The 56,174-nt window shown below is 69.8% G+C and carries 52 protein-coding genes (1 of these 52 running past the window's edge); 17 read left to right on the top strand and 35 right to left on the bottom strand.

The genetic code is table 11. The features are described from left to right. On the bottom strand, positions 1 to 1,043 hold the 5' portion of the coding sequence (locus tag ABZT06_RS36115) for a helix-turn-helix transcriptional regulator (RefSeq protein WP_355750966.1). The gene continues 40 nt to the left of window position 1, outside the view; 1,043 of the gene's 1,083 nt are visible here — the first part of the coding sequence; the start codon lies at positions 1,041 to 1,043; its stop codon lies beyond the left edge, outside the window. Position 1,044: 1 nt separating this feature from the next. After that, positions 1,045 to 2,103, bottom strand: coding sequence for a DUF4097 family beta strand repeat-containing protein (locus ABZT06_RS36110; RefSeq protein ID WP_355750963.1), 1,059 nt, complete (start codon positions 2,101 to 2,103; stop codon positions 1,045 to 1,047). Positions 2,104 to 2,220: 117 nt separating this feature from the next. Between ABZT06_RS36110 and ABZT06_RS36105 the strand changes: the two genes are divergently transcribed. Genes ABZT06_RS36105 through ABZT06_RS36095 form a run of 3 tightly spaced genes read left to right on the top strand, consistent with a single transcriptional unit; the run spans position 2,221 to position 3,496 of the window. Then, entirely contained in the window at positions 2,221 to 3,066 is an 846-nt protein-coding gene (locus ABZT06_RS36105; RefSeq protein ID WP_355750960.1) for a hypothetical protein, read from the top strand. A gap of 5 nt (positions 3,067 to 3,071) precedes the next feature. Beyond that, the gene (locus ABZT06_RS36100; protein WP_355751167.1) at positions 3,072 to 3,281 is read left to right on the top strand and encodes a hypothetical protein; all 210 of its coding nucleotides are present in this window, start codon (positions 3,072 to 3,074) and stop codon (positions 3,279 to 3,281) included. Between the two features lie 5 nt (positions 3,282 to 3,286). Further along, complete coding sequence (locus tag ABZT06_RS36095) at positions 3,287 to 3,496, top strand: hypothetical protein (RefSeq protein ID WP_355751164.1); 210 nt, start codon at positions 3,287 to 3,289, stop codon at positions 3,494 to 3,496. Between the two features lie 42 nt (positions 3,497 to 3,538). Here the strand turns inward: ABZT06_RS36095 and ABZT06_RS36090 are convergent, their stop codons facing one another. The 5 genes from ABZT06_RS36090 to ABZT06_RS36070 form a co-directional block, all read right to left on the bottom strand. After that, positions 3,539 to 3,718 carry a DUF6104 family protein gene (locus tag ABZT06_RS36090; protein ID WP_003992906.1) on the bottom strand — a complete coding sequence of 60 codons (180 nt, stop codon included), beginning with the start codon at positions 3,716 to 3,718 and terminating at the stop codon, positions 3,539 to 3,541. Positions 3,719 to 3,805: 87 nt separating this feature from the next. Continuing rightward, entirely contained in the window at positions 3,806 to 7,612 is a 3,807-nt protein-coding gene (locus ABZT06_RS36085; protein WP_355750955.1) for a multifunctional oxoglutarate decarboxylase/oxoglutarate dehydrogenase thiamine pyrophosphate-binding subunit/dihydrolipoyllysine-residue succinyltransferase subunit, read from the bottom strand. Positions 7,613 to 7,903: 291 nt separating this feature from the next. Beyond that, positions 7,904 to 9,010 carry an ATP-binding protein gene (locus ABZT06_RS36080; RefSeq protein WP_355750953.1) on the bottom strand — a complete coding sequence of 369 codons (1,107 nt, stop codon included), beginning with the start codon at positions 9,008 to 9,010 and terminating at the stop codon, positions 7,904 to 7,906. After that, positions 9,007 to 9,744 carry a response regulator transcription factor gene (locus ABZT06_RS36075; RefSeq protein WP_031038660.1) on the bottom strand — a complete coding sequence of 246 codons (738 nt, stop codon included), beginning with the start codon at positions 9,742 to 9,744 and terminating at the stop codon, positions 9,007 to 9,009. The genes ABZT06_RS36080 and ABZT06_RS36075 overlap by 4 nt, the downstream gene beginning before the upstream one ends. Positions 9,745 to 9,867: 123 nt before the next feature. Beyond that, positions 9,868 to 10,545, bottom strand: a complete 678-nt coding sequence (locus ABZT06_RS36070) for a spermidine synthase (RefSeq protein ID WP_355750950.1) — start codon at positions 10,543 to 10,545, stop codon at positions 9,868 to 9,870. A 139-nt stretch (positions 10,546 to 10,684) separates the two neighbouring features. On the opposite strand from ABZT06_RS36070, the gene ABZT06_RS36065 reads away from it, so the two are divergent. Next, on the top strand, positions 10,685 to 11,638 hold the full coding sequence (locus tag ABZT06_RS36065) for a rhomboid-like protein (protein ID WP_355750946.1): 954 nt from the start codon (positions 10,685 to 10,687) through the stop codon (positions 11,636 to 11,638). On the opposite strand, the gene ABZT06_RS36060 is transcribed toward ABZT06_RS36065, so the two are convergent. Beyond that, entirely contained in the window at positions 11,526 to 12,326 is an 801-nt protein-coding gene (locus ABZT06_RS36060; protein WP_355750944.1) for a GNAT family N-acetyltransferase, read from the bottom strand. The two genes, ABZT06_RS36065 and ABZT06_RS36060, sit on opposite strands and share 113 nt — an antisense overlap. 500 nt (positions 12,327 to 12,826) lie before the next feature. Next, positions 12,827 to 13,483, bottom strand: a complete 657-nt coding sequence (locus tag ABZT06_RS36055) for a GNAT family N-acetyltransferase (protein WP_355750941.1) — start codon at positions 13,481 to 13,483, stop codon at positions 12,827 to 12,829. A 188-nt stretch (positions 13,484 to 13,671) separates the two neighbouring features. On the opposite strand from ABZT06_RS36055, the gene lon reads away from it, so the two are divergent. Further along, entirely contained in the window at positions 13,672 to 16,086 is a 2,415-nt protein-coding gene (lon, locus tag ABZT06_RS36050) for an endopeptidase La (RefSeq protein ID WP_355750938.1), read from the top strand. 115 nt (positions 16,087 to 16,201) lie between these two features. Here lon and ABZT06_RS36045 read toward each other — a convergent pair whose 3' ends face one another. Further along, complete coding sequence (locus ABZT06_RS36045; protein WP_355750936.1) at positions 16,202 to 17,035, bottom strand: lysozyme; 834 nt, start codon at positions 17,033 to 17,035, stop codon at positions 16,202 to 16,204. 234 nt (positions 17,036 to 17,269) lie between these two features. Here ABZT06_RS36045 and ABZT06_RS36040 point away from each other — a divergent pair, with 234 nt between their 5' ends. After that, on the top strand, positions 17,270 to 17,764 hold the full coding sequence (locus ABZT06_RS36040; RefSeq protein WP_355750933.1) for a MarR family transcriptional regulator: 495 nt from the start codon (positions 17,270 to 17,272) through the stop codon (positions 17,762 to 17,764). A gap of 1,300 nt (positions 17,765 to 19,064) precedes the next feature. On the opposite strand, the gene ABZT06_RS36035 is transcribed toward ABZT06_RS36040, so the two are convergent. Further along, positions 19,065 to 19,853: a hypothetical protein gene (locus ABZT06_RS36035; RefSeq protein WP_355750930.1), complete on the bottom strand. Its 789-nt coding sequence runs from the start codon at positions 19,851 to 19,853 to the stop codon at positions 19,065 to 19,067. A gap of 372 nt (positions 19,854 to 20,225) precedes the next feature. Here ABZT06_RS36035 and ABZT06_RS36030 point away from each other — a divergent pair, with 372 nt between their 5' ends. From ABZT06_RS36030 to ABZT06_RS36010, 5 genes are read left to right on the top strand one after another with little or no spacing between them, the layout of a single operon-like run. Continuing rightward, positions 20,226 to 22,976: a nitrate- and nitrite sensing domain-containing protein gene (locus tag ABZT06_RS36030; protein WP_355750927.1), complete on the top strand. Its 2,751-nt coding sequence runs from the start codon at positions 20,226 to 20,228 to the stop codon at positions 22,974 to 22,976. Continuing rightward, a complete protein-coding gene (locus tag ABZT06_RS36025; RefSeq protein ID WP_355750924.1) occupies positions 22,973 to 23,476 on the top strand; it encodes a roadblock/LC7 domain-containing protein in 504 nt (167 codons plus the stop codon). The genes ABZT06_RS36030 and ABZT06_RS36025 overlap by 4 nt, the downstream gene beginning before the upstream one ends. Next, on the top strand, positions 23,473 to 23,877 hold the full coding sequence (locus tag ABZT06_RS36020; RefSeq protein ID WP_355750922.1) for a DUF742 domain-containing protein: 405 nt from the start codon (positions 23,473 to 23,475) through the stop codon (positions 23,875 to 23,877). The genes ABZT06_RS36025 and ABZT06_RS36020 overlap by 4 nt, the downstream gene beginning before the upstream one ends. Next, positions 23,858 to 24,514, top strand: coding sequence for an ATP/GTP-binding protein (locus ABZT06_RS36015; protein WP_355750919.1), 657 nt, complete (start codon positions 23,858 to 23,860; stop codon positions 24,512 to 24,514). The genes ABZT06_RS36020 and ABZT06_RS36015 overlap by 20 nt, the downstream gene beginning before the upstream one ends. Positions 24,515 to 24,538: 24 nt before the next feature. Next, positions 24,539 to 25,792: a styrene monooxygenase/indole monooxygenase family protein gene (locus ABZT06_RS36010; RefSeq protein ID WP_355750917.1), complete on the top strand. Its 1,254-nt coding sequence runs from the start codon at positions 24,539 to 24,541 to the stop codon at positions 25,790 to 25,792. A 6-nt stretch (positions 25,793 to 25,798) separates the two neighbouring features. On the opposite strand, the gene ABZT06_RS36005 is transcribed toward ABZT06_RS36010, so the two are convergent. From ABZT06_RS36005 to ABZT06_RS35990, 4 genes are all read right to left on the bottom strand, one after another. Continuing rightward, the gene (locus ABZT06_RS36005) at positions 25,799 to 26,920 is read right to left on the bottom strand and encodes an NlpC/P60 family protein (protein WP_355750914.1); all 1,122 of its coding nucleotides are present in this window, start codon (positions 26,918 to 26,920) and stop codon (positions 25,799 to 25,801) included. 101 nt (positions 26,921 to 27,021) lie between these two features. Then, complete coding sequence (locus ABZT06_RS36000; protein ID WP_355750911.1) at positions 27,022 to 27,324, bottom strand: hypothetical protein; 303 nt, start codon at positions 27,322 to 27,324, stop codon at positions 27,022 to 27,024. After that, a complete protein-coding gene (locus ABZT06_RS35995; protein WP_355750908.1) occupies positions 27,317 to 27,964 on the bottom strand; it encodes a TetR/AcrR family transcriptional regulator in 648 nt (215 codons plus the stop codon). Before ABZT06_RS35995 ends, ABZT06_RS36000 begins: the two co-directional genes overlap by 8 nt. Before the next feature lie 178 nt (positions 27,965 to 28,142). Beyond that, the gene (locus ABZT06_RS35990) at positions 28,143 to 29,081 is read right to left on the bottom strand and encodes a diiron oxygenase (protein WP_355750905.1); all 939 of its coding nucleotides are present in this window, start codon (positions 29,079 to 29,081) and stop codon (positions 28,143 to 28,145) included. Between the two features lie 90 nt (positions 29,082 to 29,171). On the opposite strand from ABZT06_RS35990, the gene ABZT06_RS35985 reads away from it, so the two are divergent. Both ABZT06_RS35985 and ABZT06_RS35980 read left to right on the top strand, forming a co-directional pair. Further along, entirely contained in the window at positions 29,172 to 30,284 is a 1,113-nt protein-coding gene (locus ABZT06_RS35985) for a ferritin-like domain-containing protein (RefSeq protein ID WP_355750902.1), read from the top strand. Between the two features lie 9 nt (positions 30,285 to 30,293). After that, positions 30,294 to 31,166 (top strand): hypothetical protein, encoded by an 873-nt coding sequence (locus ABZT06_RS35980; protein ID WP_355750899.1) that lies wholly within the window; start codon positions 30,294 to 30,296, stop codon positions 31,164 to 31,166. Between the two features lie 4 nt (positions 31,167 to 31,170). Here ABZT06_RS35980 and ABZT06_RS35975 read toward each other — a convergent pair whose 3' ends face one another. The 7 genes from ABZT06_RS35975 to ABZT06_RS35945 all read right to left on the bottom strand — a co-directional run bounded on the left by ABZT06_RS35975 (position 31,171) and on the right by ABZT06_RS35945 (position 37,722). Beyond that, complete coding sequence (locus ABZT06_RS35975; RefSeq protein ID WP_355750896.1) at positions 31,171 to 31,680, bottom strand: DUF3291 domain-containing protein; 510 nt, start codon at positions 31,678 to 31,680, stop codon at positions 31,171 to 31,173. A gap of 45 nt (positions 31,681 to 31,725) precedes the next feature. After that, positions 31,726 to 33,189, bottom strand: a complete 1,464-nt coding sequence (locus ABZT06_RS35970; RefSeq protein ID WP_355751152.1) for a penicillin-binding transpeptidase domain-containing protein — start codon at positions 33,187 to 33,189, stop codon at positions 31,726 to 31,728. A 17-nt stretch (positions 33,190 to 33,206) separates the two neighbouring features. After that, positions 33,207 to 34,568 carry an FtsW/RodA/SpoVE family cell cycle protein gene (locus ABZT06_RS35965; RefSeq protein WP_355750893.1) on the bottom strand — a complete coding sequence of 454 codons (1,362 nt, stop codon included), beginning with the start codon at positions 34,566 to 34,568 and terminating at the stop codon, positions 33,207 to 33,209. Between the two features lie 52 nt (positions 34,569 to 34,620). After that, positions 34,621 to 35,061, bottom strand: a complete 441-nt coding sequence (locus ABZT06_RS35960) for an SH3 domain-containing protein (RefSeq protein ID WP_355750890.1) — start codon at positions 35,059 to 35,061, stop codon at positions 34,621 to 34,623. 95 nt (positions 35,062 to 35,156) lie between these two features. Beyond that, positions 35,157 to 36,392 carry a HAMP domain-containing sensor histidine kinase gene (locus ABZT06_RS35955; protein ID WP_355750887.1) on the bottom strand — a complete coding sequence of 412 codons (1,236 nt, stop codon included), beginning with the start codon at positions 36,390 to 36,392 and terminating at the stop codon, positions 35,157 to 35,159. Then, positions 36,389 to 37,168 carry a hypothetical protein gene (locus ABZT06_RS35950; protein ID WP_355750884.1) on the bottom strand — a complete coding sequence of 260 codons (780 nt, stop codon included), beginning with the start codon at positions 37,166 to 37,168 and terminating at the stop codon, positions 36,389 to 36,391. Before ABZT06_RS35950 ends, ABZT06_RS35955 begins: the two co-directional genes overlap by 4 nt. Before the next feature lie 47 nt (positions 37,169 to 37,215). Then, positions 37,216 to 37,722, bottom strand: a complete 507-nt coding sequence (locus tag ABZT06_RS35945; RefSeq protein WP_355750881.1) for a dual specificity protein phosphatase family protein — start codon at positions 37,720 to 37,722, stop codon at positions 37,216 to 37,218. A gap of 128 nt (positions 37,723 to 37,850) precedes the next feature. On the opposite strand from ABZT06_RS35945, the gene ABZT06_RS35940 reads away from it, so the two are divergent. After that, on the top strand, positions 37,851 to 38,654 hold the full coding sequence (locus ABZT06_RS35940) for a nuclease-related domain-containing protein (RefSeq protein WP_355750878.1): 804 nt from the start codon (positions 37,851 to 37,853) through the stop codon (positions 38,652 to 38,654). A gap of 257 nt (positions 38,655 to 38,911) precedes the next feature. On the opposite strand, the gene ligD is transcribed toward ABZT06_RS35940, so the two are convergent. Next, positions 38,912 to 39,793 (bottom strand): non-homologous end-joining DNA ligase, encoded by an 882-nt coding sequence (ligD, locus tag ABZT06_RS35935; RefSeq protein WP_355750875.1) that lies wholly within the window; start codon positions 39,791 to 39,793, stop codon positions 38,912 to 38,914. A gap of 61 nt (positions 39,794 to 39,854) precedes the next feature. On the opposite strand from ligD, the gene ABZT06_RS35930 reads away from it, so the two are divergent. Continuing rightward, the gene (locus ABZT06_RS35930) at positions 39,855 to 40,853 is read left to right on the top strand and encodes a Ku protein (protein ID WP_355750872.1); all 999 of its coding nucleotides are present in this window, start codon (positions 39,855 to 39,857) and stop codon (positions 40,851 to 40,853) included. A gap of 51 nt (positions 40,854 to 40,904) precedes the next feature. Here the strand turns inward: ABZT06_RS35930 and ABZT06_RS35925 are convergent, their stop codons facing one another. The 11 genes from ABZT06_RS35925 to ABZT06_RS35875 form a co-directional block, all read right to left on the bottom strand. Beyond that, a complete protein-coding gene (locus tag ABZT06_RS35925; RefSeq protein ID WP_355751149.1) occupies positions 40,905 to 41,411 on the bottom strand; it encodes a peptidylprolyl isomerase in 507 nt (168 codons plus the stop codon). A gap of 47 nt (positions 41,412 to 41,458) precedes the next feature. Next, entirely contained in the window at positions 41,459 to 41,857 is a 399-nt protein-coding gene (locus ABZT06_RS35920) for a hypothetical protein (protein WP_355750869.1), read from the bottom strand. Positions 41,858 to 41,865: 8 nt separating this feature from the next. Then, positions 41,866 to 42,378 carry a SigE family RNA polymerase sigma factor gene (locus ABZT06_RS35915; RefSeq protein ID WP_355750866.1) on the bottom strand — a complete coding sequence of 171 codons (513 nt, stop codon included), beginning with the start codon at positions 42,376 to 42,378 and terminating at the stop codon, positions 41,866 to 41,868. Positions 42,379 to 42,562: 184 nt separating this feature from the next. Next, entirely contained in the window at positions 42,563 to 42,913 is a 351-nt protein-coding gene (locus ABZT06_RS35910) for a hypothetical protein (RefSeq protein WP_355750863.1), read from the bottom strand. Positions 42,914 to 43,352: 439 nt separating this feature from the next. After that, a complete protein-coding gene (locus ABZT06_RS35905; RefSeq protein WP_355750860.1) occupies positions 43,353 to 44,426 on the bottom strand; it encodes an acyltransferase family protein in 1,074 nt (357 codons plus the stop codon). Between the two features lie 161 nt (positions 44,427 to 44,587). Further along, positions 44,588 to 45,478, bottom strand: a complete 891-nt coding sequence (locus tag ABZT06_RS35900; RefSeq protein WP_355750857.1) for an SDR family oxidoreductase — start codon at positions 45,476 to 45,478, stop codon at positions 44,588 to 44,590. 203 nt (positions 45,479 to 45,681) lie between these two features. Next, positions 45,682 to 46,347, bottom strand: a complete 666-nt coding sequence (locus ABZT06_RS35895; RefSeq protein WP_355751146.1) for a hypothetical protein — start codon at positions 46,345 to 46,347, stop codon at positions 45,682 to 45,684. A 471-nt stretch (positions 46,348 to 46,818) separates the two neighbouring features. Beyond that, on the bottom strand, positions 46,819 to 47,847 hold the full coding sequence (locus ABZT06_RS35890; RefSeq protein ID WP_355750854.1) for an NUDIX hydrolase: 1,029 nt from the start codon (positions 47,845 to 47,847) through the stop codon (positions 46,819 to 46,821). Positions 47,848 to 47,863: 16 nt separating this feature from the next. Beyond that, on the bottom strand, positions 47,864 to 48,793 hold the full coding sequence (locus tag ABZT06_RS35885; RefSeq protein ID WP_355750851.1) for a hypothetical protein: 930 nt from the start codon (positions 48,791 to 48,793) through the stop codon (positions 47,864 to 47,866). Between the two features lie 629 nt (positions 48,794 to 49,422). Beyond that, entirely contained in the window at positions 49,423 to 49,932 is a 510-nt protein-coding gene (locus ABZT06_RS35880; RefSeq protein ID WP_355750848.1) for a hypothetical protein, read from the bottom strand. 111 nt (positions 49,933 to 50,043) lie between these two features. After that, complete coding sequence (locus ABZT06_RS35875) at positions 50,044 to 50,508, bottom strand: hypothetical protein (protein ID WP_355750845.1); 465 nt, start codon at positions 50,506 to 50,508, stop codon at positions 50,044 to 50,046. Positions 50,509 to 51,394: 886 nt separating this feature from the next. Between ABZT06_RS35875 and ABZT06_RS35870 the strand changes: the two genes are divergently transcribed. Next, the gene (locus ABZT06_RS35870) at positions 51,395 to 52,993 is read left to right on the top strand and encodes a DUF4041 domain-containing protein (RefSeq protein WP_355750842.1); all 1,599 of its coding nucleotides are present in this window, start codon (positions 51,395 to 51,397) and stop codon (positions 52,991 to 52,993) included. 1,059 nt (positions 52,994 to 54,052) lie between these two features. Beyond that, on the top strand, positions 54,053 to 55,441 hold the full coding sequence (locus tag ABZT06_RS35865; protein ID WP_355750839.1) for a restriction endonuclease: 1,389 nt from the start codon (positions 54,053 to 54,055) through the stop codon (positions 55,439 to 55,441). A 263-nt stretch (positions 55,442 to 55,704) separates the two neighbouring features. Here the strand turns inward: ABZT06_RS35865 and ABZT06_RS35860 are convergent. Further along, positions 55,705 to 56,174 (bottom strand): restriction endonuclease (locus ABZT06_RS35860; RefSeq protein ID WP_355750836.1); only part of this gene is annotated, 470 nt, incomplete at its 5' end.

Raw genomic sequence — 56,174 nt, 5'->3', positions numbered from 1 at the left:
GCCGCCGTCGACAGATGGCGGCGGGCGTCCCGGAACTGGTCCGCCGTGATGCCGTGGTCGCGGGCCGCGTCACGGATGTCGTCGCGGAAACGGTCGAGCAGACGGTCCAGATCGCGGGCCGGGTCCCCGGTGGGGTCCTCGTGGGCCCACGAGGGCTCGTAGTCGGCGGGGAAGTCCTCCGGGGTGTGGGAGTACTGAGGACCGGGCGGCGTCCCCTCGGCCTTCTCGGACCTCGCACCGCCCCGGCCGAAGCCGAAGTCCTTCCCGAACTCCTTGCCGTAGTCCTTCCCGAACTCGCCGAACTCCTTGGCCAGTTCGGTGAGCCCCTCGCGCACCCCGGTAGGCCAGTCGCCGCGCGCGAAGTGGTCCTGCACCTGCTCCTGCACCCGCCGGGCGATCCGCTGCACCTCCTCCTGCGCCTGCTCCCGGGCCCGGTCCTGGGCCTCCTTGGCCTGGCGGCGGGCCCGCTGGGCCTCCTCGCGGGCGCGGCGGCTCTCGTCCTTGGCGCGCCGGGCCTGCTCCTTCCACTCCTGCTTGACGCGGCGCATCTCCTCCCTGGCGGCGCGCCACGCCTCCTTGTCGGCGTACTCCGTGAAGTCCCCGAAGGGGCCCTCGTGTTCGCCGCCGGTGGCCTTGGGGCCGCTGCCGGAGCCCCGGCGGGCCTCGGTGGCGGCCGCCCGCACCTCGCGCCGCAGATCACCCGCGGCACCCCGCACATCGGCCCGGATCTCGGCGGCGAGCTCGGCGACCGACTCGCGGATCTCCAGCTCCAGGTCGGCCAGTTCACCGCTGCGGTCGGCCAGTTCGGCGCGGCCCGCGTCCGTGATGGCGTACACCTTGCGGCCGCCCTCGGAGGTGTGGGTGACCAGGCCCTCCGCCTCCAGCTTGGCCAGCCGGGGATAGACGGTGCCCGCGGAGGGGGCGTACAGGCCCTGGAAGCGCTCCTCGAGGAGCCGGATCACCTCGTAGCCGTGGCGCGGGGCCTCGTCCAGCAGCTTCAGCAGATAGAGACGGAGGCGGCCGTGGGCGAAGACGGGGGGCATGTCAGAGCACCTTCTTGTCGGTCGTGCCGTCGGCCGGGCCGCGGGTCGGATCGTCCGTGGGGTCGTCCGCGGGGTGGGGGCCGTCGGCCGGGCCGGAAGGGGAATTGTCCCCCGAGGCGCCGCGCCCACCGTCCACCGGGTCGGCGGTGTCGGCCTGTCCGGCGCCCGTGTCACCGTCCTTCGCGAGGGGATCCGTCTCCCATGGCTCCTCCTCGTCCTCCCGGGGTGGGCGGCGCAGAAGGGCGATGGAGCCGGAGACGGTGGTCGCGCGGAGCTTGCCGGTGCCTGCCCCGAGGCGGCCCGTGACCTTGTGAGCGCCCCACTGGCCTTGCACGCGCAGGCCGTCGAAGGCGTTGGAGATCGTCCCGCTCGCGGTGTTGGCCTCCACCTCCGCGTCGGCGGGCTGGGGGAGCCGGATGGCGATCTCACCCGAGACACTGGTCAGCCGGACGTCGGTGGGGCCCTCCGGATCGAGGTCGACGATCATCGAGCCGCTGACCGAGTCGGCCCGCACGGAGGGGCCGGAGCCCTCCACGACGGTGAGGTCCCCGGAGACCGAGTTGAAGCGCAGATCGCCGGTGACGGCCTGGGCCTCCAGGTTCCCCGAGACGGTGTCGGCGCGGACGGGGCCGGAGAGGCCGACGAGAGTCGTGTCGCCGTTGACGCCCTTCACCACGGACGGGCCGCGCACCCCCGACACGACGGCCGCGGCGCTGACCACACCCACCTCGACGCGGGTGTCCGCCGGCACGGCCAGCGAGACGACCGCGCTGCGCCGCCAGCCCTTGCGGTCGAGCCACTTGAGGAAGCCCTTCCAGGGCAGGTCCTCGTAGGCCACCGTGAGGGTGTTGCCCTCCAGGGTGACGACGAGGGGCGGGCCCTCGACCTCGGAGACCTCCAGGCGGGTGGAACTCTCGTCGATGCCCACGACGTTGACTGTTCCGTTGACGATGCGGACGTGCAGATCGTGCACAGGGACGTCGAACTCGAGCTTATTGGGCTCGGCGACGAACCACTCGGACTTGGGCACGGTGCGGACCTCCCCGTAGTGACGCGCCATATCGCGTCTCTTGCAATTCACGATATATCGTGGTGGTCGAAAGTCAAGACACTCTTTCTGGGGACCTTCAATGCTGCGAATATGACTAATCACCGCATATCGCCCTAGCGTGTGAGCATGTCGACGGAAGCCACCTCCCGTACCGGTCGCACCGGTCCCGCCCCCGGTGCCCTGCTGCTCTGCCGGGCCGCGCCGGACTCCGTCGCTCCTGCCGCCCAGCTGCTGCGCGAGCGGATGCTGCTCACGCGCGCGGGGGAGGGCTGGAGCGTCCTCGTGCCGGAGGGCAGGCCGTGGCTGCATGGTGAGGAGCCGGTCGACCGTGTCATGACCGGCTGGGCCACCGCCCTGGCCGTCGGCGCTCCCTGGCCCGTCCTCGCCCTGTGGTGGGACGCCGACCGCGCCGGCTACACCCTCGCCTCCGGCTTCCGCCGCCCCGTCGGCTACATCTGGCTCACCAACGGCACCCCGGCCGGCGAGGACGAGGCCATGCGCACCTTCGCGGCCCGCCTGGCCCTCGACCCGGTCCTGGACGTCCAGTCCCTCGACCGCCTCACGAAACCGGACCCCGCCTCCGACGCCCGCGCCCGACTGCGCGGCCTGGTCGCGGTCCTCACGCGCGTGGGCCTGGACCTCCCTGCCGGCCTCGCTCCCGGCGAACCGACCGACCGCCTCCGCGAGGCGGCCCGGGACCGGCCGGACGCCCGCCCGGTCGAGGGGGAGGGCCGGCAGGAAACGGTTCGCGGCGAACCCGAAGTGGCCGCGGGCCGCCGCCTCACGCCCTGGCTCCCCTGGTCCGGCGACCCGAAGGCCCACGCCCTCGCCCTGGCTCAGATGGTGGCGGGTCTCCCTCTGGCCGCCTGGGGCCTGCGACACCGTAGCGGCGGCTGGCTGGCGGCGGGGGCGCTGTTGCTGGCGCACGGCGCGCTCGGGTTGTCGTACGGCCTGACGCACCCGCGCGACTGAACACGGTGGCGCACACACGAAGGGCGCACCCGAAGGAGCGCCCCGACCTGAAGGCCCAGGCCCTGGCCCTGGCCCTGGCTCAGATGGTGGCGGGTCTCCCTCTGGCCGCCTGGGGCCTGCGACACCGTAGTGGCGGCTGGCTGGCGGCGGGGGCGCTGTTGCTGGCGCACGGCGCGTTCGGGTTGTCGTACGGCCTGACGCACCCGCGCGACTGAACACGGTGGCGCACACACGAAGGGCGCACCCGAAGGAGCGCCCCGACCTGAAGGCCCAGGCCCTGGCCCTGGCCCTGGCTCAGATGGTGGCGGGTCTCCCTCTGGCCGCCTGGGGCCTGCGACACCGTAGCGGCGGCTGGCTGGCGGCGGGGGCGCTGTTGCTGGCGCACGGCGTGCTCGGGTTGTCGTACGGCCTGACGCACCCGCGCGACTGAACACGGTGGCGCACATACGAAGGGCGCACCCGAAAGCGGGCCCTACTCGTCGTCCTCGTCGTCCAACCGGGCCAGCCACGTGGCCAGCCGCTCCACCGGCACCTCGAAGTCGGGATTGAGATCGACGAACGTCCGCAGCTGCTCGGCGAGCCACTCGAAGGTGACCTCTTCCTCGCCGCGCCGCTTCTCCAGTTCCTCGATGCCACGGTCGGTGAAGTACATGCCGTCAAGGATAAGTGCGCCGAAACGGCCGGGCCGCACCCCTCCGAAGAGGGATGCGGCCCGGTCACATACTGCCCGCGTAAGGGGTTACGCCTCGAACACCTCACGCACCAGCTGCTCCTGCTCCGCCTGGTGCCGCTTGGCGGAACCGACGGCCGGGGAGGAGCTGTGCGGGCGGGAGATCCGCCGCAGGCGCTCGCCGTGCGGGATGTCCGCGCCGACCGCCAGGTCCAGGTGGTCGATCAGGTTGAGGGCGATGAAGGGCCACGCGCCCTGGTTCGCCGGCTCCTCCTGGGCCCACAGGTACTTCTCGGCGTTCGGGTACTTGGCGATCTCCGCCTGGAGCTCGGTGCCCGGGAGCGGGTACAGGCGCTCGATGCGGATGATCGCCGTGTCCGTGATGCCGCGCTTCTGACGCTCGGCCTCCAGGTCGTAGTACAGCTTGCCCGCCACGAAGACGACCTTGCGCACCGCGGCGGCGTCCACGGACGTGTCGCCGATGACCGGGCGGAACTGACCCGACGTGAACTCCTCCGTCTTCGACGCGGCGGCCTTCAGGCGCAGCATCGACTTCGGGGTGAAGACCACCAGCGGCTTGTGGTGCGGGTTGTGCACCTGCCACCGCAGGAGGTGGAAGTAGTTCGACGGCAGGGTGGGCGCCGCGACCGTCATGTTGTTCTGTGCGCACAGCTGGAGGAAGCGCTCGATGCGGGCCGAGGAGTGGTCCGGGCCCTGTCCCTCGTAGCCGTGCGGGAGCAGCAGGGTGACGCCGGACGTCTGACCCCACTTCTGCTCCGCCGCCGAGATGTACTCGTCGACGATCGTCTGCGCGCCGTTGACGAAGTCGCCGAACTGCGCCTCCCACAGCACGAGCGCGTCGGGGCGGGCCAGCGAGTAGCCGTACTCGAAGCCCATGACCGCGTACTCGGACAGCAGGGAGTTGTAGACGTTGTAGCGGGCCTGGTCATCGTTGAGGTACTGGAGCGGGGTGTGCTCCTCACCCGTCTCACGGTCGATGAGGACCGCGTGGCGCTGGCCGAAGGTGCCGCGCTGGGAGTCCTGGCCGGACAGCCGGACCGGGGTGCCCTCCAGGAGCAGGGAGCCGACGGCCAGCGTCTCGCCCATGCCCCAGTCGATCGTGCCGTCCTCGACCATCGACGCCCGGCGCTGCAGCTGCGGCAGCAGACGCGGGTGGACGTGGAAGGTGTCGGGGATGTTGACCTGGGACTCGGCGATCCGCTTCACGACCTCCGCGGAGATCGCGGTGTTCACGGCGACCGGGAACTCGGCCTGCGGGTCGGAGACGGGACCGGCGGCCGGCTGGGCCGTGACGGCCTCGCGGACCTCGGTGAAGACCTTCTCCAGCTGGCCCTGGTAGTCCTGCAGAGCCTGCTCGGCCTCTTCCAGGGTGATGTCGCCGCGACCGATGAGGGACTCGGTGTACAGCTTGCGCACCGAGCGCTTCTTGTCGATCAGGTCGTACATCAGCGGCTGGGTGAAGGCCGGGTTGTCCGACTCGTTGTGACCGCGGCGGCGGTAGCAGATGAGGTCGATCACCACGTCCTTGTTGAACGCCTGGCGGAACTCGAAGGCGAGCCGCGCGACGCGGACCACGGCCTCCGGGTCGTCGCCGTTCACGTGGAAGATCGGGGCCTCGATCATCCTCGCCACGTCCGTCGCGTACATCGACGAGCGGGAGGACTCCGGGGCGGCCGTGAAGCCGACCTGGTTGTTGATGACGATGTGGACCGTGCCGCCGGTGCGGTAACCCCGCAGCTGCGACATGTTCAGGGTCTCGGCCACCACGCCCTGGCCCGCGAAGGCCGCGTCACCGTGCAGGGCGACCGGCAGGACCGTGAAGTCTGTGCCGCCCTTGTTGATGATGTCCTGCTTGGCGCGGACGATGCCCTCGATGACCGGGTCGACCGTCTCCAGGTGGGAGGGGTTCGCGGCCAGCGAGACCTTGATCTGCTCGCCGTCCAGGCCGGTGAAGGTGCCCTCGGCGCCCAGGTGGTACTTCACGTCGCCGGAGCCGTGCATCGACTTCGGGTCGAGGTTGCCCTCGAACTCGCGGAAGATCTGGGCGTACGACTTGCCGACGATGTTCGCCAGGACGTTCAGGCGGCCGCGGTGGGCCATGCCGATGACGACCTCGTCCAGGCGGGACTCGGCGGCCGAGTCCAGCACCGCGTCGAGCAGCGGGATGACGGACTCGCCGCCCTCCAGGGAGAAGCGCTTCTGGCCGACGTACTTCGTCTGCAGGAAGGTCTCGAAGGCCTCCGCGGCGTTCAGCCGGCGCAGGATGCGCAGCTGCTCCTCGCGCTCCGGCTTTGTGTGCGAGCGCTCGATGCGGTCCTGGATCCACCTGCGCTGCTTGGGGTCCTGGATGTGCATGAACTCGACACCGGTGGTGCGGCAGTACGAGTCGCGCAGCACGCCGAGGATGTCGCGCAGCTTCATCAGGGACTTGCCGGCGAAGCCGCCGACCGCGAACTCCCGCTCCAGGTCCCACAGGGTGAGGCCGTGCTCGGTGATGTCCAGGTCGGGGTGCTTGCGCTGGCGGTACTCCAGCGGGTCGGTGTCGGCCATGACGTGGCCGCGGACCCGGTAGGAGTGGATCAGCTCGAAGACGCGGGCGGCCTTGGTGACGTCGTCGTCGTGGCTGGCGTCGATGTCCTTGAGCCAGCGGACCGGCTCGTAGGGGATGCGCAGCGCCTCGAAGATCTCGTCGTAGAAGCCGTTCTCGCCGAGGAGGTAGTTGGCGACGACGCGCAGGAACTCGCCGGAGGCGGCGCCCTGGATCACCCGGTGGTCGTAGGTCGACGTGAGCGTCATGACCTTCGAGATGCCGAGCTTGTTCAGGGTGTCCTGGCTGGTGCCCTGGAACTCCGCCGGGTAGTCCATCGAGCCGACGCCCATGATGACCGACTGGCCGGGCATCAGACGCGGGACCGAGTGGACGGTGCCGAGGCCGCCCGGGTTCGTCAGGGAGACCGTGACGCCCGAGAAGTCGTCCATCGTCAGCTTGCCGTCACGGGCGCGGCGGACGATGTCCTCGTAGGCCTGCCAGAACTCGAAGAAGTTCAGCGTCTCGGCCTTCTTGATGCCCGCGACGACCAACTGGCGGTCGCCGTTGGGCTTCACCAGGTCGATGGCGAGGCCGAAGTTGACGTGCGGCGGCTTGACGAGGGTGGGCTTCCCGTCCTTCTCCGCGTAGTGCCAGTTCATCGACGGCATGGCCTTGATGGCCTGCACCATCGCGTACCCGATGAGGTGGGTGAAGGAGATCTTCCCGCCCCGGGCGCGCTTGAGGTGGTTGTTGATGACGATGCGGTTGTCGAAGAGCAGCTTCACCGGGACCGCGCGCACGGACGTGGCCGTGGGCAGCTCCAGGGAGGCGTTCATGTTCTTCGCGACCGCGGCGGCCGGGCCGCGCAGGGTCACCAGCTCCGGGCCCTCCGCGGAGGCACCCGCGGCCGCCGGCTTCGCGGCGGGCTTCGCAGCGGCGGGCTTGGCGGCCGGAGCGGCCTGAGCCGGAGCAGCGGCTTTGGCCGGGGCGGGAGCCGCGGCGGCGGGCTGGGCGGCCGGAGCAGCGGCCGGGGCCGGCGCAGGAGCCTGGGCCGGGGCGCTGGGCGCCGGGACGGCGGACGCGGCGGTGGTGGTCTCCGCGGCCCCCGCGGCCGCGGTACCCGCCGCAGCCGGAGCGGCGGCCCCCGACTTGTAGTCGGCGAAGAAGTCCCACCAGGCACGGTCTACCGAATTCGGGTCCTGGAGGTACTGCTGATAGATCTCGTCGACGAGCCACTCGTTCGGCCCGAACGCGGCAGCGGGGTTCTTGCCCGCTTGGTCTGCGTCGGTCGAGATGCTGGAGTTACTGGGGGACTGTGGCGACACGGCGGCAACCGCCCTCTTCCGCTTCACAAGGTGATGGACAGCGGAAATAAAGGCTACGCCCCCGAGACGGTGAAGGTCAGGCCGGGCCCGTCCATCGTCGTGTAAGTCACATCAAAGAGCGGGTTTCGGGGGTGAAAATGGCGGGAAACAAGCATGGTTCCGGTGGGTGAACCTGCCTGGGGGAAACGCCGAGCGGGGCTCTGCGCGACTGCGGCGCGGCCCTCTGCCTGATCACACGTGTCCGTCAGCGCGGACAGAGATGGATCTTGTGGCTCCGCTTCGCACTTTACGTCAACTTGGCAGAGATGGAAGTCCCGGAAGGGTGACAAGAATCCTGCATCCCCGCTCGGATTCGGCCACTCCTATCCGGCCGCCGTGCAGATCCACCGCCCAGCGGGCGATCGCAAGGCCGAGCCCGGTGCCGCCGTCACTGCCCGGGCCGTGCGGCCGCATGACCTGACCGCGGTTGAACCGCTCGAAGACGCGGTGCCACTCCGAGCGCGGAATGCCGGGGCCCTCGTCGAGGACCTCCAGTTCCAGCGACTCCGGCAGGGCCCCGCGCCGCGCCTTGACCGTCACCCGTCCGTGTGCCGGGCTGTGCTTGACCGCGTTGTCGATCAGATTGGCCACGACCTGGTGGATGCGCTCCGGGTCGGCGTGCGCGGTGAGCTCCGGCGGCGACACGTCCAGGTGCAGATGGACGTCGTTGCGCGTGTGACTGCCGGACCCGGACGCGATGCCCGCGCGCGCGGTGGCGACCATGTTGGCCTCCTTCAGCACACCCGACAGGTACGGCCACACCTCGAAACGGCGCTTCTTCAGCGGTACGACGCCGTTGTCGAGGCGGGACAGGTCCAGCAGCGTCTCCACCAGCCGGCCGAGCCGCTCGGTCTGCTTGAGGGCGGTGCGCATGGTCTCGGGGTCGGCTTGCGTGACCCCGTCGACGATGTTCTCCAGCACGGCGCGCAGGCCCGCGATGGGCGTGCGCAGCTCGTGGGAGACATTTGCCACAAGTTCCTTGCGCTGGCGTTCCTGGGCCTCCAGGTCGTCCGCCATGCGGTTGATCGTCTGGGCCAGGTCGCCCAGCTCGTCCCGGCGGTTCTCGCGGACCCGGCGGGTGTAGTCGCCGTGCGAGATGGACCGGGCGACCGCGTTCATGTCGTCCAGGGGCGCGGTGAGCGAATGCGCCACGAACTGCGTAATCAGCAGTGTGGCGATCATCGAGAAGACCGTGATGAAGCGCAGCTCGGTCGCTGTGCGCATCGCGATCATCATCAGCCCGGTGGTGATGAGGACCGCGATGACGACCAGCGCGCCCAGCTTGGTCTTGATCGAGAACGGGCTCACTCCGCCCCAGGGTTCCTTGGCGCCCCTCCGGCCGGCCGGACCCTCGCTCATGGCGTCGGCGTCTCCAGGGCGTAGCCCACGCCGTGCACCGTGCGGATCCGCTCGGCGCCGATCTTCCGGCGCAGCGCCTTGATGTGGCTGTCGACGGTCCGGGTGCCGGAGGCGTCCGCCCAGTCCCACACCTCGGCCAGCAGCTGCTCACGGGAGAGCACCGCACGCGGGGTGTTCGCCAGGCACACCAGCAGGTCGAACTCGGTCGGAGTGAGGTGGACGTCCTCGCTCCGCACCCGCACCCGGCGCTGCGCGTGGTCGATCTCCAGCTCGCCGAGCCGCAGGATGCCGCTTCTGGGAGTCGCGGCGGCCAGCGCTGCCCGCTCGACACGGCGCAACAGGACGTGCACGCGCGCGGCCAGCTCACGCATCGAGAAGGGCTTGGTCATGTAGTCGTCGGCACCGACGCCGAGCCCGACCAGCATGTCGGTCTCGTCGTCACGGGCCGTCAGCATCATCACCGGCACCGGACGGGCGGCCTGCACGCGGCGGCAGACCTCCAGACCGTCGAAGCCGGGCAGCATGATGTCGAGGATCAGCAGGTCCGGCTGCCATGCCTCGGCCGTGTCGACCGCCGACGGACCGTCGACCGCCGTTTGCACGAGGAATCCCTCGGCGCGCAGGCGGGTCGCGATGGCGTCGACGATCGTCGGATCGTCCTCGACGACCAGGACCCGGCGCTGAGCGCCCGGAGTAGCCGTCGAACCGTTGTGGGAGGTGTGTGTCTGCTCCATCGCCCGCCCCTGGGGAGTGCTTTCCGGAACCATGTGGGGTGATTCCTTGTCTGCGCATGACTGCGATTGACGCTTGAATGATCGGCGTAGGGGAGCAGAGTACGGGGAGACATCACCCCTTTGCTATCCAGGTCGGACGCCGAGATGCACGACGTCGGGTACTCCCCGGGCAACGGGGATCTCCTCGGTACGTACCTGCTGGAACCCGGCATTTGCTAGGGATCCCTCAAATTCCGCAGATGGTTTGGCCGACCACACGGCCAGTACCCCGCCCGGCTTCAACACCCTTGCGCAGCTTGTGAGTCCGGTACGCGCGTAGAGGCCGTGGTTGCCGTCCGTGACCGTCCAGTCGGGCCCGTTGTCGATGTCGAGGCACAGCGCGTCGAAAGTGGCGCATGTCTCATTGACGAATCCGACTAGATCCGTTTCCAGAATGTTCGTCCGGGGATCGGCGAGCGCCTCGGCCGAGAGCGCCGAGAGCGGGCCGGTGCGGTGCCAGTCGACGATCGCCGGCTCCCGCTCCACGACCGTGATCCGGCCCCAACGCGGGTTCGCGGCCGCGTGTGCGAGCGAGAAGCCGACGCCGAGCCCGCCGATGAGGACGTGCGGGGCGGGGCGGTCGTCGAGCGCTGTGAGCGCCGCGTCGACGAGCATCCGCTCCGAACGTCCGTCGGAGGTGTCCATCAGGAAGCAGCCGTTGGCGATGATCTGGAGCAACTCGCCGTGGCGCCGCAGGACCACCTCTCCGTACGGGCCCTCGCGACGGTCCAGGACTTCGGGAATGTCGTACGAGGTGGGCATCGGCCCATCCTGGCAGGTACGGCGTGCGGTCCGGGGCTCCTTGAGAAGTCCCTGTGAATCGGGGCCGGGGTGGCGCCGGTCACAGACAGCGGGTGGGTCGGGCGCGAAGGGTGGGGCGGAACGGAAGGAGCAGCTCACCTTGGAACGCACCGGGCCCCCCGCCCCTTCCGACGCGCCCGCACCGCGAGCACCTGCCTCGGACGCCTGCTTTCCGGATGTGACAGCCCTGCTCGACGGGATGCCCCGGCAGCGGGAACGGAGCGAGACGGGTGCCGCCGGACCACCGGTGGCGGCACCGGCAACGGCCGCTCCGGACACCCGTTTTCGCGTCCCCCGGCTCCAGCGGCTGCTCCCCACCCCCACCGGGACGCCGTTCACCTTCGTCTACGGCGCCGTCCTGGCCGCCGTCTCGCTGGTCGCCGCACATCTGGACCCGGCCCTCGTGCACGACCTGCACCAGGGCTCCAGTACCGATGTCGCCCACCTCGTGCGGACGCCCGTGCTGGTGCTGGTGGCCAGCGCCTTGTGGATCGCGGGCGGGATCCTCTCGCCGTACGCCCTCGCCCTGCTGTTCGTCCTCACCGCGCTGGAGCGTCGGATCGGCGGCGTGCGCACGGCCGGTGTCTTCCTGCTCGGCCATGTCGGGGCGACCCTCGCCACGGAGGTCCCCATCGGCCTCGCGGTCCTGGCCGGGCATCTGCCCGCCAGCTCGCTGCACCGCCTCGACTACGGCGTCAGCTTCGGCGTGGCCGCGAGCCTCGGCGCGCTGGCGGGACTGCTCAGGCCGTGGCTGCGCTGGCCGTTGCTCGCCGTCTTCGGCTGGGTGCTGGTGACCGACCTGATCGCGTTCACCGACCCGCTGACCGACTGGGGCCATCCGATCGCCCTGACGATCGGTGTCGCGACCTGGCCGCTGCTACGGCGCCGGCACCGCGCCCGGCGGTTGCTCTCGTCCGACCAGGCCCGTTCGCGTGGCGGTGTCACAGGCCCGGGGGCGTCCAGACGTACGGCGTGGTCGTGGTCACCGCGCGCATGCCGAGCCGGCGCAGGATGGGCGCGCTGTCGTCCGAGGCGTCCACGTGCAGGTAGGTGACGCCGCGGGAGTCGGCGAGGGCGGCGCGTACGGCGACCAGGGCACGGTAGATGCCCCTGCCCCGCCACTCGGCGAGCGTGGAACCGCCCCACAGGCTCGCGAACTCCGTGCCCGCGCGGAACACCAGCCAGGCGGCGCACACCACGTCGCCGTCCGCCTCGGCGACGTACACCGCGATGTCGTCCGGCGCGGTGGCGACCCGGCCGATCAGATCGTCGGCGAGCCAGCTCCAGTCCTGGCCCCACACCGCCGACTCCATGGCGGCGATCCGGCGCATGTCGGCGTCCGCCGTGACCCGGCGCACGGTGACGCCCTCCGGCGGCGCGGCCTGTCGTACGGCCATCTCGGCGGCCCGGCCGACCAGTACCGTCTCCTGCTCCTCGGGCACGAAACCGGCCGCGCGGAGACGTTCGGTGAGGTCGGCCGCGGTGTCGTGGGAGCGGGTCTTCCACTCGACGGCCTCGCCGCGCGCCGCGAAGAAGTCACGCTGCCGCGCGATCAGTTCGTCCAGGGCCTTGCCTTCCACGCCAAGGTCACGCGGCCCGCTCACCAACCCGCGGAACTGGCCGACGATCCGCAACAGCGGCCCGTCCTGCTCGTACGTCACCCCGGTGGGCGGGGTGGGGGGAGCGCCGCGCATCTGGTCGTCGTAGGCGGAGAGGAGGGGCGGTGTGTCTGTGGTGGTCATGGTCGGTTCGTTCCCCTGGTCTTCTCGGTTGTCGTCGCCCCGCACGCGTGCGTGGAGGTGCTGGTCGTGCCGGCCGTCCGCGTGGGCGCCGCGGGCCACCGGCGGTACTCGGTGGGCGATCTCGGTGTGACCGCGCCGGAGGTCCGCTTCGGTCCAGGCGGCGGGGCCCATGACTGCAGCCGCCCCGGTGACGGACCGCGCCTGTCTCCGACTCCCACCGCTCCGCCTTCGTCCGATCCGCGCGTGCCTCGTCCTCGGTCGGCGCGGGCAGCGGGTTCCACCGGCTGACCGCCACGCCGTGACTCGCGGCCACCAGCGTGCCGGCCTCCGGGGCGCGCCCCTGGCGCGGTTCCGGGCCGCCGGGAAGACCCGGCGTCCGCTGGGCGTTGTCCGCCGTGCGACCGGCGGGAGCCCCCGGAGGTATCGGGGCGATCACCGGCGCAGCATGACAGAGAGCGTCCCAGGCCGCCTCCGGGTTTCCCGCGGGCGGTGACGGACGGTCACCCGGCGTCCGGTCCCACGAACTTCGCACTGGTGAGCGGAGCTTCCACATGCCAGCCCAGAGCCTCGTACAGCCCCCGGCCCGCCGGCGTCCCCGCGAGCACGCCGGTCTGCGCCCCCGTGCGCGCCGCCGCGGCCTCGAGGGTGCGCATGACGACACTGCCCAGGCCCCGGCGCCGATGAGCTGCCACTGTCTCGATCTGGTCGAAGACGGCGGTGGCGCCGGTCGGGGCGACCTGGCCGCGGGCCGCGAGGGAACCGTCGGGCGCGGCGACGAGTACGCGCGTGACGCCGCCCACGGACCAGGCGCGCAGCCGGTATCCGCCGGGGGCGGCAGGACGTTCCGAGTGCGCGGTCAGCGGGACCGTCATCAGATACCCCGGCTCGGGATCCACCCACCAGCCCTCGCCCAGCCAGCCCCCGGCCACCTGCGGGTCCTGGAACACCTTGAGCCAGACCCCGGCCCCCGTCACCCCGCCCGCCACCTTGCGTACGACCGCCTCGTCCACGTCGTCGCCCAGCGCGTCGAAGACGTGCCGCGACACCTGCGCGACCTGCCCCACGTCGACAGTGAACCCCCACGGCTCCCGCTCGGGCGCCGCCGCCCCACGGGACACGACCCAGCCGGTCACCCACGCCTGTACGACTCCGCCCATGACATCCCCCACCCGTCCCAGTAATAGTCTCTTGCGATATGTGCCTATTACTCGATGACCATAGGGCCCGAACCGGCGATTCCGGCACCCGTGATCGCCGACAGCGAACAGGCGGTCGGGTGGGGAACATTCGAAGGTGCATGTGCATTGAGTCGGCATAGCTCAACTTGACTGCCGAAGGGGAGATCATGGCTTCGACGTCCACACCGCTCACTCTGCCTGTGCTGCCGCTCGACGACGAGGTCGTGCTGCCCGGAATGGTGGTCCCGCTCGACCTGAACGACGCCGACGTCCGCGCCGCGGTGGAGGCCGCCCAGGCCGCCGCCCGCTCGGAACCCGGAAAGCCGAAGGTCCTCCTGGTGCCACGCATCGACGGCACCTACGCGAGCACCGGTGTGCTCGGCACCGTCGAGCAGGTCGGCCGGCTGGCTGACGGCGACCCGGGCGCGCTCATCCGCGGCCGGGGCAGGGTGAAGATCGGTGCGGGGACCACTGGCCCGGGCGCCGCCCTGTGGGTCGAGGGGACCACGGTCGACCAGACCGTCCCCGACCCGCTGCCTGGCCACGTCACCGAACTGGTCAAGGAATACAAGGCCCTTGCCACCGCCTGGCTGCGCAAGCGCGGCGCCTGGCAGATCGTGGACCGGGTGCAGGCCATCGACGACGTGGCCGCCCTCGCCGACAACTCCGGTTACTCGCCCTTCCTGACCACCGAGCAGAAGGTCGAACTGCTGGAGACCGCCGACCCGGTCACCCGCCTCAAGCTCGCCACCCAGCAACTGCGCGACCACCTCGCCGAGCAGGACGTCGCCGAGACCATCGCGAAGGACGTCCAGGAGGGCGTCGACAAGCAGCAGCGCGAGTTCCTGCTCCGCCGTCAGCTGGAAGCCGTACGCAAGGAGCTGCGCGACCTCAACGGCGAGCAGGAGGGCGAGGAGTCCGACGACTACCGCGCGCGTGTGGAGGCGGCCGACCTGCCCGAGAAGGTCCGCGAGGCGGCCCTCAAGGAGGTCGACAAGCTGGAGCGGTCCAGCGACCAGTCCCCGGAGGGCTCCTGGATCCGCACCTGGCTGGACACGGTCCTCGAACTGCCGTGGAACGAACGGACCGAGGACGCGTACGACATCCAGGGCGCCAAGGCGGTCCTCGACGCCGAGCACGCGGGCCTGGAGGACGTGAAGGAGCGGATCACCGAGTACCTGGCGGTGCGCAAGCGCCGTAACGACCGGGGACTCGGGGTCGTCGGCGGCCGCCGCGGCGGTGCCGTGCTCGCCCTCGTCGGCCCGCCCGGCGTCGGCAAGACCTCGCTGGGCGAGTCCGTCGCGCACGCCATGGGCCGCAAGTTCGTCCGCGTCGCCCTCGGCGGTGTCCGGGACGAGGCGGAGATCCGCGGTCACCGGCGGACGTACGTCGGCGCGCTGCCCGGCCGGATCGTACGGGCGATCAAGGAGGCCGGTTCGATGAACCCGGTCGTCCTGCTCGACGAGATCGACAAGGTGGGCTCCGACTTCCGCGGCGACCCCGCGGCCGCCCTCCTGGAGGTCCTGGACCCGGCACAGAACCACACCTTCCGCGACCACTACCTGGAGGTCGAACTCGACCTGTCCGACGTGGTGTTCCTCGCGACGGCGAACGTCCTGGAGGCGATCCCGGAGGCCCTGCTCGACCGTATGGAGCTGGTCCGCCTGGACGGTTACACCGAGGACGAGAAGATCGTCATCGCCCGTGACCACCTGCTCCCGCGCCAGCTGGAGCGGGCGGGGCTCGCCAAGGACGAGGTGGTCATCGACGAGAGCGCGCTGCGCAAGCTCGCCGGTGAGTACACGCGCGAGGCGGGCGTCCGCACCCTGGAGCGGTCGGTCGCGAGGCTGCTGCGCAAGGTGGCGGCCCAGCACGAACTGGGTGAGCGGGAACTGCCGTTCACGGTCACGGACGAGGAGCTGCGCGGTCTGATCGGCCGTCCGCACCACGTGCCCGAGTCGGCCCAGGACCCGGCGGAGCGCCGTACGGCGGTTCCCGGTGTCGCGACCGGACTCGCGGTCACCGGAGCGGGCGGGGACGTGCTCTTCGTCGAGGCGTCGCTGGCCGACCCGGAGACGGGCGCGGCGGGTCTGACGCTGACCGGCCAGCTGGGTGACGTGATGAAGGAGAGTGCGCAGATCGCCCTGTCCTTCCTCCGCTCGCACGGCGCTGAGCTCGAACTGCCGGTCGGCGACCTGAAGGACCGGGGCGTGCACATCCACTTCCCGGCGGGCGCGGTCCCGAAGGACGGCCCGAGTGCGGGCGTCACCATGACGACGGCGCTGGCCTCGCTGCTCTCCGGCCGACTGGTCCGTACGGACGTGGCGATGACCGGCGAGGTCTCGCTGACCGGCCGGGTCCTGCCCATCGGCGGGGTGAAGCAGAAGCTGCTCGCCGCGCACCGCGCCGGGGTGACGACCGTGATCATCCCCAAGCGCAACGAGGCCGACCTGGACGACGTCCCGGCGGAGGTGCTGGACAAGCTCGACGTCCACGCCGTCACCGACGTCCGCCAGGTCCTGGAGCTGGCGCTGTCCCCGGCGGTCAACGGGGCGGCGACGGAGGTTCCGGTGGCGGCGTGACGCCGTAGTCCGTCAGCGGGCTGTGGCCGCGGCCGCCGGATGAGGTGAAGGCCCGGGTTCTCGTGAGGGAGGCCCGGGCCTTCGCCGTACACCGGGACGTACACCGCCGGGATGGTCAGCCGTTGGCGAGTGCCTGCACCCGGTCGAGCGCCCCGTTGAAGCGGTCGTGGTCACCGACCGTCGGGCCGGAGGAGGTGTACTGCCAGATGGTGTACGTGCTCCAGCCGGCCGGGAGGGTGCCGGCCGTCGACGCGTAATGGGCGATCCACAGCGGGTTGGCGGAGAAGCCGCCGTAGCTGCCGGTGCACTGGTTCCACCAGGTGGTGGCGGTGTAGATGACGGCCTGACGGCCGGTGCGCGCCTTGTACTGGTTCAGGAAGTCGCGGATCCAGGTGACCATCGCGCTCGGCGACTTGCCGAAGCAGGCGTCGCCGTAGGGGTTCCACTCTATGTCGAGCACGCCGGGCAGTGTCCGGCCGTCCCCGGACCAGGCGCCGCCGTGGTCGACGAAGTAGTCGGCCTGCGTTGCGCCGCTCGTGGTGTCCGGGGTGGCGAAGTGGTAGGCCCCGCGGATCATCCCTACGCCGTAGGAGCCGGTGTACTGCTGGGAGTAGTAGGGGTTCGTGTAGTACGTCCCCTCGCTCGCCTTGGTGTACGCCCACCGGGTGCCGCTGTTCCACAGGGTCGACCAGGCGACGTTGCCCTGATAGCTGGCGACGTCGACCCCCTCGGTCTGGGTGGCGCGGGTGCCGGTGGGCAGACCGTCCTGGCCGTCGTGCGCTACGACGCCCATTCCCATGTGGGCGGAGCCGCGGGCCGGGGTGGCGGTGGCCTCGGGGGATTCCACGGCCGGGGCGGGGGCCGTGTGGAGCAGGGAGAACGCGGTGAGCAGGAGTCCGACGAGGAAGTGGCGTCGGGGACGTATCAATCCGGGTCTGTGCACGGGCATGGCGTGCCTCCGAGGGCTCGGTGATGCTCGGTGGGGGACAGGGGAAGGCCATGTCAAGCTGACGTGGGCATGCCAGCCTCCGCTCGGTGGAGACGTTACGTACGGGGACGAAGCGGTGTGAAGAGGGGCCGGAGGCTGCCGTTGGTCTAGCCCTGCGAAATACTTACGGAGCTGCGGGGATGTCGCAATTTGGCGGAAACTTTCACGACCGGGAAATTCAAGGCAGGGGCTGACGTGCACGAAGACGGAAACGGCGGGGGTGGCCGGGGCGCGCCCGACGTGGCGCCGAACGGGGTGGACCAGCCCGGATTCCTGGCGCTGGAACGCGAGTTGACCGTCCTGCTGCGCCGCGCCCGGGCCAACCAGGGGGAGATGGCCCGTGAGGTCCATCCCGACCTGGAGTCGGCGGCTTACGGACTGCTCGTCCGACTGGATGAATGCGGCCGCCAGCGTGCCACCGAGCTCGCCGCCTACATCGGTGTCGGCAAGGCCACGATGTCCCGCCAGCTGCGCGCCCTGGAGGACCTGGGCCTCGTCGCCCGCGAACCCGACCCGGCGGACGGCCGGGCCTGGCTGGTGGACCTCACGGAGGAGGGCCGCTCCCGGGTACAGAGGGTCCGCGACGCACGCCGGGCCCGGTACGCGGGCCGCCTGGCGCACTGGGATCCGGGAGAGGTCACCGAACTGGCCCGACTGCTGCACCAGCTGAACCGGGGCATGGAGAAGTAGCCCACCACCGGGACGACGTTCCGCCGGACGAGGTGGCTCGGACCCCGGTTGGGGTGCTGCCGTGCCGATGCGGTCGAGTGCGCTGGGCGGACGGCTGGTCCGGCCGGGTGGGCGTCGGGGTGCTGGCACCGGGTGAGTGCGGTCGAGCACGCTGGGCGGGCACTGCTCCGTTCGGGCGGGCATTGTGGTGAAGTCGGGTGGCGGTCTGCTCCGGACGGGTGGTCGTCGCGGTGGTGCCGGGGCGAGTTGATACGTCGAGCGCGGGCGTCTGGTCCGACCGGGCGCGTGTTGTGCCGCTGTGGGGGCGGCGCTGTCGAGTAAGCCGGTTGGCGCTCCGTTCAGACAGCTGCCCGTCGTGGCGGTGCCGGGTCGATGTGTCGAGCAAGGCAGGCGGTTGCTTCGGCGGGGCAGGTGTTGTGGCGCTGTCGAGCCGCACTGCGCAGGCGTGGGCTCAGGGCGGGCGGGCGTTGCGGTGGAGTCGGGTGGCGGCCTGCCTCAGGCGGGTGGTCGTCGCGGTGGTGCCGGGTCGATACGTCGAGCATGGGCGTCTGGTCCGGCCGGCGGAGTGCCGTGGTGGTGCCTGGGCGGCGCTGCCCAGCGCGTCGGGTGGCGGTCTGCTCCGGGCGAGTGCCCGTCGTGCCGGTGCCCGGTCGATGCCGTCGATTGCACTGCGGGGGCAGTCTGCTCAGGCCCGGGCCTGTCGTGGCCGTACCCGGTCGATGGCGTATCGCGCCGCGCGGGCGTACGCCTCGACCGAGCCCCGCCGCGCCGGAGCCCGGTCGGCGCCGCCCATCACACCGCGCGGGTGTCCGTTCCGGAGGCAGCCTGTCCACCGTCCGCGGATCGTGAGGAACCGGGTCTCGGGCCGGCTTGCGATCCGTCGTGTGGGTCGAGGCGGCCGGGGTTCGCGTGGGATGCGTCGTGTGGGTCGAGGCGGCCGGGGTTCGCGTGGGATGCGTCGCGTGGGTCGACGCGGCCGGCGTCCGCGTGCGATGCGTCGTGTGGGTCGAGGTGGCCGGGGTTCCTGTGATCCGTCGTGCGGACCGAGGCGGCCGGGGTTCGCCTGCGATGCGCCGTGTGGGTCAACGCGGCCGGGGTTTCGCCCGGGATCTGCCGTGCGGGCCGAGGCGACTAGGGCCCGCCCGCGATCCGCCGTGCGGGCCGACGCGGCCAGGGCCCGCCTGCGATCCGCCGTGCGGGCCGACGCGGCCAGGGTTCGCCTGTGATCCGCCGTGACTACCGACGCGGCCAGGTTCCCGGCGCCGCATCGCATCGCGCCGCAACGCTCCCCCGCCTCCCCTCACAACTCCGCGTACACCACCGTCGCGTCGTCGTGGGTCTTGCCGCGGCCCAGATACGTGCGGGTCTCCGTGTCCGCCCGCTCCAGCTCCCGGACGCGGTCCACCAACGCCTGCGCCCCCTCTTTGCGTACGAAGTCGAGGCAGTCCGCCCAGCCGCCCTCGTGGAACTTCTCCACCCACCGCGCCGCCCCGTCCGTCAGGGCCAGCAGGGTGCGCACCGACGACCGCGGCAGCACCCCCGTCACCGCGCGGGCCGCCACCGACGGATCCGCCGCCGCCGTGAAGAAGCCGCCCTCCTTGTTGCGGAGGGTGGCGTCGATCAGCGCGTCCGTGGCGAGCGAGGCGCGCGGAAGGCGTGACAGGCGGTCGTCCAGCACCGGCGTGACCACCCCGTCCGGCCCCTCCACCAGCAGTGCCGAGTCCGACAGGACCAGGTACTCGACCGACTCCGGGGACCACCGCGCCATCACCACCGTCGCCTGCGGCGTACGCGGGTGAGAAAGGTCACAACCTTCACCATGTGTCTCCGCTGTGCGCGCGATCGCCCGGGACAGCACCACGGCCGGTGGAACATCCATGAGCGAAACGGCCAGTTCGGTCAGCGCCCCGCCGAGGTGGGCCGTGAACCAGGGGACGGAATGCAGACAGCCCGTCGGACCGGCGGGCGGCGTGACCCCGTCGAGCGCGACCAGCACGCCACCCGCTGCGGAAGCGGGGAGCGCGACACTCGCGAAGTCCTCGTTGGGCCGCTGGACATCGCCGGGTTCCGAGACAAGTTCCGTACGCATTCGGCCAGTCTGCACGAGCCCTTCACAAGCTCCGTCAAAGCATGGCAACAATCGCGGAATTGACGTAGTCGCGCAGGTCAGGCGCCAGGTTTGGGGTGGAATGGCTGACTCCGGGCACGCGTGGTGGCGAATACTGCCACCGGTCTTCGCCGACGTCCAACCGGCCTGCCGCACAAGGTCCGTGCGCGTGCCGCAGGAACTTGCCCGCCAACTCCCCTCCGGGGTTCACTCCTTCGGGTGGCGGCTCAGGCGATGCGCGACCACCGCCCACCGGCGCTGGGAGGGTCGGGAACCGTACCCCGGTGTGCACACCAGTTGACGGAGCGTCACCCCGGACCCATGGGTATCACGAGTTCAGGAATGCGAGCAGCGGTGCAGAAGACGCGGCCTCGTCGCACAGGCAAGCAGACGGCCTCCGGCAACGGCGCGGAGCGCACACCCGCCACGCCCGGCACCCCCGAGACTCCCGTCGGCAAGGGCCGCCGCACCCACGTCCGCACCCGGCTGATTCTCGCCGTCGCCGTCGTGGCTGCCGCGATCGCCGGAGCCGGCGCCCCCTCCCTCGTCACCGCCTCCGGAGAACTCCACGACTCCCAGGACCTGGTGACACTCGCCGAGCAGACCCAGGACGCCCTCGACCTCGCCCACGCGCTCGCCGACGAACGCGACGAGGTCACCCCCTACATCGCGGCCGGACGGCTCAGGTCGAAGGCGCCCGGCGAGCAGTCGAGCGCCCGCGTCGACCGCCAGGTCGAGGAACTGCGCGCCGACAGCGACCTGTCCACGACCCTGCGTGCCGACCTCGACGACATCGCCGCCGTACGACGCTCCGCGCTCACCGGCAAGGACAACGCGCTCCAGGCGCACACCGCGTACTCGGCCGCCATCACGGAACTGCACCGGCTCGCCGAGGAACTGGCCGAGAAGATGCCGGCCCGCGCCGGCTCCGGCGCCTACTCCCTCGCCGAGCTGGACTCCGCCGTACAGCAGGCCGCCGCCACCCGCGGACTGCTGCTGGCGGCGCTCAGTGTGCCGACGACGACCCAGAGCGTCTACGACCCGATCACCGGCCTGACGAAAACCGAGAAGGTCTCCTCCAAGGCCGACGCCGCTCAGCGTGACGCGCTCAGCGCCGCCGCACAGCAGGCCCGGCTGCGCTCCGACGCGGCCCTCTCCGACTTCCAGGAATCCGCGCCCGCCGCCGCCAAGGCGAGCTACGACTCCACGGTCACCGGCCCCGAGGTCAACTCCGCCGACAAGTACCTCGCCGCCCTCACCGACCAGCCCACCCTCACCGACGGCGAACTCGGCACCAGAACCAACAAGCTCGACGCGGCCCTCTCCGCCCGCGTCGACCTCATGCGCGGCGCCGAGTCCGCGCTCTTCGAACGCCGGGTCAAGGAGCTCGCCCAGCTGCGCGACGACGACGTCTCCACGCTGGAGCTGCGCGTCGCGATCCTCGGCGCCCTGATGCTGCTGGCCGTCGGCGTCGCCACCGCCATGGCCCGCACCCTCACCCGCCCCCTGTCCGTGCTGCGCCGCGGTTCCGCCCGGCTCGCCGGGGCCGAGGACCCGGCCGCCGAGGAAGCGGTCTCCTTCACCGGCCGCAACGACGAGTTCGCCCAGGTCGTCCGCTCCGTCAACGCCCTGCACGCGCACGCCGTCGCGCTCGCCGAGCGGATCGCCACCCTGGAGTCCGACCGCAAGCACCTGGTCGGCCAGCGGCAGCGGATGGCGGACGCCCGCGAGCAGCTGAAGAGCGAACTCGCCGAGTCCGCCGCCCAGTTGGAGCGGCTGCGCACCACCATCGGCGCCACCTTCGTCAGCCTGGCGCTGCGCACCCTCGGCCTCGTCGAGCGTCAACTCGGCGTCATCGAGAGCCTGGAGGAGCGCGAGCAGGACCCGGAGCGCCTCGCGACCCTCTTCAAGCTCGACCACTTCGCCACGGTGATGCGCCGCCACAGCGAGAACCTCCTCGTCCTGGCCGGCACCGAACACGTGCAGCAGAGCGCAGGCCCTGTCCCGCTCGTCGACGTGGTCCGGGCCGCGGTCAGCGAGATCGAGCGCTACGAGCGCGTCCGTATCGCCGCCCTGCCGCCGCACGCCCACGTGGTCGGCTTCGCCGCGGACGACCTCTCGCACCTGCTGGCCGAACTGATGGAGAACGCCACCTCGTTCTCCCCGCCCGACCTGCCCGTCGAGGTCTCCGGCTGGCTCCTGGAGAGCGGCGAGGTCATGCTCTCCGTTCACGACGAGGGCATCGGCATGACCGCCGAGCGGATGGCCACCCTCAACTCCCGCCTCGCCGACTTCGATCCTGAGGCCGCCTACGAGTCGTACGACGAAGGCGACGAGGGTCTCGGTCTCGGCCTGTACGTCGTGGCCCGCCTCGCCCACCGGCACGGCGTCCGCGTGCAGCTGCGCGAGCAGAAGCAGGGCGGTGTCGCCGCGGTGGTGGTCCTCCCCAAGCCGCTGCTCACCGCCGCGCCCACGTCCGCCGTACCGGCATCCGGCACCGGCCCGGTCACCGGCGCGACCCACTCCTTCTCGCTGCCCGGCGCCGACGCGGAGGTCAACTCCAACGTCCTGAACGGCCGTTCGCAGGGCGGTGACCCCCTGGTCGCCATGGCCGAGAAGGCCGTACGCCACGCGGAGGCGGAGCCCCCGGCCGAGACGACGACGGAATCCCCGGCCGAGACGACCATGGAGCTCCTGGCCCCGGTCCCGGCACAGGATGAGCCGGACCGCGTGCGGCCGACCCCCGTCCCGGAAGAGCCGTCGGCGCCCGCACCCGCGGCCGACGGTGAAGCGGAGACACAACACACCCGCGCCGACGAGGAGCCCGTCACCGAACAGGAGCCCCTCACCGACAAGGGCCTCCCCAAGCGCACCCCCAAGATCACCGCACCCACCGCCCCGGCCCCACGACGGCGCAACGCGTCCGTGGACGCCGACGCCCTCCGCCGCAGGCTGGGCGGCTTCCGCCGGGGGGCGGAGGCCGGCTACCGGGACGTGGAGGCGGAGATCAAGGAACAGACCGGCGAGACCAAGCTGCCGACCGCAGAACAACGCACCGCATCCGAAGAAGCCACGGGGGGCACAGCCGAGGAGGCAAGCAGTTGACCGCGCCCAGTACCTTCGGACTGAGTCGTGAAGCCCGCAATCTCCACTTCCTGCTGACCAACCTCGTCGAGGAGGTCCCCGGCGTCCAGTCCGTCGCCGTGGTCTCCTCCGACGGCCTGCTCCTGCTCTCCTCCGACGCCGACCGGAACGCCGAGGCACGTGAGGCCCGCGAGGGGAAGCCCTCCGGACCGCGTGGCTCCTCCGCCGACCTCGCGACCATCGTCTCCGGCATCGGCAGCCTCACCCTCGGCGCCGCGAAGCTCATGGACTTCGGCACCACGAAGCACACCATGATCGCGATGGACGACGGCAGCCTGTTCGTGATGTCGATCAGCGACGGTTCGCTGCTCGGTGTGCACGGCTCCGCGGACTGCGACATGAGCGTGGTGGCCTACCACATGGCCCTGTTCGTCGGCCGCGCGGGACACGTCCTGACCCCCGAACTCCGCAGCGAGCTACGCCAGTCGCTGGAGCACGACGCGACAGGGAGCTCCCGATGACGAACAGGCCCGAGCTCCCGGTCCGTGGCGGCGACCGCAAGCCCGCCCGGGTCCGCCCGTACTCGCTCACCGGGGGCCGGACCCGCTTCGGTCACGTCCTCCTGGTCGAGACCTTCGTGGCAGCTCTGGAGGCCCCCGAGGAGCGCAAGGAGCTCACCAACGGCTCGCTGAGGTCGGTCATGCCGGAGCTGCGGGCCATCGTCGAACTGTGCCGCCGGATGCGCACGGTGGCCGAGATCGCCGCGCTGCTGAAGATGCCGCTCGGCGTGGTCCGGGTGCTCCTCAGCGACCTCGCGGACCAGGGAAAGATCCGTGTGTACGGCACCGGGACCGGTCACGGTACGGGCCGTCCCGACCGCGCTCTGCTGGAAAGGGTGCTGAGTGGACTCCGTCGTCTCTGACGCCGCCGCCTCCCAAGGGTTCGGCGCCACCCCGTTCGTCGATGTCGAGACCGACGACAACCTGAAGTCCTGGCAGACGGACCGCACGCGGGCCCCCATCGCCACGAAGATAGTCGTGGCCGGCGGCTTCGGCGTCGGCAAGACCACCCTCGTCGGCACCGTCTCGGAGATCGAGCCCCTCCAGACGGAGGCGCTGATGACCGAGGCCAGCGAGCAGGTCGACGACCTCTCCGGCACCCCGGAGAAGGTCACCACCACCGTGGCCATGGACTACGGCCGCATCACGCTCGACGACGACCTGGTCCTGTACCTGTTCGGCACGCCGGGCCAGGAGCGGTTCTGGTTCATGTGGGACGACCTGGTGCGCGGCGCGATCGGCGCGGTCGTCCTCGCGGACACCAGGCGGTTGAAGGACTGCTTCCCGGCGCTGGACTACTTCGACGGCTGCGGGATGCCCTACGTCGTTGCGGTCAACCACTTCGACGGCAGTGACCGCTTCGAACCGGAGGACGTGCGGGAGGCCTTGACGATCCCCCCGCACATACCTGTCATGATCATGGACGCGCGGCGGAAGATCTCGGTGGTCGAGACCCTCCTGTCCCTCGTCGGCCACGCACTGGACGTCACCCCCGAGTAGCCCTGGTTAGGAGCCATCACCCGCATGCGGAAGATACTCGTCGTCGGAGCCGGCCAGTCCGGACTCCAGCTCGCCCTCGGCCTTCAGTCGCACGGGTACGAGGTCACCCTGATGTCCAACCGGACGGCGGACGAGATCCGCAGCGGCCGGGTCATGTCGACGCAGTGCATGTTCCACACGGCACTGCAGCACGAGCGCGATCTCCAGCTGAACTTCTGGGAGTCCCAGGCCCCGAAGATCGAGGGACTCGGCGTCTCGGTGGCGGCCCCCGGCTCGTTCGACCCGGGGCCCTCGCAGCGCGCGATCGACTGGCTGGGCACACTCGGCGGGTACGCGCAGTCGGTCGACCAGCGCGTGAAGATGGCCGGCTGGATGGAGACGTTCGCCCAGCGCGGCGGCCAGCTCGTCATCCACGGCGCGGCCGTCGGCGACCTCGACTACTTCTCCCGTACGTACGACCTCGTGCTGGTCTCGGCCGGCAAGGGCGAGCTGGTGTCGATGTTCGCCCGTGACCCGGAGCGCTCCCCGTACAGCCAGCCGCAGCGCGCGCTCGCCGTGTCCTACGTGCACGGCCTGGGCCCGCGTCCCGAGCACCCGGACACCGAGGCCGTCCGCTGCAACCTCGTCCCCGGTGTCGGCGAACTGTTCGTCATGCCGACGCTCACCACCTCCGGGCGCGCCGACATCCTCTTCTGGGAGGGCATACCCGGCGGCCCCCTCGATGTCTTCAACGGCGTGAAGGACCCGGCGGAACACCTCTCCCTGACCCTGGAACTCATGGAGAGGTTCCTGCCCTGGGAGTACGCGCGCGCCACGAACGTCGAACTCACGGACGCCGGTGGCACCCTGGCCGGCCGCTACGCGCCCACCGTGCGCAACCCGATAGGCCGCCTGCCCGGTGGGGGACTGGTCCTCGGTGTGGCCGACGTCGTCGTCGCCAACGACCCGATCACCGGGCAGGGCTCCAACTCCGCGTCCAAGTGCGCGGCCTCCTACCTCGCGTCGATCCTCGACCAGGGCGACAAGGAGTTCGACGAGGAGTGGATGCGGGCGACCTTCGAGCGGTACTGGGCCACCGCCCAGCACGTCACCAAGTGGACCAACGCGATGCTCGCACCTCCGCCGGAGCACATCCTCAACCTGATCGGCGCGGCCGGGCAGCTGCAGCCGGTGGCGGACCGTTTCGCCAACGGCTTCGACGACCCCGCCGACTTCGAGAACTTCTTCTACGAGCCGGAGAAGACGGGGGCGTACCTCGCTTCGGTGGCGGGCGGCTGATCGTCGTCATGCGGGTGCGGACCCGTCGTGGCTGGTTACACCCACGCGGCGGAGCCGCAGATGTGTCAGCCCCGCGCCCCCCGGTAGGTCATCCGGACGTACGGCTCCGAGGAGCGGGTGAGCCGCGATCGGGGAGATCCTGATCCTCTCGCCCGTCCTCGGGGCCTCGATCACCTTGCCCCCGCCGACGTAGATCGCCACGTGCGTCGCCTTCGGGAAGTAGATCACCAGGTCACCGGGGCGCAGATCCTTGAGGGGGATCCTCGGGAGCCGGGCCCACTGCTCCTGGCTGGTCCTCGGGATCGAGGTACCGGCGTGCGCCCAGGCCTGCGAGGTCAGGCCCGAGCAGTCGTACGTCTTCGGACCCTCCGCACCCCATTCGTACGGCTTCCCCAGCTGCTGTCGGGCGTACCGCAGGGCCGTCTCGCCCTCCCTCGACGGTTTCCGCGCCTCCTCACCGAGGGCGCCCGAGGTCGTCAGCTCCTCCTGCGCCTTCTCGACTCCCTTCTCCTCGAACTCGGCCAGCTTGGACAGCTGTTCGGCGGTGAGGGAGGCGAGGAGTCCCTCCACGCCGGCGAGCTTCCCCCGTACGTCGTCCCGGTTCTTCTTCTGCCGGGCGGCGAGCGTGAGCTGGTCGTCGAGGGCGCTGCGCGCCTGGCGGGCGAGTTCGTCGGCGCGGTGCTCGGTACCGGTCAGGCGGCCCACCGTCCTGGCCCGCACCCGCGCCAACTCGCCGATGACATGGCCCTGTTCGAGGGCGTGCTGGGGGTCGCGGGCGAGCAGGAGGCGGACGTACGGCGAGATGTCGGTGCTGCTGTGCTGGTACTGCTGCCGGGCCAGCCGCCCCGCGGCACCCCGGCTGTCGTCCAGCGAGAGCCGGGCCCTGGAGAGCGCGGCGTCCAGGCGGCTCACCTCGGCGCGCTTCTCCTTCAGCTTCTCCGCGGTGGCGTTGTAGGTCTCGGTGGCCTCCTCCGCCTCCCGGTACAGCCGCTGAAGGTCCGTCAGCAGATCGGCGACGGACCGCTCACGCGGGTCCGGCTCCGGTACGGCCGCCGCGGGCAGCGGCGCGAGGACGGTGCCGGCCGCGACCGCCGCCGTACACACCAGACGTACGAGCCTTCCTGACACGTCATCACCTCCCGTGCGGAGCAGCCCCTCTGTTCCGCACGGCGAGCATCAGACGGTGCCGGCGTCTTCGCGCGCCGGGTGGGCGGTTCGGCGCAACCTCGTCACCCGTCGGTGTCAGCCGGCCTGTCGGGCTTGGACCACGGCCACTTCAGCCGGTCGCTCGCCTTCCCCTCGGGGTCGTACTCGTACTTCCACCCCTTCTGGATCCCCAGCTTGGTGTGCCCCCTGGGCACCCGGCGGTACACCAGTACGGTGGGCGGGCCGTCGGTCGCGCCGGGGACGGGGATGCGGTACGTCTTCGGCGGGTGCCCGGTCGGTCCCAGCAGCACGGGCAGCACCCGGCCGTCCATGGGGCCGCCCTCGAAGGGGGTGTCTTCGCTCTTCACGGCACCAGTGTCAGACATCCGCCGCGAGGGCCGTGACCAGCGCGGCGGTCTGCGGGTCACGGTTCGCGGTCACGGAGAGCACGGCGACGAACTGCTCGACCAGCCAGTCGCGCAGTTCCTCGACGGGGGGCTGCTTGTTCTCGTCGAGCCAGATCAGGGAGGCCGCCTCCACCGCGGTGATCCACATCCGCACGGTCATGCGCAGCCGCAGGCCGGGCTCGGTGACGCCGAGGTGGCTGAGGATGTTCTCGGCCGCGGCCCGCCGTACGCCGTCGACGATGGCGGTGGTCCGGGACGTCTCGACGACGCTGCCGCCCTGGAGCAGGGCGCTGAAGCCGGCGTCGTGCTCGTCGACGAAGGCGAGGTAGCGGTCGAGGGCGCGGGAGAGGCGGATCAGGAGGGGGCCGTCCAGGGGCTCGTCGAAGCACTGCTCCAGTTCGTCGGCGGCGGACCGGAGCGCGGCCTCGTACAGCTGCTGCTTGCCGCCGGGGAAGTACCGGTAGACGAGGGGACGGGAGACTCCGGCCGCTTCGGCCACGTCGTCGAGGGAGACGTCCTCGGGGGCGCGGTGCGCGAAGAGGCCCAGGGCGGCCTCGAGAAGCTGACTGCGTCGCTCCTCGACGCCGAGTCTCCGGTAGGCGGGCGCGGATGGGGTCATGCCTCGAAGGGTAGTCGGCCGTCCGCGGGTCCGTTGTGGCTGGTCGCGCAGTTCCCCGCGCCCCTGAGTGGGTGCAGTCAGGGCCTGCCCGGCTGTACCCACCCAGGGGCGCGGGGCTGTATCGATGTGCGGCTCCGCCACGTGGGCGCGACCAGCCCCCACCGGCCCGCGGACTGCATCAGGCCAGAAGACCCGATGACCTCCACAGCCGCCTGCCCACACCCCGTAGCACCCCGATGTCGTCCAGGAACTCGGTCAACCGGCGAGCCCCCGTCTGCATCACCTCCCGCCGGTGCCCGCTGGCGCGAACCTGCGCCAACGCCTCCCGCTGGTCGAGGCCCACGTTCGTGTACACCTCCGGGTTCACGAACGCCACGGAGAACACCCGCGCGAACTCACCGGAGGTGACCCGAGTGAACTCCTGCGACCACCGCGGAGCGGAGACCATCTGCCGCCGCAGCTCCTCGCGGGCATAGCGCACGTGCCGCGCCTCCTCCACCACGTGGATCCGCGTCACCCCCCGGATCAGCGGCTGCACCCGCTCGTCGGGGAAGGTCAGCCGCTGCATCCAGTCGAGGATCTCCTCACCGAGCAGCGTCGCCGTGAAGGACCCGGGCGTCGTGGAGATCGTCTTGAACAGCCGCCCGAGCCGCTGATGGGCCCGGCTCACCGGATACCAGGGCGTCTCGCCCCGTGTGATCAGCCGCGCGAACATCTTCGAGTGCCGGCACTCGTCCTCGATCTCGGTGAGGGCGTACCGCACATGGGCGCTCGTGGCGGCCTTGTCGTAGATATGACGGCACAGCAGCTGCATGAGGATGATCTCGAACCAGATCCCCAGCGAGGCCAGCGCCGCCGCCTCGTGCTGGGAGAGCAGGATCCGCTGCTCCTCGCTCATCCGCTTCCACATCGGGGTGTCGTACAGCGAGACCAGTTCCGGCGGCCAGAACCACAGGCCCTCCTCGAAGGGCGCGTCCCAGTCCAGTTCCTTGTCCGGATCGAAGGAGTGCTTCGCGGAGGAGTCGAGCAGCCGCTCGGCGACCTGCTCCCGGTCCTTGAGCAGACCGAGGGCATCACGCAGCCCGTCGAGCGCGTCGACTTCTGTCAGACTCGTCATGGCTCTTATGAGACTGCTTGTCAGCAAGGCCGTCAATCCCTTGCGCACGACTTGTTGACCCGGCGTCTACAAAGGGGCAGCCTGCGGGACATGCCGACTTTCGACCTGTACACCACGGATCCCGGGGACCCCCACTGGCAGGTACCGGCGACGGGCAAGGCCCGTTTCAGCTGGGAGTACGACGACGGCCGCGACCGCCTCCTCGCCCTGTACCAGAAGGGCAAGGACAAGCAGTGGGACGGGCAGAAGCGCGTCGACTGGAGTCTGGAGGTCGACCCGTACGACCCCCTCGGCACCCCCGACGAGTCCATCTCCCTCTATGGCACCAAGTACTGGGCGAAGTTCACCGACAAGGACAAGGGTGAGCTCCGCAAGCACCTCGCCTCCTGGCAGTTCAGCCAGTTCCTGCACGGCGAGCAGGGCGCGATGGTGTGCGCCGCGCGGATCGTGGAGTCCGTGCCCGACCTCGACGCCAAGCTCTACTCGGCGACCCAGGTGATGGACGAGGCGCGGCACGCGGAGATCTACGGCCGTTTCCTCCACGAGAAGATCGGGATGCTGTACCCGATCAACGACAACCTGCGGTCCCTGCTGGGCGACACACTGAGCGACTCGCGCTGGGACATGCCCTACCTCGGCATGCAGGTCCTCATCGAGGGCCTCGCGCTGGCGGCCTTCGGCATGATCCGCGACACCACCGACAAGCCCCTCCCCAAGCAGATCCTCGCCTACGTCATGCAGGACGAGGCCCGCCACGTCGCCTTCGGCCGCATGGCACTGCGCGACTACTACCAGCAGCTCTCCGACGCCGAACTGCGCGAACGCGAGGAGTTTGTCATCGAGGGCTGCTACCTGATGCGCGACCGGCTGCGCGGAGTCGAGGTCTTGGAGAACTTCGGCGTCCCGAAGGCGGAGGCCGAGGAATATGCTGAGCGGTCCGAATTCCTCGCCCTCTTCCGCCAGTTGCTCTTCTCCCGGATCGTCCCCTGCGTCAAGGACATCGGCCTGTGGGGCAAACGCCTCCAGCAGGCCTACGTCGACATGGGCGTCTTCGAGATGGGCAACTCCAACCTCGACCTCCTCATGGCCCAGGACGAGGAGATCGCCGAGAAACTGGACGCGGAGCGGTTCGCGGCGGAGGAGCGGGAGCGGGTCGCGGAGGTGGAGGAGGCCATTTCAGCGGGGGCCGCCGACCCGCAGTAATGTTCTGACGTGTCCACGCCTCAGCCGCCCCAGAGTCCCTACGGGGCGCAGAATCCCTACGCGCCCCAGAACCCCTACGTCCAGCCGCAGCCCCCGCAGCCCCCGCAGCCCCCGCAGCCCCCGCAGCCCCCGCAGGCCCCGTACGCCACAGGCCCTTACGGGCAGCCGCAGCCGCAACCGCCGCAGCCCTACGGTTACGGCGGCTGGGGTGCGCCCCCGATGGCCCCGCCGCCTCCACCGAAGCGGCGAGGCCTGGTGATCGGGAGTGTCGGCGGGGTGGTCGGCCTGGTCGCGGTGATCCTCGTGGGATACGCGATGCTCCAGTCGGCGGCGAAGAACACCGGTTACCCGGCTGCCGAGTACACCCTCTCCCTCCCCAGGACCCTGCTGATCGGCCGGTACGAACTCGCCCAGGACTACTCCGGCTCCGAGGGCCGGAAGATCATGGACGCGGCGGACGGCTACTCGAAGGCCAAGGTCGACGGGGTCGCGGTCGGGCAGTACAGCCTGGCCGGCAACACGACGGAGGCCTCGCTCGTGGTGTCGGGCATGTACGGGCGGTTCAAGGATCCCGCCGAGATGCGGGACAACATGATGAAGGGCGCGGACAAGGGTGAGGGCGCCAAGGTCGCCCTGGCGCCGCAGGACTTCCATCCGGACGGTTCCGACGGCGTCACCGTCACCTGTGAGGTGCTCACCAAGACCCAGGCCGGCACGGACATGACCGTTCCCGTCTGCGCGTGGGCGGACGCCAACACGGGCGCATCGGTGGGTGAGCTCAGGGCCGCCACCATGACCCAGGACCCCTCGGACGTGGACCTGGACAAGCTGGCGGTGACCACCCTGCAGATCCGCTCGGAGATGCGGAAGCCGATCGGCTGACGGCCTAGACCGAGCACCCCAGGTCGTCCGGGAGTTCCAGGGCGGTGACCGGCTCCGCGCCCTGTGCAGGGAACAGTGTCCGCAGTGTGAAGGCGTACGGCGTAGGCCCGTTGGTGCGCAGGTGCAGCAGTCGGGACTCCGCCTCGGCGACCGTGGGGCGATGGCCGGCCGGGACCCACCACAGGGCCACCATCGCCTCCTGGACCCGCTCGAAGAACTCCCTGCGGCGGGCGAGCATCGCGCGGTGCCGGCCCTGGTACATGTACGCAGTGAGCGCGTCGGCGTCCCGCCACACCGACATGTTGATGATCAGCCACTCGTCGCCGAAGACGGCGATGTCCGTCGCATCGCCGGAGTCGCCCTCCAGCCGCCAGACGAACCCGTCGGCGGCGTCCGCGTCGGCGTTCACGGGATCGAGGTTGTCGACGAAGTCCTTCAACTGCGCGGAGTCCAGAGGGGCTGTGAGGCGGCCGATGTTCACCTGGGCGAGTTGGTACGCGATGGCTCCAGTCATGGACCGAACGGTAGGTCGGCTGCCCGGCGGCCCTCAACCCCCGTCTCACTCCTTGGAGTTGAGCACCGCCTCCATCACCGCTCGCGCGATCGGCGCCGCCACCCCGCCGCCGGTGATGTCCCCCCGGACCGCCGACGCGTCCTCCACCACCACGGCCACGGCGACCTTGGGCTCCACGTCCCGCTCGCCCTGCGCCCACGCCACGAACCAGGCGTACGGCATCCCGGCGTTGCCGATGCCGTGCTGGGCGGTGCCGGTCTTGCCGCCGACGATCGCGCCGGGGATGGCCGCGTTGGTGCCGGTGCCCTCGGTCACCACCTGGGTCATGAGCTCCTTCAGCACCGCGGCCGTCTCCGGGTGCATCGCCTGCCGCACCGGACGCGGGCCCGCCGTGGCCAGGATGCTGCCGCCGTCCGTGGTGGTCCGCTCCACCAGATACGGCGTGCGGATCTGCCCGCCGTTGGCGACGGCCGCCGAGACCATCGCCATCTGGAGCGGGGTCGCACGGGTGTTGTACTGGCCGATCGAGGACAGTGCCAGCTGTGCCCTGTCGACGGCCGGGTCGAAGGTGCTGCGGGCCACCGAGAACGGGATCCGCAGCGCGTGGTCGTTGAAGCCGAAGGCGTGCGCGGTGGCCGTCATGTCACCCACCCCCACGTCCACCCCGAGCTTCGCGAACACCGTGTTGCACGACCACCGGAAGGCCTCCCGCAGGGACAGGTCCTCGCAGCCGTCGGACTCGTTGCTGAGCGAGGTGGTGGTGCCGGGCAGGGTGTACGGCGCCGGCGAGTCGGTCGGCGCGTCCACGTCCTTGATCACCCCCGCGTCCAGTGCGGCCGCCGCGGTGACCACCTTGAACGTCGAACCCGGCGGATAGGTCTGCCGTACCGCCCGGTTGAGCATCGGCCTGTCCGGGTCGCCGTTGAGGCGCGCCCAGGACCGGCCCACCCTGGGGTCGTTGCCCGACAGCACCCCCGGGTCGTACGACGGCGAGGACACCAGCGCGAGGATGCGTCCCGTCGCCGGTTCCACGGCCGCCACCGCGCCCTTGCGCCCGCCGAGGCCGCGGAAGGCCGCCTTCTGCGCGGCCTCGTCGAGCGTCGTGACGACGTTCCCGCCCGGGTTGCGTCTCCTCGTGAAGTCGTTCCACAGCGGGAACGGCGTCAGCAGCGGGTCCGAGCCGGACAGGACCGTGTCCTCGGAGTGCTCCAGCAGGGTCGTGCCGTACTCCTGCGAGGCGAAGCCGGTGACCGGCGCGTACAACGGCCCGTCCTCGTAGGTCCGTTCGTAACGCAGCTGCTCCCCGGTGTCCCGGGATCCGGTGACCGGTCGCCCGCCGACCAGGATGTCACCGCGCTCCCGGCCGTAACGGGCGATGTTCTCGCGGCGGTTGGCCGGGTTCGTGTCGTGGGAGCGGGCCTCGAAGACCTGGACCCGGATCGCGTTGACGAGGAGCGCCACGAGCAGCAGGGCGCAGAAGCCGGCGGCGTGCCGGATGTAACGGGTCATGCCGGGGTCTCGCGTCGTCACGGGGACTCCTTGCCGTCGTACTGGCGCCGGGCCGAGTCGCTGACCCGGATCAGCAGGGCGACGATCGCCCAGTTGGTCACGACCGACGAGCCACCTTGTGCGAGGAACGGCATCGCCAGGCCGGTGAGCGGGATCAGCCCGCCGACCCCGCCCGCGATCACGAACACCTGGAGCGCGACGATCGAGGCGAGGCCGATCGCCAGGAGCCGTCCGAAGGGGTCGCGCAGGGCGAGGCCCGCCCGGTAGCCGCGCTCCACGAGGAGGGCGTACAGCAGGAAGATCGCGGACAGGCCCGCCAGGCCCAGTTCCTCGCCTGCCGTCGCCAGGATGAAGTCGGACTTCGCGGCGAAGCCGATCAGGACGGAGTGGCCGAGCCCGAGCCCGGTGCCGAGGACCCCGCCCGCCGCGAAGGCGAACAGGGACTGCGCGAGCTGGTTCGGCCCCTGGCCCGCCTCGATCGACGCGAACGGATGCAGCCAGTCCTGCACCCTGCTGTGCACATGCGGCTCCAGCCAGCCCACGGCGAAGGCGCCGACGGAGGCCAGCAGCAGCCCCAGCGCGATCCAGCCGGTGAGCCCGGTGGCGACGTACAGCAGAACGACGAACAGGCCGAAGAACAGCAGCGAGGTACCGAGGTCGCGCTCCAGGACCAGGACCCCGACGCTGAGCAGCCAGATGGTGACGAGGGGGCCGAGGACCCGTCCGGTGGGCAGTTGCAGGCCCCAGAACCGCCGGCCCGAGAACGCGAGCGCGTTCCGGTTGGCGGCGAGGTACGCGGCGAAGAACACCGCGAGCAGCACCTTCGCGAACTCGCCCGGCTGGATGGAGAACCCGGCGATCCGGATCCAGATGCGGGCACCGTTCACGGAGGGGAAGAGGATCGGGAGGATCAGCAGGGCGAGCGCGGCGGCGACACAGACGTACGCGTACCGCTGGAGCACCCGGTGGTCGCGCAGTATCAGCACGACCACGATGAACAGCGTCACCCCGACCGTGGACCACACGAGCTGGGTGGGGGCCGCGCGGTCCCCGGGTGTCTCCAGGTCGAGCCGGTAGATCAGGACGAGGCCCAGACCGTTGAGCAGTACCCCGATGGGCAGCAGGAGCGGATCGGCGTACGGCGCCCTCAGCCGCACCGCCAGATGGGCGACGAGCGCGAGCACGCCGAGCCCGGCGCCGTAACCGGCGGCGCCGGGCGGGACGGTGCCGTCCCTGGCGAGGCCGACAGCGCAGTAGCCGTACACCGACAGCAGCACGGCGAGGACGATGAGGGCCAGTTCGATGCCACGGCGCCGGGGCAGGCGTACCGCGTGAGCGGAGGTGTCCGCGGGGGCCACGATGGTTCCGGCCTTGGTCATGTCCGGAACTTACCCAAATAGGGCGGTATGTCTTCCTAGCTTGCGCGGGATGTCAGCACCAGCGTGGCGCCGAGCCGATGGTCCTGATGTACCGGGCCGCGCCCCAGGCCCAGGTGCCGTCCGTGAGGAGGTACCACTGGCGGTTGCCCTGGACGCTCTGGCCGTTGGTCCTGCAGAAGATGGAGACGACCTCGCCGCGGTCGGCCCATCGGATGATCTGGCCGCCCCGGTTGGGCGCGGCGCGCAGTGCCAGCGAACTGGCCGTCACGACACCCCTGGACAGGCGTGAGTTCTGGTTCTCGTTCTGATTCTGGTGCTGACCCTCGTTCTGATTCTCGTTCTGGTTCCAGTTCTGGCTCTGGCTCTGGTGGTTCGCCGAGGCGTCCTGCGGGTCGTCGCCCCACTCGTCGCCGGCGACAGCGGGCGTGGCGAGGGCGGTGACGGCGAGGGTGCCGGCGGCGATGGCTATGGGGAGACGGGAGCGCAGGGACATGGGGGCCTCCGTGTGGGGGGTGCGAACCTGACTGTTCGCCACGTTAGGAGGCGTGCGGACGGGTCGCCTTTTCAGATGGGCCATAGGAGAAGCACCTACCGCAACGTCAGAGTCGCGAGCGCCCCACCGTCCTGCGCGTTCGAGAAGGACAGCCGCGCCCCCAACACCTCGGCCTGCCCCACCGCGATGGTCAGCCCCAGCCCGTGCCCCCGAGCCCCGCCCTCCGTGCGGAACCGCTGCGGCCCGTGCTCGACGAGGTACTCCGGAAACCCGTCCCCATGGTCCCGCACGGTCACCACAGCCCCGTCGACCGTCACGGACACCGGCCCCCGCCCATGCCGGTGCGCGTTGGCGACCAGGTTCCCCAACACGCGCTCCAGCCGCCGCCGGTCCGTCTCCACGGCAAGATCCCGTACGACGACGACCTCGGTGTCGGTCCCGGACGCCCGCACCACCCGCTCGGCCACCGCGGCCAGGCGCTCCGTGTCCAGCTCCACCGTCTCGCGCCCCGTGTCCAGCCGGGAGATCTCCAGCAGATCCTCCGTCAGGGTCCGCAAGGCGGCCACCCGATCCCGTACCAGCTCGGTCGGACGGCCCGGCGGCAACAACTCGGCCGCCGCGTGCAGCCCCGTCAACGGCGTCCGCAGCTCATGGGCCACATCCGCGGTGAACCGCTGCTCGCTCAGCAGCTTCCCCTGCAACGACCCCGCCATGGAGTCCAGCGCGGCGGCCACCGCGGCCACCTCGTCCTGCGGCCGCGACGGATCCTCCGTCCGCGGATAGCCGACCCGCGCGTCGAGGTCCCCCGCGGTGATCCGCCGGGCCACCCGGGCGGTCGTGTGCAGCCGTGTCGTCACCCGGGTGACCGCGAACGCCCCCACCAGCAGCGTCGCCGTGATCGCCAGCGCCGACGACCACAGGATCGCCCGGTCCAGTCCCGCGATCGTCCGCGCGCCCTGCGAGTAGTCGACCTCCACGGCCAGCGCCCGGTTCCCGTCCACCGGCCCCGCGGCCCACATCGTGGGGCGCCCGCGGTGCTCGGCGACCATCGTGCCGCGGTCCCCGGCCACCGCCAGCGTCCGCAGCGACCCCGGCAGGTCCGGCGGATCCACGCCCGCGTCCCACATCAGCGTGTCCCCGGCCTCGTACGCCTCGGTCGCCTCCTTCAGCCGGCTCAGCGCCAGGTCACGGGCCTCGCCGACGGTCTGGTTCGTCACCGAGACATGCACCAGGACACCGAGCAGCGCGGCGAGGGCGCAGCACATCACGGTGATGAACACGGCGGCCTTCACGGCCAGCGTGCCGGACCAGCGGGGCAGCGCGAGTCTCATCGTGAGCTCGCGGACGGTCCGGGCGCCGGGCTCGACGGGCCCCCGAGGGCACGGCTGCCGGTGCGCAGCATCTCGTCGTGCGTGAGGAGCATCGACTTCTGCTGCGGGTCCCAGGTCCACTGGAGCCGGTACTCGTAGCCGGCCACCTCGGACGGCGAACGGATGATCACGGAGTGCCCGGCCAGTTCGACCCCGCTGACCGCGTCCTCCCAGTGCATGACCCGCACGAGCCGGTGCTTCTCCACGGTGTAGACGCGTACGGCGGTGACATTGCCGGGCAGCTGCCGGAACCCCAGCGTCAGGTCCTCGTGCCCGTCACCGGTCAGGTCGCGGTAGTACGGCCGCAGCACGGGACACCTCTCACCGGCCGCCCCCGCCTTGCCGCAGTCGGCCATCCGGCGGGCCGTCTCGACGTAGCCCGCGCCGGCGTAGCCGCTGGGATCCTTCTTGATCTCGGCGCGTACGAGCGCCACCGGGTCCACCGTGCGGAGGTCGTCGCCGGGCACCGAGACGCCCGCCACGACCTGCGAGTCCACCTCGCCGATCTCGAAGGCCGGGCTGGAGGCGGGCGTCAGCTGCGGCCACAGCCGGTCGGGGCTGATCGCGGTCGGCGTCGAGCCCGCGCCCACCAGGTCGCCCGCGTCCCCACAGCCCGCCGCGGCCGCGAGCAGCAGGGCGACGGCGGCTACGGCACGGGTCGTACGGGGTGCGCGGCGGGCGGGTGGCACTGTGCTCCTGGGGTCGGGGCCGTTCGGGGGCGTCGGCCCCGTACACATTATTCGTACGGACGTCCTTTTTTGCCGTCCGGTGGACCCGGCCAGGCCTACTCGGTCAGCTCCTCCAGCAGCCGGGCCGTCGACAGGCCGGCCCGGAGGTACTCGACGAACAGCTCGTTGTGCAGCGCCCAGGGCGAGCGCCGGCCCCGGATCAGCCGGATCGCCGCGTCGGCCGTGTGCCCCCTGCGGACCAGGGCGTGCGCGACGACCAGGCCCGAGCGGTTGTAGCCGTGATAACAGCGGACGAGGACCGTGCGGCCCTCGTCCAGTGCGTCGCTCGCGGCCTGTGCCAGGCGGATCACGCCCGCGAGCTGGGTTCCGTCCAGCGGGCCGTCCGGAATCGGCCACACATGGTGCTCGACACCGGGATCGGGACCGTGGCCCGGCAGCCGCAGCAGCGTCTGCACGACCTCGAACTCGTCCCGTACGACGGCGAACTCCCGTTGCCCGGAAAGGCCCCGGAACTCATGCCCGCCCATCCACAGCCCGGGGACGATCTCGTCCCACGCCCTGTCCGGAGCCGGTACGTCGGGTTGCTTCCTGCGGGTCCGCAAAGCGCCTCCCCAAGCCCCTGCGCCAAGCCCTGCAACTCACTGCAACTCGCTGCAACTCACCCCAAAGGTATCCGGCTTCTTGCCTGCGCAGCACCCCGCCTGTTCCCATGGTCCATGGGGTGATGTGCATGAGCGGACTGCGCGTCGTGCCGACCTGGCGCCATGGTCAGGAGCGGCTGTACGTCTGCCTCACGGACGGCAGGAACATCGCCTGGTACGACCGTGAGGCGGCCCGGATCAATCTGCTGAGCGAGGACCGCAGGGAGGACGTGCTGGACGTCCTCGGGCCCTTCCTCACCGGCCGGGTGGCCGTGGGCCCGCCCCCGGTGCCGACGCCCGCCGAACTGGCCCGGCTCTCCCTCCACCCGGACGACGACCTCGCGCCCAACCGGCCCGGCGAGGCCCTCCAGATCGCCCTGGACCGGGACCCCGGGCCCGCGCACCGGATCCGCCGCGATCCGCGTCGGCGGGCCCTGGAGGCCGAGCAGACCGTGGGGGAGGCGCTGGACCGCCTCGACGGCGCGGGCTGGCACACCCTGCACTCCGTCCCGCTGCCCGGCGGCGACCGCGTCCACCATCTGGCGATCGGTCCCGGCGGACTGTTCGCCGTGCACGCCCTGTACGCCCGCAAGCAGCGGGTCACGGTCGCCGACCCGATGGTCACCCTCGGCCGCCGCGACCCCGAGCCCCTCCTGCGCCGCGTCCGCGCCGACGCCGACCGCGCCTCCTACGCCCTGACCGCCGAGGTCCACCCGGTCCTCGCCCTCGTCGGCCCCTCCGACCTCGCGGTCACCCTCCCGCCCCGCGAGGTCCGCATCCTCACCGACGCGGACCTAGAAGCCCTCGCCCGCCTCGGCGGAACCCTCAAACCGGCCGACGTGGAGGCTCTGCACGCGATGGCCCGCGACCGCCACACCTGGACGCAGGTCTGACCCGCGCGAGGCGACGACGGCCCGTCGTGGCGGGCGAGGGGAGCGAACGGCCCGTTGCGGCGCAGGTGACTGGACTCCTCATGGGCGCGGGGAACTGCGCGACCAGCGACGACGCATCTGCAGCCGCCCTACGACCTGACCCGGCACCCCCTAGGCGCCCGGCCCAAGCCCAGCACAGCTGCCCGCGGGGAACTGCGCGACCAGCCACAACGCACCCGCAGCCGCCCGACAACATTGCGAGGCACCCCATAGGCGCCTTACGGCAACGGTGTCGCCCGTTCCCCGTCCAGAAGCGGTTCCAGCAGATCGCCGTGGTCCTCCAGGCGTGGGCCCATGTCCGTCGCCTGGAAGTCCAGCTGCGCGGGTGCCGTGCACTCCTCGACCTCCGCCCAGGTCACCGGCGCCGACACCAGCGGCCGCGCCCGGGCCCGCAGGGTGTAGGGCGTGGCCGTCGTCTTACGGGCGGCGTTCTGGTTCCAGTCCACGAACACCTTTCCGGGGCGCAGGTTGCGGGTCATCCGGTGCAGGGCCAGCCGGGGCATCGCCCGCTCCGCCTCCACGGCGAGCCGCTTGGCGTACTCCGACACCTGGTCGGGTGACGCCCCCCGCACCGCCGCCAGCAGATGCAGTCCCTTCGAACCGGCGGTCTTCGGGTACGCCTCGATTCCGTCCACCGCCAGCCGCTCCCTGAGCCAGAGCGCGACCTCGCAGCACTCGACGATCGTCGCGGGCGCGCCCGGGTCGAGGTCGAGGACCAGGCGGTCCGCCTCGTCGGGGGTGCCGATCGGCCACTGATGGGTGTGGAACTCGGTGACCAGGTTGGCGGCCCACATCAGACTCGCGAGGTCCTGCACGAGCACCATCCGGGCCGGACCCTCCGAGCGGGGCACCTCGGCGGTGGTGACCCAGTCGGGCGTACCCGGCGGAACGTTCTTGGCGAAGAACACCTGACCGTCGGGTCCGTCCGGATAGCGCAGGAAGGAGACGGGACGGTCACGCAGATGGGGGAGCAGCACCTCGGCCGTCGTGGCGTAGTAGTGCAGCAGCTCGCCCTTGGTGAAGCCCGTGGCCGGATACAGCACCTTCTCCAGATTGCTGAGCGCGAGCCGTCGCCCCTCCACCTCAGTGATCGGCGTCATACGATGAGAATCTCATGCATACCTGGCGATACGGTGTAAAACCCCAGAAAGGGTGCTGCTGGTGAGATCCATATGGAACGGTGCCATCTCGTTCGGCCTGGTCAGCATCCCGATCAAGCTGGTCAACGCCACCGAGAGCCACTCGATCTCCTTCCGCCAGATCCACACCGAGGACGGCGGCCGGGTCCGTTACCGCAAGGTCTGCGAACTGGAGGACCGGGAGATCAGTCAGGCGGAGATCGGCAAGGGGTACGAGGACGCGGACGGCACGATCATCCCGATCACCGACGAGGATCTGTCCCATCTGCCGCTCCCGACGGCCAAGACCATCGAGATCGTCGCCTTCGTGCCGGCCGACCGGATCGACCCCCTCCAGATGGACGCGTCGTACTACCTCCAGGCGGGCGGCGCTCCCGCGGCCAAGCCGTACACCCTGCTCAGGGAGGCGCTGAAGCGCAGCAACAAGGTGGCCATCGCCAAGTACGCGCTGCGCGGCCGCGAACGCCTTGGCATGCTCCGGGTGGTCGAGGACGCCATCGCCCTGCACGGGCTGCTGTGGCCGGACGAGGTCCGCGCGCCCGAGGGCCTCGCCCCCGACACCAAGGTCACCATCAGTGACAAGGAACTCGACCTCGCCGACGCCCTGATGGACACCCTCGGCGAGATCGACCTCGACGAACTGCACGACGAGTACCGCGAGGCCCTGGAGGAGGTCGTCGCCGCGAAGGCCGCGGGCGAGGCACCCCCGGAGGCCCCGGAGCAGGCCCGCGCCGGCAAGGTCCTCGATCTGATGGCCGCGCTGGAGAAGAGCGTGCGGGAGGCGAAGGAGTCGCGGGGCGAGGAGCCCGCGGAGGTCAGGCAGCTGCCCCAGCGCAAGTCGGCGCGCGCGGCGCCGAAGCAGACGGGCGGCAAGAAGTCGACGGCCAAGAGCACCACGGCGACGAAGAAGACGGCCGCCGCGAAGAAGACGGCGAAGTCGTCACAGGGGACGAAGAAGACCGCGTCGGCCAAGAAGGCGACGACCGCGAAGAAGACGGCGGCCCGCAAACGGTCCGCGTGACCCGCGCACTGCCGACGGCACCGCGCAGGTCGCGTCAGTATCCCGGCGAGGTCAGTCGACGGCCTTCGCGGACTCGATGATCACCGGCTGCTTCGGCACGTCACCGTGACCGCGGCTGCTGCCGGTCGGTACGCCCTTGATCTGGTCCACGACGTCCTGGCCCTCGACGACCTTGCCGAAGACCGTGTAACCCCAGCCGTTCGGGCTCTTGGCCGTGAAGTTGAGGAACTCGTTGTCGGAGACGTTGATGAAGAACTGGGCGGTCGCCGAGTGCGGGTCGCTGGTGCGCGCCATCGCCACGGTGTACATGGTGTTCTTCAGCCCGTTGTCGGCCTCGTTCGGGACCGGCGCGAGCGTGGGCTTCTGCACCATGTCCGGGGTGAAGCCACCGCCCTGGACCATGAAGCCGTTGATCACCCGGTGGAAGATCGTGCCGTCGTAGTGCCCGTTGCCGACGTACTTCAGGAAGTTCTCGACGGTCTGGGGCGCCTCGGCGTCGGCGAGCTCGAGGACGATACGGCCGAAATTAGTGGTCAGCTCGACCCTGGACATGGGAATCGTCCCTTTCTGGTGGGGCATGACCGAAGCATCTTGTCACACGGCCTTCAGGGCGCGAGCGACGGCCGGGGCGCGGTGCCGGCCGCGGTGCCGGTCGGAGTCGTGCCCGCCGGTGTCGGAACGGCTTCCGGCTCGGAAGGTACCGCCGAAGGCCGTCCCGGAGCCGGACTCTCAGTGCTCGGGGCCGGGGGACTGCTCGCCGGGGCCAGCGGCACCGAGGAGCGGTCGGGCTCCGTACCGGGCAGCGCGGCCACGACCCCGGCCGTGAGGGCGGCGGCCACGAGCGCTCCCACGGCACCCGAGACCACCGTACGACGGCGTCGGATGCGTCGCCCGCCGGCAACGGCCGCGTCGGTGACACTGGGCAGGGCCGGTTCCCGCGAGCCGTCGAGGATGGCCTCGAGGGCGCCCCGCAAGTGATCACCTTCGTCGTGGGTGTCGTACATCTCCCGTCTCACCTCCCGCTCGTCTCGCCCGCCAGGCCCTCGACGAGCCCGCGCAGCCGGACGAGACCGCGGGCGCTCTGGCTCTTGACCGTGCCCGGCGTCACGCGCAGCGCCTCGGCGGTCTGCTCCACACTCCAGTCCTCCCAGAACCGCAGTACCAGGACCGCCCGGTAGCGGGGCGGCAGTTCCATCAGCGCGGCCTGCATCACCAGCCGCAGCTCGGGGTTGTCCGGCGGCTCGACGGACACCGGCTCCGGCAGCTCCTCCGTCGGCTCCTCCCGCCAACTCCGCTTGCGGTACTGGTCGATGAAGGCGCGGGTGAGGATCGTACGGGCGTACGCCTCCACGTTGCCGTCGCGGCGGACGCGGCCCCAGGAGGCGTACAGCTTCATCAGGGTCGTCTGGGTGAGGTCCTGGGCCTGGTGCCAGTCCCCGCACAGCAGATACGCGCTGCGTCTGAGCTGCCCCTGCCGGGCTTCGGCGAACTCCCGGAACTCCCGCTCCCGGACTGCTTCCCGCACCCGCCCCGACCCTCCGCCGAACCGATCCCACCCGTCCTACAGAGGTACGGCCACACGCTCCGCGAGGTTGCACGCCCACGGAAGAAAAGTTTCCGGGCCGGTGCGTGCAACCCGCCCCGGCCGGTGCCGCGTACTCCTCTCACGCAAACCGACCCCACGACAGAGGAGTTGTCTTGACGAACCGTCATGGCATCCGAACCACCCGCCGTCTCCTGCTCGGCGTCCTCGCGGGAAGCGCCGTCGCCGTGGCGGGCTGGGCCGCCGTCGCGGGCGCCGCGACCGGCTCCGCCACACCGACGCCGACTTCGGTGCCGTCCGTGGCACCCTCGCCGGTGCCGTCCGTGGCGCCATCCGCGGTGCCGTCGCCCGTGCCGTCCGAGGGGCCGTCCGAGCCGAGCCCGGTCCCGTCCGCGCCGACGAGGGTGCCGAGCCCGGTGCCCTCCGCCCCGGGGAACGCGCCGAGCCCGGTGCCGACGGTCGTGCCGCACGAACGGCCCGCGACCGCCCCGAGCCCCGCCCCGGCGGAGCCGACCACGGTGCCGCGTCCGGTGCCGTCGGTCGCCGGGAGGACGTCGAAATAGGCGCGCCGGGACGGGACGGTGTCCGGGCGGCCGGTCCGTCGTGGGTGGTGCGGTGCGGTGCCGTGCCGGGTCGGTGGCCGTCGGTGGCTCCGGGGGAGCCGATGACCGTGCCGGGCTCGGGAGGGTGGCTTCCCGCGGTCGCCGGGGAGGGCGTCGAGGTGGGCTGGGCAGCGGAGGGCTCCGGAGGGGACGGTGTCCGGGCGGCCGGTCCGTCGTGGGTGGTGCGGTGCGGTGCCGTGCCGGGTCGGTGGCCGTCGGTGGCTCCGGGGGAGCGGACGACCGTGCCGGGCTCGGGAGGGTGGCTTCCCGCGGTCGCCGGGGAGGGTATCGAGGTGGGCCGGACAGCTGGCCGCCCCCGGCGGGACGGCGGCCGAGCCGCCGTCCCGACTTCCCTCAAGGGGCGGCCGGTCGGGCCGCTTCCCGCCGGAAGGCCCACCGCATCTCCGGTTCCACCACACACCGCAGCGCGCGCCGCACCGGCGGGGTGCACAGCGCGGTCACGACGGCGGCGGCGACGAGGGCGACCGTGGCCGTGCCGAGCGGTGAGTGGACCCAGGCGGTCCCGTACCAGCCCCAGAACCGGGCGCCCTGGACGAGGAAGCCGTGCAGCAGATAGCCGTACAGGGTGCCCGCGCCCAGCACGGTGAACCAGGTCCGCCGCCCGGGCACCAGCGCGAGGAAGCACCCGACCAGGACCAGCGAACACCCGAAGGCGACCAGCGTCATCACCGGCCCCGCCCAGGCGGGCGCCCCCAGCTCCTGCGCGCTGTCCCGGTGGTAGAACCAGGCCGCGCTCATCCGCGGCGCCACCCAGTAGGCCGCCACCAGCGCGACCGCGAACACCGGCCCGGCGAGCATCCGCACCGCCCGCCGGCGCACCAGCCGGAAGTGCTCCGGCTTCAGGCACAGACCCAGCACGAAGTACGGCAGGAACTGCAGGACACGCTGGAGGTCGAGGTCGTCGCCGATGGACGGCGTGAGGGTCGCGAGCATCGCCACGGCGAGGGCGACCGACACCGGCTGACGTATCCGCTTCCACAGGGGGGCGGTCAGCCGCCACACGAACAACGCCACCAGGAACCACGTCAGATACAGCGGATCCAGCAGACTCACCGGCCGGTCCGGCACCTGGTCCGTCCACCGCGTGAAGAACGTGTACGCCGTCTCGAACACGACGTACGGCACGACGAGCCCGGTCACCAGCCGCCGCAGCCGCCCCGGACTCGCGTCGAAGTTCCGCGAGAAGTAGCCGGAGACCACGATGAACGCCGGCATGTGAAAGGCGTACACGAGCAGGTACAGCGCCGAAACGCCCCGACTCCCGTCCCGCAACGGCTCCCACGCGTGCCCCACCGCGACCAGCACGATCGCCAGGTATTTGGCGTTGTCGAAGAAGGCGTCGCGCTCCGCGGGTCGCTGCGCTGCGGGTCTTTCCCGAGGGGCGACCGTGACAAGTTGCTCGTGCATCCCGGGCGCCTCACCACTTCGGAAGCGGCTCAAACTCCGTACGTACGTGCTAGCTGCCCCCCAGCTCGTGGAGAGTGTCCCAGAGCCCTCACGGGCTCAACCGTCGCTCCAGCTCAGGGCGACCCAGCGGCCTACGGCTCCCCGGGACGCGGCGCTGTGGCTCACGGCAGGGGCGTGCCGCCGGTCGCGTTGAGGATCTCCGCGGTGACGAAGCTCGCTTCCTGAGAGGCCAGGTAGACATACGCGGGGGCCAGCTCGGCGGGCTGGGCCGGCCGGCCCAGCGGGCTCTGCTTGCCGAACTCCACGGTGTCGGGCATCGTCGCGGGGATCAGCGGCGTCCACACCGGCCCCGGCGCGACCGCGTTGACGCGGACACCGCGCTCCGCGAGCATCTGGGCCAGTCCCTGGGTGAAGGTCACGATCGCGCCCTTCGTCATCGCGTAGTCCAGCAGGTGCGGACTGGGCTTGTACGCCTGCACCGACGTGGAGTTGATGACGCTGCCGCCCTCGGGGATGTGCGGCAGGGCGAACTTCGTCAGCCAGAACATCCCGTAGAGGTTGGTGCGCATGACCCGGTCGAACTGCTCGGTCGTGATGGCCTCGATGCCGTCCGGCTGCGACATCTGGAACGCCGCGTTGTTCACCAGTACGTCGATACGTCCGAACTCCGCGACCGCGCGCTCCACCAGTGCCCGGCAGTTGTCCTCCTCACGGATGTCACAGGAGACGGCGACCGCCTTGCGGCCGGCGTCCTCGACGAGCCGGGACGTCTCACGCGCGTCGTCCGCCTCCTCCGGCAGATGGGTGAACAGCACGTCGGCACCCTCCCGGGCGAAGGCCAGCGCCACCGCCCGCCCGATGCCGGAATCCCCGCCCGTGATGACGGTCTTGCGGCCCTCCAGCCGACCCGTACCGCGGTAGGACTCCTCGCCGTGGTCGGGCGGCGGGTCCATCGGCCCGGTCCAGCCCGGGTGCGGCTGGTCCTGCGCCGGAAACTCCGGGCGCGGGTGCTGCGTCGCGGGGTCCTGCTGGGTGTGCTGTTGCTCCGTCACGGCGGCCTCCTCAGCATCGGCGGGTCAGGACGAACGAGCGAGTTCCCGCCCAGCCCCACCCGAAAAGCCCCGACCACGACGGACGGGGTGATCTGGGCCCTGGGCAGAACGAGAGAGGCGGTGGAGTCCACGCGCGGCGGAGGGCACGCGAACGTGACTCCCTCCCGCCGGACCTGTCCGTCACTGTGCCCCTGCTGGCTGTCTCAGTCCCTCGGATAGCCGATCTCCGCTACGTCGTCCACGAGATCTGCGGGAGTGATCTCTGAGTTCAAGGCGTTGACCACCTCCGCGGTCAGCGGGCGCGATGAGAAGACGTGACGAACGGCTTCCAGGTCGACGGGGACTTCGTAGTAGTCCTCGGCCCACCCCTGGAACGCCTCCGGTGAGCGATCCACCAGCAGTTGGAAGAGGTACCCGGCACCGTCCGGATCCTCCGTTGCCCGGTGGGGAAAGTCGATCGTCCCCGTCTTCCAGCCGCCGTCTCCCGTCTCTCGCCACAGACACGCGGTGACGACAGGCATCCCGTCCTCATCAGAGAACGCGGGCTCTTCCACGCACGGCCGGAAGACATCGGGAACCTCATCGAGCACTCCGGGCCACGGGCCATCCGCCGTGTAAGGGCTCATGGGTGACTCGTGATCGAACCCACGGACGTAGGCGCCGAAGGCCGAGAAGACGATCGAGTACTCGTCGCCAGATCCGTTCCGCATCGAGGCCATCGACTCCGTCTCCGACCAGTGGTCGTCGAAGAAGTGGTACCGACCGACCCACTCAGGGCTCAGGACCGCATCCAGGACAGCCATGGAACGGCAGTGCTCACGGAGGACATCGATCCCGGGCAACTGCCGGGCAACATTTCGAACGGTCACCCACTCATCCAAGCGCACGCTTCTGACCCCACGGGTCGTGCCCGACGTGTGACAGCCCCGCCCAGAACGGCACACGCCTGCACATACGCCAAGACCCCGTCCTCAGCGAAAGCGCTGATGGCGGGGTCTTTGGGCACCTCATGCTGTGCCCCGGCAGGATTCGAACCTGCGCACACGGCTCCGGAGGCCCGTTGGGTCCTGGATAACGCTGGAGGTCGAGGCATTGCTCGCAGGGGATGGGACGAGACGAGTCCACGGATAGTCCACGGCCGACTGAGCACCGCCTTAGGACTTCGATCGGGCAGTTCTGCAGCCCGCAGTGCGTCTCCGCACCGAGGGCTCTGTCATCCTCACCGCACGTGCGAGGGAACTGCCAGGGCCACTCCCGGATCGCTGACGGTGCGGCACTGGTGGCTGTCGCGGGGTCCGTGGGGCCTTCCCATGGGCCCGGCGCCGTCTTCGGGGCGCGGGTCAGATCTCCAGGCTGAACTCGCGCCGCCGGTCCGAGATGGTGGTGAGGAAGCTTTGTGACGCGTCCAGGGAGTCCGCGCGAAGGGCCTCCTCCAGCGTCGTCCACCGGACCTCGTGGATCTCCTCCTCCTGTACGTCGGGACGCGCAGGAAAGTCTCCGACGCAGACCCATGCGTGGATCTTCCCGGGCCCTTCGTCCCTGGGGAGGCACCCGAGCGAGATCATCTCCCTCGTGTCCAAATCGATGCCCAGCTCTTCCCGCACCTCGCGGCGAGCGGTGTCCAAAGGCGTGTCGTCCCAGGACTCCATCTGGCCCCCGACGGGATGCCAGTACCCGGGATAGCGGCGAGTCCGCGCGAGCAGGATCCTTCCCGAATCGATCAGGAAGACGAAGGACGTCCATCGGTCGGATCCATTGGCCCGCTGCTCGTACGCGTGGTCGACGCTGGAGAGCGGAACGCCGGGATCCGTGATCGCGGCTCGTTCGTTGACCACGGCACTGCCTTTGGAGGGGCCGAGCACCCTTGAGGCGTTGCCGGCCACGTGCTCGGTGGCGACCAGGGTCACGGACCAGGAATCCCATACGGCTTCATGCGGGCCTGTCGTGGTGTGGAACCTCCCGGCAGGAATGTGGAGCGGACTCTCCTGCGGTGTGGCGTCCCATTCCGAGACCATGCGGACACTCAGGGACCTTCCTTCCGGCGAGAGAACGCTGACTCCTGTGCCGGGCGAGCTCTCAACGGTGAACGAGTCGTACCAGGCGGCCGTCGCGCCGTCATCCACGTCGTACATCGCGTGCCGGACACAGCCCACGACGGAACGCGTCAGCAAGTCCCAGCCGTGGCTGTGCACGATGAAGGGGTCCGAGTCCGTTCTCCGTTTTCCGGCGGGCGGCCACAGATGCACGCGGATGCCCCACTCCGGGAACGTGTCCAAAGGCAGGCGGAACACGAGGAATCCGTAGGGGTGCAGGTAGGAGGGTGCGTCGTCCAGGAACGTCCGCAGGTCCGGCCACCCTTGACGGGTCATCCACGAGCCGATCGCCTCACGCGTTGGCATAGGGGTTCACCGGCCTTCGGTACGCGTCCAGCGTCAGGTTCAGGAGTTCGTCGTCCGCCCCTTGGAGTATGTCTAGCAGGGAGAGGACTTCTCTAACGTCCGCGACGGAACCAGGGTCCAGCTCGGTGGCGGACCGGGGGAGAGGCAGCTCCGTGCTCTGGCGGTTGCTCAGCCGCATGTCCTCTTTGGTCGAGTCGTAGAAGGTCGAGCCAAGCGGGTATTTCAATGCGGCCGTGCCGGCCTTCTCGCGGGTCACGATCACGCAGGTGTCGGAAAGGTCGATCGTGAACGGTGAAACGGTGGACGCCAGGTACACCCGGCAGTTGAGCCGGGAGAACTGGTAACTCAGGAGCTGGAGTCTGATGATGGTCGCGGCGATCTCCGCCTGCGCGCGCCGCCGGGTCCAGTAGTCCCGCCGGTCGGGGTTCGCGTTCCTCCGGTACTCGGCGAAGAAGTCCATGAGTTCGACGTTGTCCGGATCGAGCACCTGCACGTTCACCGAGAGATAGTGTCCCTGTCTCTCGGCGCGCTGGAGAAGGGTAGGCAGGACCGCCGATCTGAAATACCGAGCCGTATGACCCCGGTAGTCCCAGGAGTTGGTGGCGCCTGCTGCCTTGTCCAGCTCGGCGGAGATTGATGGGGGGTCGGTGACCTGAACCTCCATCGGTCCCTGCCGCTTCAGACCGTAGAAGAACACCACGAGCAGGGAGACGCACAAAGAGGCCACCGCGGCCCCGGTGAGCGAGTCGACGATCGAGATGATCGTGTCGCTGAGACTCATCTTGGTCGCCCCGCCCAGGTGCGGCAACGCGAACAGCCTGATGACGATCAGCAGCGCAGCGCCCAGACCGAGCGAGGAGAGGTACAGCTTCGTGTTCACGCCCGCAGGTCCGTCACTTCTCCCGGTGTCGTCCATCAGCAACCCTCCAAGTGTTCAGTGCCCGCCTCGGCCGCACGCCACCAAGCTCCGCAGCCGAGGCGAGCATCGCTTCGTTCGGCATCATGTTGAAGGCACTGGTGGAGCTGGCGCAAAGCGTCCATGCACGTCCAACTGCAGGTCGGGGCCTACCACTTGGCGCGCGGTTCCTACTCATTTTTGAGCCACGCCGACGCGCTAATCAGGCTCAATGCGCCGTCTTGACTCCAAACGTGGTTAATCAAGGCTGCAACTAATCTCACAAGCCTCGGATGAAGTGCAGCATAATTACCCAAATGGGCCATTGATTCTTTACTAACGCTTTAGCTAGCCGGGCCGGAGAACGGCACGAGACCCAACCGGTTGGGCTTCGTTGACGCCCGCGAGAGACCTGTCAGCGCCGACCGCGCACCATCGCCGCGGGCCGACAGATGCACGCTTTCCAACTGTGGTGGTGGGGCGGTGAGCGTCGTTCGGGACGGTTCACCTGGGTTCATGGGCGGTTGGTCACCGGCGCAGGTATGGCTCCGAGTCGTGCCTGAACGGCCGTGAACAGTGGTGAATGAGACGGAAACTGAGACGGACGACCACCCCAGGTTGCCTGGTCACGGTGCACCGATGCCGCACCTTCATGCTCGCTGCATTCGCCACGGCTCGACGTGATGGCACCTCTCCCGCTGGGTGTATCCGCCGGGAACGCCTGCGCTGACAGAACTCCAGAAGGGCTCGGCCTCGCGGAAGTGCCCGCCACCTGTGTGCCACTGAACTCCGGGGTAGGCGCGGCGCAGGGACCGGAGTGCGGCTGAGGCGAGGCCGCAGCGCTTGTAACCCTCACAGGAGTGGGGTGATTCCACCCAGCCGATCGCGCATAGATCGCAGACCACGTACTCGACCTCGAAGGCCAGGTCAGATCTGAAGTACGCCGCTCGGATGCGCCAACCGGTCCGCTCGTAGTGCCCGGCGGGCCTGTCGACCCACGGCCTTGGCGGGGTGGTGCTCCGCTCGAAGCGGTACGACTCGGGGTATGCCCATCGGCGTAGCCGGTCGCGCCAGGTCGGCTTGTCCGGCCACTCCCGCACCCAGTGCACGTGGTCGGCGAGCCGCGCCAGGACACGGACGGCCGTTGCCTCCTCTGCCATGGGCTCTCCTCTCGTGTCTATCGAGCTTCTGGAGCTGTCGGCGGGCTTGGCCAGTCGAGGAAGCCTTGGCCGGCGAGAAAATCAGCTGATCGTTTCTGGCCCACACAGGCATCAACCCGTGGTCAGGTCAGCTCGCATGGCCCCACGGAGGGAATCGAGTGCCGCGCTGACCGCGCTCATTGTTGTAGGCCAGTCGGGGTCTGCGCTTATGTCGGGCCCGTCGAAGCGGTCTCGTAGGTCTCGGACGCGCATGAACGCCTGGTCGGCCGCGTCACCGAGTGGCGCAGGAGCGATGATCAGCATTTGGTAGCGGAGGTGGTAGGCGTTGGTCGATCCCAGGATTTCGCCGGCCTGCTCCATGCGTTCCTCTCTGGTGAGGCCGGTACTGCGCTTCAGATCTCGGAGGCGGTGCGTAGTGAGCGAGAGTGCGCCGAGGTATTCGGCGTAGAGCTGCTGCCTGACGGCCTGTTCGCGGGCTGTGCTCTCGCGTTGCCACCGCGAGCGTTCGGCGATGAGGGTGGTACCGACACCCAAAATCGCGCCAAGCGCTGTACCTGCCAAAGTCCCCCAGTCCACGGTCTGAATGGTAGGGGCAGGGGACACCACGGCCCAGAGGGCGTGATCTGGTGATCGATTTGAGCCCTCAGCTGGGAAGCTGCGGGCATTTGCAGCCGATTCGAGCGTTGACCTGGGCGAATAGGTGCTGCGTGGCCTCGTCGGGCTCGACTGCTTTCACTGTGATTCCCCGCTGGTCCCCGCTCGATCTGGTGCGGTTGTGGCGCGGCGTCCTGAGCGCTGCCGTACAGATGCGATCGTCAGAGAAGGCGCTACTCCCAGCACCACGGCTCCCAACGGCCGGTTGGAGCCACCACGTTCCCGACCGCGCGTTGACGATCACTTGTTGACCTCGGCGATGCACTTGGTCCCCGGGCATGAGCAGCAGAGGACGCTCCAGCTCGTAAATGGGCCTCGAAGCCGTAGCCGGTCCGGCACAGCTCCACCATGTCGTCCTCGGAGGAGTACGCCCCGGTGTGGTGGATCATCACCCCGTTCACGGGCCCCAGTTGCCGTGATGGTCGCGGTTGTGGGTGCGCCAGGATCCGTGTTCGACAACGCCGAGTCGTTCTTGAGATCGGACAGGCACTTGTCCGCGGACAGAGGGGTGGCCATCCTCGCTTCACCTTCACCCGGTGCGTCAGGGGCGGTCGGCCGTGCCCGGGGTCGCCGGACCGGTCCCTCGAGGACGAAGTGCCGGCGGAGGGTCGCCCTGACAGAGGCCGGAGTTGAACGGCTCCCTGCGGCTTACCCACCTCGTCAGATCCGCTGCCACGAGGGCCAAAAACAGGAGATGCCAGGACGAAGGTCCACAAGGCCGAGTACGTTCGACTCGGCCCGCTGGCTGCCGGACGGCATCGGGGTTACACCGGCCGTCTCTCGCCCTCGCGACAGGAGTCGTTGCCGCATGACCTACCGGTTCAACCCGCCGCCCACCTGGCCCGCCCCGCCGGAGGGGTGGAGCCCGCCACCGGGCTGGGAACCGGACCCCGCATGGCCCACACCCCCAGGCTGGCAGATCTGGATCCCGGAAGGGGACGCGCCGCAGCCGAGCGCACCCGTTCCTCAGCAGTCCCCCTACGGTCCCCAGGCGACGGTCCCGGCCACAGGTGGGGGCCTGTTCGGCCGACGCCGTAAGCAAGCGGAGTCCGAGGCGGCGCGTCTGGCGGGCGAGCTGGCGCTGATGGAAACACAGGTACTCGGACTACAGGAGGACAACCGTCACCTGACGGAGCAATTGAGTCGGGTCATCGGAGCCGACAGCGCGCAGATCGCTGCCGAGCAGCAGCGGCTGCGCCGCGCGCACGAGGAGAAGCTCCAAGAGATCGGACGGATCGACGCTCTGCTCGACGAGAAGATAGAGCACGCCGCCGAGAGCGCCGCGCAGTCCCTGGTCGACGTGCGCCGCCAAGCCGACGACATGGCTCGCCAGACGGCGGAGGCTGAACAGCGTCTCACGGCCGCGCGCCGGGATCTGGTGCTCACCGACGAGATGCGGATGCTGCAGGAAGCCGGCATCTACGAGTACCGTCATCCGCTCGCCGACGCGCTCGCCTACAAGGGCCGGCTCGACGGTCTCAAGGCGCGCTACAAGCAGTTGGCGAAGGACGACCGGGCCGTGCTCGGAAACCAGTACTGGATGGTGGACGGTTCAGCGGCCAAGGGTCGCAAGATGGTCCGTGACTTCTCCAAGCTGATGCTGCGCGCGTACAACGCCGAAGCGGACAACGCGGTGCGCGGCATGAAGCCGCACCGGCTCGACTCGCTGATCGACCGGCTCGGCAAGACACGGGAGTCAATCGCCCGGCTCGGCGCCACCATGCAGATCCGCATCGGCGATGACTACCACCTGCTGCGGGTGCAGGAGTTGGAGCTGACGGCCGACTACCTGGTGAGGAAGGAGACTGAGCGGGAGGAGCAGCGGGAGCTACGCGCCCAGCAGCGCGAGGAGGAGCGCCTGCAGCGCGAGATCGAGCGCGAGCGTCAGCGGCTGGAGAAGGAACGCAGTCACTACGAGAGCGCCCTGCGCCGCCTGCGCTCCGGCACCGGCGATGCGGCCTCCATCGCGGAACTCGAAGGGAAGCTCGCCGAGCTGGGCGCCGAACTGGAGGCGGTCGAGGCTCGCGAGGCCAACATCCGGGCCGGATACGTCTACGTCATCTCCAATGTCGGAGCGTTCGGCGAACGCATGGTCAAGATCGGTATGACCCGGCGCCTCGATCCCATGGACCGCGTCATCGAGCTCGGAGACGCGTCTGTTCCCTTCCGCTTCGACGTACACGCCCTGATCTTCAGTGAGGACGCCGTCGGCCTGGAACGCCGCCTGCACCAGGAGTTCGAGTCCCGCCGCGTCAACCGGGTCAACCTCCGCCGGGAGTTCTTCTACGTCACACCGGCAGAGGTACGCGACGCCCTGCAGCGGCTCGCCGGACAGCACCTCCTGGAGTTCCAGGACGCGCCCGAGGCCCCTGAATGGAGGGCCAGCCAGACCGCGGCTGGGCACTGACGACGGTGTGTCCAGACGGCAGGTGGCGCCATCCAGGCTGACCCAGGTGACCTTGGCGGTACTTCCCGCCGAGAGGCGAGCGGCCACATCTCCGGCTGGGGTGATCGCGAGCCACACGGACACCCACACCTCGCTGATGCCCCGGTCCGAGCGGGAGGCCGCCGACGTCTCCTGTCGCGCCGGCGCCCGCAAGGGCGGGGGCACGGCCGACAACTCCCCTGCACCAGAGGATCCTTTGGAGCCCGAGTCGAAGGCTCTGTACCTGGTAAAGCCCGACGCGAGCACGGAGGCCAGCGGGGACACATAGCGGGACAGAAAACCCCGTAATCAGGGCGTCGCCTAGCGTTACGCCCCTGCACACGCGAAAACAGTCCCCTCGAAGATCACTCCGAGGGGGCTGTTCGATGCTCCGTGACTGTTCAGACACCGTGCCCCCGGCAGGATTCGAACCTGCGACACCCGCTTTAGGAGTTCGAGCCCTCGGCCTACCTGGGGCCTTGGCGCCCTTGCTGGTCCTCTGCTCTTGACCGCTCAAGGCCGCTCGTGTGCGCCGCCGTTGATGTCAGCTGGTGATGTCGGGTTGGATGGCGTGATGGAGTGCGTTGAGGCAGAGCTGTTCACTGATGGCGGCGACGACGCTGTGGCTCGCCTGCCCGGTCGGAGGTTCCCGGGGGTGCTGATGCAGGGCGACTCTCTTCAGATCCTTCGTGGCGACCTGGCTGAAGTGGTGGAGGCGTGTGATCGCGCGACCTGGCTGAGTTCGGAACTCTGCCGGCCTCCTCTTGGCGGGCCTTGACACCCTGCTGACGCGCTACGCGGATGCATTGCAGAAGCACGAGATCCCCTGGCGTACTGAGTGGCGGGGTCTACGACCTCTTCGCTTGGTCGTCTCTATGACTGATGTCGCTTCCATCAGGGTCGCGTAAGGCTTGGACAGAGGGTGACTGCAAGCATTAGCGTCAAAGGCTCCTCCCTGAGCCTGGCATTGTGGAATCTCAACGTCAGGCTTGAAAGTCGCAGAGTCTGAAGTTTGTTTCATCGGGACGAGGGATCACAAAATTGACAGATAATGAGGCGTTGTGCGGTGAACTGACGCAAGGAACCGTTACCCGAGTGCTTTGGGAAAAGGTCTCGGGAGCTCAGTTGGAGGAACTGCTCTACGGGTTGCTGGATGCCATGGGGGCAAGTCGACTCGTCTGGCGAGCGGGCAGCGCGAGTGGGATCACCGCCACAGATGGTGGCCGAGATCTTGAGGCTGTTTTCGATCGTCCGAGCCCGGATGGTGAATTGGATCGTCAGATGTGGTGGGCAGAATGCAAAGGGAGATCAGGAACCGTTGAGCGAGGAGTAGTCCAGCAAGCTGTTCTGGACGCCAGTGCCCGAGCAGACATTGATGTTCTCGTAGTAGCTACGAACAGCAGGTTCAGTAACCCAACGCGTGACTGGGTAGATGAGCGCACACGGTCTTTCATTCGTCCAGTGGTAAGACTTTGGGATCGAGACCATCTCGATCGCCTCGTGCAACGCTACCCGACTGTAGCTGCACGGATTTTGCCGAATTCTCTGACCAATGAGGAACGTCTCCGCATGCTTGTCACGCGATTTCAGGAGTTGGGGGAGGAACCCACATCTGTTGATCTCGATTTTTTTTGGGAACGTCGAGAATGGATGAGCTCATTGGAATCAGGGCTGCTGTCTGAGGCAGTGGCGATGTTTCTCTATGTTGAGGGTGTTCAGATCCCACGCCAGCGTCCTTGGTGGCAAATTTTGTCAAAGCCTGATATTCCGCCAGCGCTGGTTACGGCTCTGATTAATCTGCCTAGTTGGCTAGGTAAGACGGACATGCCTCGGCCTCTAGATGGCATGCGGGTCTGGGCTGCTTCTGGGCGCATTCTTATTGCGTCACTGTTCCTCCTGCCGGAAAAAATTGCTCCCCAACTTACTTGCGGAATTTGGGACTTTGTTACTGGCGGCGAGGATGTTCGTGACGATCCGCAACAGATGCAAGCGTGGCGTCAATCTGTGCTAGTCCCAATCCTGGCGTTTGCTCGAAACGAACTGCTTGAACCGTGCTCGCAAGACTGTTCTCGCGTCTCTGCCGATAATCCACATGAGGTGGAGTCGCTTCGAACAAAGGATGTCTGGGACTTGCTGATGGCTGGTGAACACAAGGAAGCTGATTCATTTTTAGTGATCGAGTCGTTTGACGAGTCGTGCACCGTCGGTGTCGAGGTCTCGACCGGTTGTCCCCTTGTCGTCGCAAATGAATTGGATGCCGAGGAGATTGTGCTTTCGCTTCACCGAGTGCTGTCGTTTCGACATAAGAACCCTGATGGCGCTTCTAGCGGAAAGCTTCCGAGGACTAGCGGGGGAATGGTCGTTACAATGCTGGAAAATTATGGTATGGCATGGCGGTCCTCTCGAGTCTCAGAAAGTGAGGAAGAGTAGCGCTCTGCGGCCGCTTGGCCCCATCTCGGAGCCAGCCGAACAGTAAGGCCCGTGGAGTCTCAATGGGCAGGCAAAAGATGTCTTCTTGCCGTGGGTCTTATCGGGGATCTTGGTGACCTGTGTTTTCGCTGTTCAGGGGCGGTGGACTCGTGCGCCTGGTGGTCGTCGTTGGTCGTCGTTGGTCGTCATTGGCCACTGTCGAGCGACCTCGGACGGCCCAGGGACGGCCCAGCTCCTCGGTCTGAGTGGGCGGCCTGCCAGCCTCAGCGCGAGGGCCGCCTCTTCGGGGGGACCGGGCCCGGGATCACATCCTTGCCAAGGTGTTCCTTGATCAGGTACTTGAGTTCCGGCCCTTCGATGAGCTGGAGTCGGCCGTGTTGGCGGGCGAAGTCGTGGCTGGCCCTGCCGAACCACGATGTGGTGATCAGGACCCCTTTGGCGGCACGCTTGTGCTCGACCACTCCGGCGAGCGCTTGGACGGACTCAACGCCCACGAGCTTGCTGTAGCGCTTTGCCTGAATGATGCACTCACCGTTGAAGACGGGGTCCTTGCTGACGGCCACCGCGTCAACGCCCTCATCTTTGGAGGCTTGAGTGTTCCAGGCTTCCATGCCGATGGCCTCGAACAGTTGGCGAATTACTGACCTTTTCGGGTTGCGTTCGGGGGGTGACGTTGGGTGATTCCTGCGGTATGCCGGTGTTATGCGGTACGCGGATGGTGGGGGCCTGACTG

The organism is Streptomyces sp. NPDC005483 (assembly GCF_040606035.1).
GTDB lineage: Bacteria > Actinomycetota > Actinomycetes > Streptomycetales > Streptomycetaceae > Streptomyces.
This window is presented reverse-complemented; position numbering and strand designations above follow the sequence as displayed.

What these genes read in the sequence shown, in the direction of transcription:
- ABZT06_RS36110 (WP_355750963.1), bottom strand. Translation starts at nt 2,103, where the DNA reads ATGGCGCGTCACTACGGGGAGGTCCGCACCGTGCCCAAGTCCGAGTGG.
- ABZT06_RS36105 (WP_355750960.1), top strand. Translation starts at nt 2,221, where the DNA reads ATGTCGACGGAAGCCACCTCCCGTACCGGTCGCACCGGTCCCGCCCCC.
- ABZT06_RS36090 (WP_003992906.1), bottom strand. Translation starts at nt 3,718, where the DNA reads ATGTACTTCACCGACCGTGGCATCGAGGAACTGGAGAAGCGGCGCGGC.
- ABZT06_RS36080 (WP_355750953.1), bottom strand. Translation starts at nt 9,010, where the DNA reads ATGAGCGAGGGTCCGGCCGGCCGGAGGGGCGCCAAGGAACCCTGGGGC.
- ABZT06_RS36075 (WP_031038660.1), bottom strand. Translation starts at nt 9,744, where the DNA reads ATGGAGCAGACACACACCTCCCACAACGGTTCGACGGCTACTCCGGGC.
- ABZT06_RS36070 (WP_355750950.1), bottom strand. Translation starts at nt 10,545, where the DNA reads ATGCCCACCTCGTACGACATTCCCGAAGTCCTGGACCGTCGCGAGGGC.
- ABZT06_RS36060 (WP_355750944.1), bottom strand. Translation starts at nt 12,326, where the DNA reads ATGACCACCACAGACACACCGCCCCTCCTCTCCGCCTACGACGACCAG.
- ABZT06_RS36055 (WP_355750941.1), bottom strand. Translation starts at nt 13,483, where the DNA reads ATGGGCGGAGTCGTACAGGCGTGGGTGACCGGCTGGGTCGTGTCCCGT.
- lon (WP_355750938.1), top strand. Translation starts at nt 13,672, where the DNA reads ATGGCTTCGACGTCCACACCGCTCACTCTGCCTGTGCTGCCGCTCGAC.
- ABZT06_RS36045 (WP_355750936.1), bottom strand. Translation starts at nt 17,035, where the DNA reads ATGCCCGTGCACAGACCCGGATTGATACGTCCCCGACGCCACTTCCTC.
- ABZT06_RS36035 (WP_355750930.1), bottom strand. Translation starts at nt 19,853, where the DNA reads ATGCGTACGGAACTTGTCTCGGAACCCGGCGATGTCCAGCGGCCCAAC.
- ABZT06_RS36020 (WP_355750922.1), top strand. Translation starts at nt 23,473, where the DNA reads ATGACGAACAGGCCCGAGCTCCCGGTCCGTGGCGGCGACCGCAAGCCC.
- ABZT06_RS36010 (WP_355750917.1), top strand. Translation starts at nt 24,539, where the DNA reads ATGCGGAAGATACTCGTCGTCGGAGCCGGCCAGTCCGGACTCCAGCTC.
- ABZT06_RS36000 (WP_355750911.1), bottom strand. Translation starts at nt 27,324, where the DNA reads ATGTCTGACACTGGTGCCGTGAAGAGCGAAGACACCCCCTTCGAGGGC.
- ABZT06_RS35995 (WP_355750908.1), bottom strand. Translation starts at nt 27,964, where the DNA reads ATGACCCCATCCGCGCCCGCCTACCGGAGACTCGGCGTCGAGGAGCGA.
- ABZT06_RS35990 (WP_355750905.1), bottom strand. Translation starts at nt 29,081, where the DNA reads ATGACGAGTCTGACAGAAGTCGACGCGCTCGACGGGCTGCGTGATGCC.
- ABZT06_RS35985 (WP_355750902.1), top strand. Translation starts at nt 29,172, where the DNA reads ATGCCGACTTTCGACCTGTACACCACGGATCCCGGGGACCCCCACTGG.
- ABZT06_RS35975 (WP_355750896.1), bottom strand. Translation starts at nt 31,680, where the DNA reads ATGACTGGAGCCATCGCGTACCAACTCGCCCAGGTGAACATCGGCCGC.
- ABZT06_RS35970 (WP_355751152.1), bottom strand. Translation starts at nt 33,189, where the DNA reads ATGACCCGTTACATCCGGCACGCCGCCGGCTTCTGCGCCCTGCTGCTC.
- ABZT06_RS35965 (WP_355750893.1), bottom strand. Translation starts at nt 34,568, where the DNA reads ATGACCAAGGCCGGAACCATCGTGGCCCCCGCGGACACCTCCGCTCAC.
- ABZT06_RS35960 (WP_355750890.1), bottom strand. Translation starts at nt 35,061, where the DNA reads ATGTCCCTGCGCTCCCGTCTCCCCATAGCCATCGCCGCCGGCACCCTC.
- ABZT06_RS35955 (WP_355750887.1), bottom strand. Translation starts at nt 36,392, where the DNA reads ATGAGACTCGCGCTGCCCCGCTGGTCCGGCACGCTGGCCGTGAAGGCC.
- ABZT06_RS35950 (WP_355750884.1), bottom strand. Translation starts at nt 37,168, where the DNA reads ATGTGTACGGGGCCGACGCCCCCGAACGGCCCCGACCCCAGGAGCACA.
- ABZT06_RS35940 (WP_355750878.1), top strand. Translation starts at nt 37,851, where the DNA reads ATGAGCGGACTGCGCGTCGTGCCGACCTGGCGCCATGGTCAGGAGCGG.
- ligD (WP_355750875.1), bottom strand. Translation starts at nt 39,793, where the DNA reads ATGACGCCGATCACTGAGGTGGAGGGGCGACGGCTCGCGCTCAGCAAT.
- ABZT06_RS35920 (WP_355750869.1), bottom strand. Translation starts at nt 41,857, where the DNA reads ATGTACGACACCCACGACGAAGGTGATCACTTGCGGGGCGCCCTCGAG.
- ABZT06_RS35905 (WP_355750860.1), bottom strand. Translation starts at nt 44,426, where the DNA reads ATGCACGAGCAACTTGTCACGGTCGCCCCTCGGGAAAGACCCGCAGCG.
- ABZT06_RS35890 (WP_355750854.1), bottom strand. Translation starts at nt 47,847, where the DNA reads ATGACCCGTCAAGGGTGGCCGGACCTGCGGACGTTCCTGGACGACGCA.
- ABZT06_RS35885 (WP_355750851.1), bottom strand. Translation starts at nt 48,793, where the DNA reads ATGGACGACACCGGGAGAAGTGACGGACCTGCGGGCGTGAACACGAAG.
- ABZT06_RS35880 (WP_355750848.1), bottom strand. Translation starts at nt 49,932, where the DNA reads ATGGCAGAGGAGGCAACGGCCGTCCGTGTCCTGGCGCGGCTCGCCGAC.
- ABZT06_RS35870 (WP_355750842.1), top strand. Translation starts at nt 51,395, where the DNA reads ATGACCTACCGGTTCAACCCGCCGCCCACCTGGCCCGCCCCGCCGGAG.